The 57671-nt window shown below is 46.8% G+C and carries 54 protein-coding genes and 10 pseudogenes (2 of these 64 cut by a window edge); 27 read left to right on the forward strand and 37 right to left on the reverse strand.

All coding sequences use genetic code 11. From position 1 onward, the window contains the following. The 12 genes and pseudogenes from ABDK09_05130 to ABDK09_05185 form a co-directional block, all read right to left on the reverse strand. Nucleotides 1–1672 carry the 5' portion of an EAL domain-containing protein gene (locus ABDK09_05130; protein ID XAW87603.1) on the reverse strand. It extends 647 nt beyond the left edge of the window, so the window shows 1672 of its 2319 coding nt (coding positions 1–1672); the start codon lies at nucleotides 1670–1672; its stop codon lies off the left edge, out of view. A 5-nt stretch (nucleotides 1673–1677) separates the two neighbouring features. Continuing rightward, a complete protein-coding gene (locus ABDK09_05135) occupies nucleotides 1678–2601 on the reverse strand; it encodes a transporter substrate-binding domain-containing protein (protein XAW87604.1) in 924 nt (307 codons plus the stop codon). A 64-nt stretch (nucleotides 2602–2665) separates the two neighbouring features. Continuing rightward, nucleotides 2666–4079: pseudogene (locus ABDK09_05140) on the reverse strand (aminotransferase class V-fold PLP-dependent enzyme). Nucleotides 4080–4684: 605 nt separating this feature from the next. Further along, a complete protein-coding gene (locus ABDK09_05145) occupies nucleotides 4685–5395 on the reverse strand; it encodes an aspartate/glutamate racemase family protein (GenBank protein XAW87605.1) in 711 nt (236 codons plus the stop codon). 42 nt (nucleotides 5396–5437) lie between these two features. Next, the gene (locus ABDK09_05150; protein XAW87606.1) at nucleotides 5438–6121 is read right to left on the reverse strand and encodes an ABC transporter ATP-binding protein; all 684 of its coding nucleotides are present in this window, start codon (nucleotides 6119–6121) and stop codon (nucleotides 5438–5440) included. Between the two features lie 3 nt (nucleotides 6122–6124). After that, on the reverse strand, nucleotides 6125–6907 hold the full coding sequence (locus ABDK09_05155; GenBank protein XAW87607.1) for an ABC transporter ATP-binding protein: 783 nt from the start codon (nucleotides 6905–6907) through the stop codon (nucleotides 6125–6127). After that, nucleotides 6907–7875 carry a branched-chain amino acid ABC transporter permease gene (locus ABDK09_05160; GenBank protein ID XAW87608.1) on the reverse strand — a complete coding sequence of 323 codons (969 nt, stop codon included), beginning with the start codon at nucleotides 7873–7875 and terminating at the stop codon, nucleotides 6907–6909. The genes ABDK09_05155 and ABDK09_05160 overlap by 1 nt, the downstream gene beginning before the upstream one ends. Nucleotides 7876–7879: 4 nt before the next feature. Further along, nucleotides 7880–8749 (reverse strand): branched-chain amino acid ABC transporter permease, encoded by an 870-nt coding sequence (locus ABDK09_05165; protein XAW87609.1) that lies wholly within the window; start codon nucleotides 8747–8749, stop codon nucleotides 7880–7882. A 125-nt stretch (nucleotides 8750–8874) separates the two neighbouring features. Then, nucleotides 8875–9402, reverse strand: a complete 528-nt coding sequence (locus tag ABDK09_05170; protein ID XAW87610.1) for an ABC transporter substrate-binding protein — start codon at nucleotides 9400–9402, stop codon at nucleotides 8875–8877. Beyond that, a complete protein-coding gene (locus ABDK09_05175; protein XAW87611.1) occupies nucleotides 9395–10063 on the reverse strand; it encodes an ABC transporter substrate-binding protein in 669 nt (222 codons plus the stop codon). The genes ABDK09_05170 and ABDK09_05175 overlap by 8 nt, the downstream gene beginning before the upstream one ends. A gap of 503 nt (nucleotides 10064–10566) precedes the next feature. Further along, nucleotides 10567–11058 carry a GNAT family N-acetyltransferase gene (locus tag ABDK09_05180; GenBank protein ID XAW87612.1) on the reverse strand — a complete coding sequence of 164 codons (492 nt, stop codon included), beginning with the start codon at nucleotides 11056–11058 and terminating at the stop codon, nucleotides 10567–10569. A gap of 237 nt (nucleotides 11059–11295) precedes the next feature. Beyond that, on the reverse strand, nucleotides 11296–12402 hold the full coding sequence (locus tag ABDK09_05185; protein XAW87613.1) for an MFS transporter: 1107 nt from the start codon (nucleotides 12400–12402) through the stop codon (nucleotides 11296–11298). Between the two features lie 91 nt (nucleotides 12403–12493). Between ABDK09_05185 and ABDK09_05190 the strand changes: the two genes are divergently transcribed. After that, nucleotides 12494–13447 (forward strand): LysR family transcriptional regulator, encoded by a 954-nt coding sequence (locus tag ABDK09_05190; GenBank protein ID XAW87614.1) that lies wholly within the window; start codon nucleotides 12494–12496, stop codon nucleotides 13445–13447. A 1-nt stretch (nucleotide 13448) separates the two neighbouring features. On the opposite strand, the gene ABDK09_05195 is transcribed toward ABDK09_05190, so the two are convergent. After that, nucleotides 13449–14300, reverse strand: coding sequence for a TSUP family transporter (locus tag ABDK09_05195; GenBank protein XAW87615.1), 852 nt, complete (start codon nucleotides 14298–14300; stop codon nucleotides 13449–13451). A 100-nt stretch (nucleotides 14301–14400) separates the two neighbouring features. Between ABDK09_05195 and ABDK09_05200 the strand changes: the two genes are divergently transcribed. Next, nucleotides 14401–14988: a LysR family transcriptional regulator gene (locus ABDK09_05200; GenBank protein ID XAW87616.1), complete on the forward strand. Its 588-nt coding sequence runs from the start codon at nucleotides 14401–14403 to the stop codon at nucleotides 14986–14988. Next, nucleotides 14894–15310: a LysR substrate-binding domain-containing protein gene (locus ABDK09_05205; protein XAW88467.1), complete on the forward strand. Its 417-nt coding sequence runs from the start codon at nucleotides 14894–14896 to the stop codon at nucleotides 15308–15310. The genes ABDK09_05200 and ABDK09_05205 overlap by 95 nt, the downstream gene beginning before the upstream one ends. Nucleotides 15311–15423: 113 nt before the next feature. On the opposite strand, the gene ABDK09_05210 is transcribed toward ABDK09_05205, so the two are convergent. Further along, nucleotides 15424–16059, reverse strand: a complete 636-nt coding sequence (locus ABDK09_05210) for a LysE family translocator (protein XAW87617.1) — start codon at nucleotides 16057–16059, stop codon at nucleotides 15424–15426. 252 nt (nucleotides 16060–16311) lie between these two features. Between ABDK09_05210 and ABDK09_05215 the strand changes: the two genes are divergently transcribed. The 4 genes and pseudogenes from ABDK09_05215 to ABDK09_05230 all read left to right on the forward strand — a co-directional run bounded on the left by ABDK09_05215 (nucleotide 16312) and on the right by ABDK09_05230 (nucleotide 21033). Continuing rightward, complete coding sequence (locus ABDK09_05215) at nucleotides 16312–16785, forward strand: Hcp family type VI secretion system effector (GenBank protein ID XAW87618.1); 474 nt, start codon at nucleotides 16312–16314, stop codon at nucleotides 16783–16785. Beyond that, nucleotides 16782–17561: a DUF4225 domain-containing protein gene (locus ABDK09_05220; GenBank protein XAW87619.1), complete on the forward strand. Its 780-nt coding sequence runs from the start codon at nucleotides 16782–16784 to the stop codon at nucleotides 17559–17561. The genes ABDK09_05215 and ABDK09_05220 overlap by 4 nt, the downstream gene beginning before the upstream one ends. A gap of 1521 nt (nucleotides 17562–19082) precedes the next feature. Further along, entirely contained in the window at nucleotides 19083–19421 is a 339-nt protein-coding gene (locus ABDK09_05225) for a cytosolic protein (GenBank protein XAW87620.1), read from the forward strand. A gap of 402 nt (nucleotides 19422–19823) precedes the next feature. Further along, a pseudogene (locus ABDK09_05230) lies at nucleotides 19824–21033 on the forward strand (IS256 family transposase). 49 nt (nucleotides 21034–21082) lie between these two features. On the opposite strand, the gene ABDK09_05235 reads toward ABDK09_05230, so the two are convergent. The 5 genes and pseudogenes from ABDK09_05235 to ABDK09_05255 all read right to left on the reverse strand — a co-directional run bounded on the left by ABDK09_05235 (nucleotide 21083) and on the right by ABDK09_05255 (nucleotide 25287). Further along, nucleotides 21083–22528, reverse strand: coding sequence for an ATP-binding protein (locus ABDK09_05235; protein XAW88468.1), 1446 nt, complete (start codon nucleotides 22526–22528; stop codon nucleotides 21083–21085). Beyond that, on the reverse strand, nucleotides 22479–22814 hold the full coding sequence (locus ABDK09_05240) for a hypothetical protein (protein ID XAW87621.1): 336 nt from the start codon (nucleotides 22812–22814) through the stop codon (nucleotides 22479–22481). The genes ABDK09_05235 and ABDK09_05240 overlap by 50 nt, the downstream gene beginning before the upstream one ends. Nucleotides 22815–22821: 7 nt before the next feature. Next, on the reverse strand, nucleotides 22822–23838 hold the full coding sequence (locus ABDK09_05245; GenBank protein XAW87622.1) for an SIR2 family protein: 1017 nt from the start codon (nucleotides 23836–23838) through the stop codon (nucleotides 22822–22824). A 436-nt stretch (nucleotides 23839–24274) separates the two neighbouring features. Beyond that, on the reverse strand, nucleotides 24275–24583 hold the full coding sequence (locus ABDK09_05250; protein XAW87623.1) for an AzlD domain-containing protein: 309 nt from the start codon (nucleotides 24581–24583) through the stop codon (nucleotides 24275–24277). Continuing rightward, nucleotides 24573–25287 (reverse strand): annotated as a pseudogene (locus ABDK09_05255) (AzlC family ABC transporter permease). Before ABDK09_05255 ends, ABDK09_05250 begins: the two are co-directional and overlap by 11 nt. A gap of 106 nt (nucleotides 25288–25393) precedes the next feature. On the opposite strand from ABDK09_05255, the gene ABDK09_05260 reads away from it, so the two are divergent. Beyond that, nucleotides 25394–26224: a LysR family transcriptional regulator gene (locus ABDK09_05260; protein ID XAW87624.1), complete on the forward strand. Its 831-nt coding sequence runs from the start codon at nucleotides 25394–25396 to the stop codon at nucleotides 26222–26224. A gap of 114 nt (nucleotides 26225–26338) precedes the next feature. On the opposite strand, the gene ABDK09_05265 is transcribed toward ABDK09_05260, so the two are convergent. From ABDK09_05265 to ABDK09_05275, 3 genes are all read right to left on the reverse strand, one after another. Beyond that, entirely contained in the window at nucleotides 26339–26722 is a 384-nt protein-coding gene (locus tag ABDK09_05265; protein XAW87625.1) for a VOC family protein, read from the reverse strand. A 30-nt stretch (nucleotides 26723–26752) separates the two neighbouring features. Continuing rightward, entirely contained in the window at nucleotides 26753–27364 is a 612-nt protein-coding gene (locus tag ABDK09_05270; protein ID XAW87626.1) for a LysE family translocator, read from the reverse strand. Nucleotides 27365–27438: 74 nt separating this feature from the next. Further along, nucleotides 27439–28365: a LysR substrate-binding domain-containing protein gene (locus tag ABDK09_05275; GenBank protein XAW87627.1), complete on the reverse strand. Its 927-nt coding sequence runs from the start codon at nucleotides 28363–28365 to the stop codon at nucleotides 27439–27441. A 154-nt stretch (nucleotides 28366–28519) separates the two neighbouring features. Here ABDK09_05275 and ABDK09_05280 point away from each other — a divergent pair, with 154 nt between their 5' ends. The 3 genes and pseudogenes from ABDK09_05280 (at nucleotide 28520) to ABDK09_05290 (ending at nucleotide 31801) form a co-directional block, all read left to right on the forward strand. Then, entirely contained in the window at nucleotides 28520–29323 is an 804-nt protein-coding gene (locus tag ABDK09_05280; GenBank protein XAW87628.1) for an alpha/beta hydrolase, read from the forward strand. 236 nt (nucleotides 29324–29559) lie between these two features. Then, nucleotides 29560–29928: pseudogene (locus ABDK09_05285) on the forward strand (transposase). 349 nt (nucleotides 29929–30277) lie between these two features. Beyond that, nucleotides 30278–31801 (forward strand): nucleoside hydrolase-like domain-containing protein, encoded by a 1524-nt coding sequence (locus ABDK09_05290; GenBank protein XAW87629.1) that lies wholly within the window; start codon nucleotides 30278–30280, stop codon nucleotides 31799–31801. Between the two features lie 54 nt (nucleotides 31802–31855). Here ABDK09_05290 and ABDK09_05295 read toward each other — a convergent pair whose 3' ends face one another. Further along, nucleotides 31856–33025, reverse strand: a complete 1170-nt coding sequence (locus tag ABDK09_05295) for an ROK family protein (protein XAW87630.1) — start codon at nucleotides 33023–33025, stop codon at nucleotides 31856–31858. Nucleotides 33026–33291: 266 nt separating this feature from the next. Here ABDK09_05295 and ABDK09_05300 point away from each other — a divergent pair, with 266 nt between their 5' ends. From ABDK09_05300 to ABDK09_05320, 5 genes are all read left to right on the forward strand, one after another. Beyond that, complete coding sequence (locus tag ABDK09_05300) at nucleotides 33292–34281, forward strand: zinc-dependent alcohol dehydrogenase family protein (GenBank protein XAW88469.1); 990 nt, start codon at nucleotides 33292–33294, stop codon at nucleotides 34279–34281. A 575-nt stretch (nucleotides 34282–34856) separates the two neighbouring features. After that, complete coding sequence (locus ABDK09_05305) at nucleotides 34857–35258, forward strand: LysR family transcriptional regulator (protein XAW87631.1); 402 nt, start codon at nucleotides 34857–34859, stop codon at nucleotides 35256–35258. Continuing rightward, complete coding sequence (locus tag ABDK09_05310) at nucleotides 35206–35751, forward strand: LysR substrate-binding domain-containing protein (GenBank protein XAW87632.1); 546 nt, start codon at nucleotides 35206–35208, stop codon at nucleotides 35749–35751. The genes ABDK09_05305 and ABDK09_05310 overlap by 53 nt, the downstream gene beginning before the upstream one ends. A 93-nt stretch (nucleotides 35752–35844) precedes the next feature. Next, on the forward strand, nucleotides 35845–36468 hold the full coding sequence (locus ABDK09_05315) for an aldo/keto reductase (protein XAW87633.1): 624 nt from the start codon (nucleotides 35845–35847) through the stop codon (nucleotides 36466–36468). Further along, nucleotides 36353–36817 carry an aldo/keto reductase gene (locus ABDK09_05320; protein ID XAW87634.1) on the forward strand — a complete coding sequence of 155 codons (465 nt, stop codon included), beginning with the start codon at nucleotides 36353–36355 and terminating at the stop codon, nucleotides 36815–36817. Before ABDK09_05315 ends, ABDK09_05320 begins: the two co-directional genes overlap by 116 nt. Before the next feature lie 57 nt (nucleotides 36818–36874). On the opposite strand, the gene ABDK09_05325 is transcribed toward ABDK09_05320, so the two are convergent. The 5 genes from ABDK09_05325 to ABDK09_05345 all read right to left on the reverse strand — a co-directional run bounded on the left by ABDK09_05325 (nucleotide 36875) and on the right by ABDK09_05345 (nucleotide 39882). Further along, nucleotides 36875–37537 (reverse strand): MFS transporter, encoded by a 663-nt coding sequence (locus tag ABDK09_05325; GenBank protein ID XAW87635.1) that lies wholly within the window; start codon nucleotides 37535–37537, stop codon nucleotides 36875–36877. After that, nucleotides 37482–38054 carry an MFS transporter gene (locus tag ABDK09_05330; protein XAW87636.1) on the reverse strand — a complete coding sequence of 191 codons (573 nt, stop codon included), beginning with the start codon at nucleotides 38052–38054 and terminating at the stop codon, nucleotides 37482–37484. Before ABDK09_05330 ends, ABDK09_05325 begins: the two co-directional genes overlap by 56 nt. A 112-nt stretch (nucleotides 38055–38166) precedes the next feature. Beyond that, a complete protein-coding gene (locus tag ABDK09_05335) occupies nucleotides 38167–38634 on the reverse strand; it encodes a LysR substrate-binding domain-containing protein (GenBank protein ID XAW87637.1) in 468 nt (155 codons plus the stop codon). Then, nucleotides 38612–39088, reverse strand: coding sequence for a LysR family transcriptional regulator (locus tag ABDK09_05340; GenBank protein ID XAW87638.1), 477 nt, complete (start codon nucleotides 39086–39088; stop codon nucleotides 38612–38614). Before ABDK09_05340 ends, ABDK09_05335 begins: the two co-directional genes overlap by 23 nt. Nucleotides 39089–39423: 335 nt before the next feature. After that, the gene (locus ABDK09_05345; protein XAW87639.1) at nucleotides 39424–39882 is read right to left on the reverse strand and encodes a hypothetical protein; all 459 of its coding nucleotides are present in this window, start codon (nucleotides 39880–39882) and stop codon (nucleotides 39424–39426) included. An 81-nt stretch (nucleotides 39883–39963) separates the two neighbouring features. On the opposite strand from ABDK09_05345, the gene ABDK09_05350 reads away from it, so the two are divergent. The 3 genes and pseudogenes from ABDK09_05350 (at nucleotide 39964) to ABDK09_05360 (ending at nucleotide 41960) form a co-directional block, all read left to right on the forward strand. Further along, complete coding sequence (locus tag ABDK09_05350; protein XAW87640.1) at nucleotides 39964–40884, forward strand: IS5 family transposase; 921 nt, start codon at nucleotides 39964–39966, stop codon at nucleotides 40882–40884. Between the two features lie 156 nt (nucleotides 40885–41040). Further along, nucleotides 41041–41533: pseudogene (locus tag ABDK09_05355) on the forward strand (acyl-CoA thioesterase). A gap of 175 nt (nucleotides 41534–41708) precedes the next feature. Beyond that, complete coding sequence (locus ABDK09_05360; GenBank protein ID XAW87641.1) at nucleotides 41709–41960, forward strand: hypothetical protein; 252 nt, start codon at nucleotides 41709–41711, stop codon at nucleotides 41958–41960. Between the two features lie 152 nt (nucleotides 41961–42112). Here ABDK09_05360 and malG read toward each other — a convergent pair whose 3' ends face one another. The 3 genes and pseudogenes from malG to malE all read right to left on the reverse strand — a co-directional run bounded on the left by malG (nucleotide 42113) and on the right by malE (nucleotide 45847). Further along, nucleotides 42113–43003: a maltose ABC transporter permease MalG gene (malG, locus tag ABDK09_05365; protein ID XAW87642.1), complete on the reverse strand. Its 891-nt coding sequence runs from the start codon at nucleotides 43001–43003 to the stop codon at nucleotides 42113–42115. 12 nt (nucleotides 43004–43015) lie between these two features. Next, a pseudogene (malF, locus tag ABDK09_05370) lies at nucleotides 43016–44591 on the reverse strand (maltose ABC transporter permease MalF). A gap of 73 nt (nucleotides 44592–44664) precedes the next feature. Beyond that, a pseudogene (gene malE, locus ABDK09_05375) lies at nucleotides 44665–45847 on the reverse strand (maltose/maltodextrin ABC transporter substrate-binding protein MalE). A gap of 732 nt (nucleotides 45848–46579) precedes the next feature. On the opposite strand from malE, the gene malK reads away from it, so the two are divergent. Further along, nucleotides 46580–47701, forward strand: a complete 1122-nt coding sequence (gene malK / locus ABDK09_05380; GenBank protein XAW87643.1) for a maltose/maltodextrin ABC transporter ATP-binding protein MalK — start codon at nucleotides 46580–46582, stop codon at nucleotides 47699–47701. Nucleotides 47702–47803: 102 nt separating this feature from the next. On the opposite strand, the pseudogene ABDK09_05385 reads toward malK, so the two are convergent. After that, nucleotides 47804–48710: pseudogene (locus ABDK09_05385) on the reverse strand (EamA family transporter). 113 nt (nucleotides 48711–48823) lie between these two features. On the opposite strand from ABDK09_05385, the gene ABDK09_05390 reads away from it, so the two are divergent. From ABDK09_05390 to speG, 3 genes are all read left to right on the forward strand, one after another. Further along, complete coding sequence (locus ABDK09_05390) at nucleotides 48824–50293, forward strand: PLP-dependent aminotransferase family protein (GenBank protein XAW87644.1); 1470 nt, start codon at nucleotides 48824–48826, stop codon at nucleotides 50291–50293. 158 nt (nucleotides 50294–50451) lie between these two features. Continuing rightward, entirely contained in the window at nucleotides 50452–50847 is a 396-nt protein-coding gene (locus ABDK09_05395; protein ID XAW88470.1) for a DUF2391 family protein, read from the forward strand. Nucleotides 50848–50938: 91 nt separating this feature from the next. Next, a complete protein-coding gene (gene speG / locus ABDK09_05400; protein ID XAW87645.1) occupies nucleotides 50939–51469 on the forward strand; it encodes a spermidine N1-acetyltransferase in 531 nt (176 codons plus the stop codon). 187 nt (nucleotides 51470–51656) lie between these two features. Here speG and ABDK09_05405 read toward each other — a convergent pair whose 3' ends face one another. Next, entirely contained in the window at nucleotides 51657–52265 is a 609-nt protein-coding gene (locus ABDK09_05405) for a 2OG-Fe(II) oxygenase (protein ID XAW87646.1), read from the reverse strand. Between the two features lie 194 nt (nucleotides 52266–52459). Beyond that, a pseudogene (gene kdgR / locus ABDK09_05410) lies at nucleotides 52460–53243 on the reverse strand (DNA-binding transcriptional regulator KdgR). Nucleotides 53244–53519: 276 nt separating this feature from the next. Between kdgR and ABDK09_05415 the strand changes: the two are divergent. The 3 genes and pseudogenes from ABDK09_05415 (at nucleotide 53520) to ABDK09_05425 (ending at nucleotide 55595) form a co-directional block, all read left to right on the forward strand. Next, nucleotides 53520–54447, forward strand: a pseudogene (locus ABDK09_05415) (sugar kinase). A 12-nt stretch (nucleotides 54448–54459) separates the two neighbouring features. Next, nucleotides 54460–55083 carry a bifunctional 4-hydroxy-2-oxoglutarate aldolase/2-dehydro-3-deoxy-phosphogluconate aldolase gene (locus tag ABDK09_05420; GenBank protein ID XAW87647.1) on the forward strand — a complete coding sequence of 208 codons (624 nt, stop codon included), beginning with the start codon at nucleotides 54460–54462 and terminating at the stop codon, nucleotides 55081–55083. A 191-nt stretch (nucleotides 55084–55274) separates the two neighbouring features. Beyond that, entirely contained in the window at nucleotides 55275–55595 is a 321-nt protein-coding gene (locus ABDK09_05425) for a heavy metal-binding domain-containing protein (protein ID XAW87648.1), read from the forward strand. 173 nt (nucleotides 55596–55768) lie between these two features. Here the strand turns inward: ABDK09_05425 and ABDK09_05430 are convergent, their stop codons facing one another. The 3 genes from ABDK09_05430 to ppiC form a co-directional block, all read right to left on the reverse strand. Beyond that, entirely contained in the window at nucleotides 55769–56014 is a 246-nt protein-coding gene (locus ABDK09_05430; protein XAW87649.1) for an alpha/beta hydrolase, read from the reverse strand. Between the two features lie 144 nt (nucleotides 56015–56158). Beyond that, nucleotides 56159–56575 carry a VOC family protein gene (locus ABDK09_05435; GenBank protein ID XAW87650.1) on the reverse strand — a complete coding sequence of 139 codons (417 nt, stop codon included), beginning with the start codon at nucleotides 56573–56575 and terminating at the stop codon, nucleotides 56159–56161. Between the two features lie 100 nt (nucleotides 56576–56675). Further along, nucleotides 56676–56954, reverse strand: coding sequence for a peptidylprolyl isomerase PpiC (gene ppiC / locus ABDK09_05440; GenBank protein XAW87651.1), 279 nt, complete (start codon nucleotides 56952–56954; stop codon nucleotides 56676–56678). Between the two features lie 217 nt (nucleotides 56955–57171). Here ppiC and ABDK09_05445 point away from each other — a divergent pair, with 217 nt between their 5' ends. Beyond that, on the forward strand, nucleotides 57172–57671 hold the 5' portion of the coding sequence (locus tag ABDK09_05445) for a chemotaxis protein (protein ID XAW87652.1). It continues 424 nt past the right edge of the window; the window shows 500 of its 924 coding nt (coding positions 1–500); its start codon is at nucleotides 57172–57174; the stop codon falls past the right edge of the window.

A 57671-nucleotide genomic window follows, 5' to 3' on the forward strand; every position in this document is an offset into this window, starting at 1 on the left:
AACGCATCAAGGCCTCAGCCCCAACCACACGACCACTCGCCAGATGAACAATCGGCTGGTAATAGAGTTCCAGCATCTGGTGGGAAATGGCGTTACGCAGGCGGTTTTCCAACTCGAGAAAACGCTGCAGATCATCATTCATGTTGTGATCATAAAAACAGAAACCATTGCGCCCATCCTGTTTTACCCGATACATCGCCATGTCCGCACTGGCGACGAGTTGCTCCGATGTACTTCCGTCGCGCGGGTAAATCGACATACCGATACTGGCCGAGAGGAAAAACTCCTGATTCTTCCATACAAACGGCGTCTCAAACGCTTTGAGCAGCGAGAGGGATAAACGCTGAGCAGCGTCATGATCGGTCAACTCCGGCAGAATCAGCAAAAACTCATCACCACCGATGCGGGCCAGCAAATCCGTCTTGCGTACAGCCTGCTGCAGACGTTCGACACAGAGTTTAAGAATTTCATCACCGAAAAAATGGCCCATTGAATCGTTGATCTGTTTGAAATGATCCAGGTCGATAAACATCACCAGGACTTCTTGTCCGGTTCGCTCTGCCCGGGCTAACTCAAGGTTGAGGCGCTCCAGCGCGTAACTGCGGTTGGGCAGACTGGTCAACACATCATGCTTAGCCTGATAAGCGAGTGCGGACTCCGAGGCCTTACGTTTGGCGATTTCTTTAGTCAGTTTGTGGTTCTGTTGCGACAGAATGGATTTGGTTTTGGTTTCTTGTTGCAGCTTAATGCTCAGCTCTACCTGAGCATTATTGAGAATAAAAGCGTAACACAAACCGAAAATGATCATCACACCTAAGATGACCAAGCCATAGATAAAGATTTTTGAGGTAAAAATGTCCTGCTGGTTAAGTGGTTCGAACCAAGACAACAACTTGAAGTGATAATGCTCACCCGGCACTTCAAAATAGATTTTACCGGATAAGTCTTTGCTGTTATCAGACAACAGCACCTTACCATGCACCTGCTCGATGGAATCCCACACCATCATCTTGCTGCCATCAATCGCCAGCTCCATGCGGCTGTGACTGTCTTCATGCTCCTGATAGGTCAGCTGGTTGATGACAACATCCGGGTTGATATCCGCAACCAGATAGGCCACAACACGTCCGGAAAATTTCACCTTACGGATGACCTGAATCAGCATGTTGCCATCAGCATCCCGGCTCGCCTTAAGATCCGCGAGCGGCGTATCCTCGGCCAGTAACAAGGTCAGGTCAATCGGATTAAGCGAGTCCACAGCTGTTGAGATCAAGCTCGAACCATCATAACCAAGCAGAGTCAGCTTGTTGTAGATCGGGCGATGATTGACTGTTTTATGACTGATTTTTTCGTTGAGTTTGCGTTTAACGTTGATCAGGCTGGCGCCCAGACCATATTCCATCGACATACCCGAGGCCAGGTTGGCAAAAAAGGTCTGAACGCTTTTATCCTCGGTCAGGTTAGAGACATCTTCACTGGCTATTGTGAATAAGTTTTCCAATGTGCTGGCATAACTTTTTACCTTGAGATCCAATGTCTTGTAATGGGAGTCTTTTAACTTTTCCTGACCGATATAAGCAACAGAAATCACCAAAGCCAGGTAGAGCGATACCAAGATCGCACTGACAGCCATGATTTTTTTATTGAAGGTTCTCAGAGAAGACTGTCCCATAACTGCTAGTTACCTTGTCCGGAGAAATAGTCGTGATAAAAATAGTAAATCGACGGGTAGTACTTTTCGATCAAAGCAGCATAAGTTCCGTCCTGGCGAATCTTAGCCAGATACTGGTTGAAGGCCTGACGCAATTGCGGAGAATCCTTGCGAAATGCCACCGCCATCTCTTGTTTATCGGACACAGGGCCGATCACTTTAATTTCCCCCGGCCATTTTTCCAGCGCCACCAGGGTATCAGGGATATCGAGCAGCGTGTTTTCCGCATCGTGTTTTAAAATTGCCGGCACCATTTCATTTAACTGCCGTTCGCCATCCGGCAGAATAATGTTGGCGCCGGTGTCATACAGGTTATAGAGATTCGGATCCAGACACGTATGCTCCATCGCCAGTACATTGCGGTTTTTAATCAAATGTTTGACCATGGCAATATCCTGGTCGACAGAACCACTTGGTGCGATAGGCTTCAAATCGCTGTCCGTGCGGGAGATCAGCCAAACTCCGGAAGGAAAATAGCTGTCTGAGAAATCGATGATTTGGGTACGCCAGTCAAGCATAGTGACACCGTTGGCAATCACATCACCTTCTATTACTTTCTCTTTTCCCCAAATCAGTTGTTTGTTTTTATATTCCACTTCGCGTCCGGTTAACTTCGCAAACGCGGTGCTCCATTGTGCCGGTACAAACTCATACCTGACCCCCAGCGAAGCAGCAAAACCTTTCATTATTTCAACATCCAGACCTGTCAATGACTGCAGCGTTCCCTGATCGATGTAGGAGACAAAATTGGCATACGGTACACCGATATGGCGCAGTACCCCACTTTGTTTAATCTCCTCCAGATCGTGAGCCGACACGGGCGCAGTCAGCAGGAGGAGAAGTGAACACAAGCCACGTTTAACTCTCAAGGCGAAACCCGATGCTGGCATGAAATATCCTTTATTGACCATTGATGCCGGCTAATTGCCGGCATCGTCATACACTGAACTAAAATTAGAACGACTGAGAACGATATAAGTGCTTCATCGCTGACACTAACCCTTCAACGTCTTCTTCACTATGGAATAAGTGAGTCGAAATACGCAAGGCGTGCGTGTCATAGGAATCGTCTTTATACAATTTGAAGTCTGTGGTGCGGATAATGTAACCGTACTCTTCACGCAATACGTCGCGGAATGAATTCAAACGAGACAGGTCGGTGACATCACTCAACGGGTTAAAGGTTGTAATTCCACTCTTTAAACCATCAACATTCGGTGAATACATCTGTCCGTTCGGAAACGCTTCTGCCAGCAGGTTTTTACATAAAGTCCCCAGATAAAGCACACGCTCTTCGATCTTATCGCGACCAATTTGATCCCACATTTTACAGCTATCCACCAGTGCCTGTTTGGCCGGGTAATTATCATTACCGATATACTGTAATTTTGACTGCATATCGTAGCTGTCATACTCGGCGAGAGAAGAGTTAATAAACCAAAGTGGTTGTTCTACGCCCCAGTATTGTTGCAGACGCTCAGCATTCTGGCGGACATATAAGATGCCGGTGGCACCTGCGCCACACTGCCATTTATGACCAGAACCGGCATAAAAATCACAGTCGATATCGTGCAGATCCAAATCGAACATGCCAATGGTATGTGCGCCGTCAATCAGTGTCGGGATAGAGTTCGCTTTCGCCAGATCACACAATTCCTTCGCTGGTAATGCACTACCGGTCTTGTAGGTAATGTGCGAGAACATCATCAGTCGTACCGGACCCGGAGCCTGGTAAATAGCATCAGCAAAAGCCGCCACATAATCGTCAGCGGTTACGGTTTCTGACCCGGTAAAGACCGGCAGCTGAACCTGAATGACGCTAACACCAAAGCGCTGCGCCACGACACTCATTGGTGAGGTTGCCGCCACATGCTCGTGGTGCGTAGTCAGAATCACATCACCGGCCTGGAAATCGAGGCCGTTCAGAATGGTACACAAACCATCTGTGGTATTACGGCTCAATACAATTTCAGACGGATCCGCGCCGAAGCCGGCGGCAATATCATTGACCATTTCCGCCGTGTGTGGCCAGTCGCCAAACTTGTCTTTCATATCCCACGGATATTTCGCCACAAGCTGGTTGTTGTCATCATAATTTTGTAACACATGACGAGGCATAGAAACCGGTAGTACCAATATTCATATATGTCGTGCGCTTATCGAGCACGAACTGATTTTGTACTTTTTTCCAAAACCCTTTACTTTGGCTATTTCCCTTACCCAGGCTGCCCCAACCAGAATGTGCGCTTTTTGCTTGTACCGCTCCGGAAAAAGCCGAAGCGCTGACACCAGCAACAATGGCACCCGTTGCACCTTTTAGAAAATTACGGCGATTGTGATTAGGCTGCATAGATTCCTTATCCGTCATAGTTCAGTTCCTTTAATGAACATTTGTGCAATGTTAAAACTAAAATACATACTGAGTTTTACATCAACAATATTTATTATCAACGACTATTGTAGATTGTGTTTTGAATCTAAGGTCTCGCAATCATTTAAGTGATCACGGTTCCAAATAATGCGTTCAAATAACCAACAATGGCTAAACAAATCCGGCATTATCAATAAGTAACGCTGACACCACGTTGAGGTTAAAAACTATTCTCCAGTAGTTTAATAAGCATGTATGCGTTTAAAAAACCGGCAAAATAAAGAATTATTAACCCCTTAACTCTATGTATAAATATCTGCTATCACGATGACAAGAAGAATTATTACTGACATCTAAATTTAAAGGTATTTTAAGTCATCCGGCGTAAGAAAATGCCAGTTTCATCCTGGAACTTCTCGCAACAGCGTAAGCTAAACAAAGATAAGGCCCGGTAAATAATAAACGACGCAACAAAGTGAGGAATTAAACCATGAGTGCTAAAGGTGAGGCTTGAAAAACAGCTGAGGGACAAAACAAGGCCCCGCTATTATCAGTTTAAAAGACTTAAATAGTGATAGCGGGGCCAATAAAATCAGAAAGGATTAAGCGAGGTCGATAAGTTTGTGAGCAGGCGGTGGTGCATACCCGCCTTGGCGCGTAGTTTTCGCTTTTAGCCTAACCAGGCTTTCGCATAAGGAAACCGCGCAAGTGACCCCGTCTAAGACCGGCAGCGAGAACTTATGCGACAAACTTTCCGCCAGATCCACCATTCCAGCGCAACCAAGCACGATCGCTTCGGCGCGATCTTCGCGGATCGCCCGCTCAATTTCTTGCGCTATGGTATCGAACGCTGCGGAGCCTTCTTGTTCCAGCTCCAGTACCGGGATTTCTGATGAGCGCACCCGAATACACTGCCGCTCCATGCCGTAACGCATCAGATTATGTTCCAGCGCAGGCACAGAGCGGCCAAGGGTTGTCACCACACTGAACTTATTCGACAACATCGCGGCGACCCGATAACCGGCCTCACCAATGCCGATGACCGGTTTATCGGTGATACAGCGCGCGGCATCCAGTCCGGTATCATCAAAACACGCAATCACAACCGCATCGAAATCCGGCTGCGCCCGGATAGCCTGCAACATACCCGGCACCGCCATTGCTTCATCATAGTAACCCTCGATCGATACCGGCCCCGAGGCCGAGGTCACGGCGATAATCTCCGTGCCTTCGGATGCTACCTGACGGGCAGCATGACACGCTTTCTCGGTCATCGTCGCCGTCGTATTTGGGTTGACTACCAATATTTTCATCGTTAAATATCTCCGCCCAGATAGGCTTCTTTAATTCGTTTATCATTCATCAGCGCTTTTGATTCCCCTTCCAGTACGATAGAGCCGGTCGACATCGCATAAGTACGATTGGAAATCGACATTGCCATGCGGCTGTTTCTGCTCCACCAGCAGCACACTCACCTTTTGATCGCGTGAGATCGCTACGATCGAGCGGGCTATCTCCTGCACCAGCTTGGGCGCAATCCCCAGGCTGGGTTCATCCAGCAACAACACTTTGGGATTCGCCATCAAAGCGCGGCCAATCACCATCATCTGCTGCTCGCCACCTGATAAGGTTCCGGCTTGCTGCGTATAGCGTTCACGCAGGCGGGGAAAGCGCTCCAGCACGCTGTCCAGAGTATCAGCGATGCCTTTTTTGTCTTTGCGGGTAAACGCGCCCATCAGCAGATTGTCTTTAATTGACATGTAAGGGAAAACCCGGCGCCCTTCCGGCACCATGGCAATACCACGCCCGACAATCTGGCTCGCCGGCGTGCCGTCCAGCCGTTCACCCTGGTAATAAATCTGACCTGATTTGATTTTCGACAAGCCGGTGATTGCTCTGAGGATAGAGGATTTACCGGCGCCGTTAGAACCAATCAGCGCCACGGTTTCTCCCTCTTTCAGGCTGATTGAGACTCCCTTCAGGGCATAAACATGGTCGTAATAGAGTTCAACATCGTCCAGTTTGAGTATTTCTTGCATCACTTACATCCCTATCGCCATGTCTTCCGAGCCAAGGTAGGCTTCGATAACTTTCGGATCATTCTGAATTTCCTGCGGTGTCCCTTCCGCGATTTTTTCGCCAAAGTTAAGCACCACAATGCGGTCTGAGATTTTCATGACCGCCGGAATATCATGCTCCACCAGCAAAACCGTCACACCGCGTTCATCACGCAGGCGGCGTACCAACATCACCAGACGCATGGTTTCATCATGATTGAGGCCGGCAAAAGGCTCATCCAGCAAAATAATCGCCGGATCGGTCGCCAGGCCAATTGCCATGCCTAACACACGCAAATGGCCCTGCGGCAGGTTGGAAGCCAGTTCATCGGCGATCGACTCCAGCCCGAGGAGTTTGATGATTCGATCTGCTGACTGACCAAATTTCGCTTCGTCCGCTTTTGCCCTGCGAGTACCGAGGAAAAAACCCAGCAATGACGCTTTGGACTGCAGATGATGCGACACAATGATATTTTCCCGCACCGTCATCGATTTAAAGATCGTGGTTTCCTGAAAGGTACGTACCACACCGCGACGAGCCACTGTATGCGGTGCCAGATTGCTGATGCGTTCCCCTCGGAATAACACCATACCGCTGCTGGTTTTCAGGAATGAAGAAATCAGTTTGAACAGAGTGGACTTGCCGGCACCATTCGGGCCGATGATCGACAGAATTTCACCTTTGCGAACCAGAAAACTGATGTCGTTGACTGCGGTCAGTCCGCCAAAACGCTTGGTGACGTTACGCACTTCTAGAATCGGTTTCATCAGCGTTTCTCCTTACGTTCCAGCAGGCTCAATACACCGTTCGGCAGGAACAGCATCAAAATGATCAGTAAACTTGAGTAGACCAGCATCTGGTACTTGCCGATGGTGAACAGCAGATCCCAGCCAAAATAGAGCATCAGCGTGCCGAGCATCGGCCCGAAGACATAACCAAGCCCGCCCAGGAAACAGTTCAGCATGAAGTTAATGCTGTCTGCGACCTGGAATGAGGACGGATACACCGACTGAGTGATAGCCACGAAGCTGGCTCCGGCAATCCCGCCAAAAAACGATGAGATCGAATAAGTCAGAACCCGCAGGTAGGTGGTATTAACACCAATCGAAGATGCCAGTTCTTCGTTTTGTTGCATTGAGCGGCACAGATGCCCTAAACGGGAATTGACAATGCGCCATAACACGCCGTAAGCAATGATCATCATGGTCACTGCCATGATATAGAACGCCACTTTTGGATTTTCCATACTGGCAAAATCAGGAATGATGGTCAGTCCGAACAGCTCCAGAGAACCGGGCAGCGGCAGCGAAGTGATCCCCTTCGCACCATTGGTAATCGGCAATGCCAGCGCAGTCAGACGCATCACTTCCGTCAGGATCAGGGTGACCATCGCGAAATAGACCCCGCGCAGGCGCAGGATCGGCAGGCCAATCACCACCGACAACAGGGCGCAAAACAAGCCCGCCAGCGGCAATGTGGTCCAGAAGCTTAGCCCGTATTGGGTAATCAATATTGCAGAGACATAACCGCCTGCCAGAGAATACGCGCCCTGACCGATGTTGATACGGCCAATCGAGAACGTCAGCCAGACACCCGCAGAAGCAATCGATAACAGCGCAACAGAAGTCAGTGTGTAATAGAAATCGGTACGACCGGTCAGACTGATAAACAGCGGCACCAGCAGATAAACAGCCACAGCAAACATGGCCACACGTGTGAGTATTTTTTTCGTCATGTGCTTAACCCCAAGGCTTACCCATTAAACCGTGCGGTCTAATTGCTAAGAAGATCATTAAAGATGCAAAGATCAACAGATAAGTAACGTCGCCATACTGTGACAACACAGACAGACCGACACTTTCCAACATGCCCAGAATCAGGCCACCGACAATCGCTCCTGGAATCACACCCGCACCGCCGATCATGATCATGATGAACGCTTTGGTGGAGGTCGGGCCGCCCATGCCTAAGTTAATCCCGGTAATGGAAACCAAAAGTCCGCCAACCACCCCGGCCAGCATCGCGCCCAGAGCAAAACCAATCATCTGGTAGCGGTCGACATCGACCCCCATCAGTGTGGCTGACACTTTGTCCTGCGCCAGAGCACGCATGGCACGGCCCGCTTTGGAATAGTGCATGATCAGCATGAAGGCAACGATCATCGCGATAGCAATACAACCGATGACAATCCGGTCATACGGCATAATGATTTTGAAATCCCAGTTGAACACGCCATCGACGATTTTTGGCACGCCGCGCTGCTTCTCGCCAAACACCAGCAGAATCACCGAATCAAGGAAAAAGCCGATGCCCGCCGCCAGCAGCATGGTACTTTCATCGCGCTTGGATTTTTTAATCACCGGCCGGAATAGGAATTTCTCAATCAGAGCGCCGATCACGGCCAGGGTCAGCCCCGAAATAATCAGAGCAATGAAAAAGGGAAAATTAAATTGGGATACAAAGGTATAGGTGACAAAACCACCCATCACATACATCTGACCATGAGCAAAGTTCATCACATTCATCAGCGAAAAGATGAGCGTTAAGCCCAGTGCAATCAGCGCGTACTGGGCGCCAAGATAGAGCCCGTTTACTACGATTTGTTCCATAACGAAACCTGTTCCATAGCGAATCCGCTACAGCCATTGCGTTGCTCTGCTGCAGCTGTAGCGGACATTCAACAGCAAATCAGTGGCGCAGAGACTGCGCCACTGTGACCCGAAGGGAGAAAGGATTAGTCCACTTGAGCGATAAACAGCGTTTTGAACTCACCATCCTGATAGGTGTTCACCACCAGAGGAACAGACAGCTGACGCTTCTGACCAAATGAGGTGCTGCCGACATATTTCAGCGTTGCATCGCCAACCATGTATGGGTTTGGCGCAGTAAAAGTATCCATGGTTTGCTGGAACGCTTTCACATCAGAAATCGCTTGCGGGTTAGCTTTCAGCGTCTCGATGATGTACTCCAGCGCATAAACCTTAGTATTCGATTCATCGTTGTACTCACCGTATTTCTCGGTGTAACGCTGAACAAATTCACGCATGGTGTCTGATGCCACTTCCGGTGTTGAAGCGCCGCCAACCGAGATAAAGCCGTTGGCCAGATCGCCCGCGCCTTCTTGCAGCACATTGGCATCCTGAGCCGTTTCGGTCGAAATCAGACCGGTGTAACCCAGTTCACGTGCTGAACGGATCAGCTGCGGCGCGTTGGCTGGCGACACACCAGACAACACCAGCAGATCAGGGCGGGTTTTAATCACAGGCAGCAGAAACCGGGGTAAAGTCGGTGGTATCCACTTGGTAAGTGACGTTGCTGGACACAACGTTCAGCCCCAGAGCTTTAGCCGCTTCCACACCGCCATCGCGCTGGCTGAGCGGGTCAGACTCGTTCGCAGCAACAAAGGCAATATTTTTGATGCCTTCTTTTTCAATCAGGTATTTATAAATTGCCGGACCAGACTGGTAGTTGGCCACCATGCCAAGAATCGCATTTGAAGCAGGAGCTGTGTACAAAGATTTGGGAAATGCGTATGGGAAATACATGATGCCTTTTTGCTCAGCAACCGGACGTACCGCAGCGGCGCCATCATCAACGTTAGGACCGACTACGTAGTGCACCCCTTCCTGAGCCATTTTCTCCATACCGGCGACCGCACGTTTCGGGTCTTTCTGATCGTCAAAAGCAACGATATCGATGTCATAGGTGGTATCACCGATCTTCACGCCGCCCATTTCGTTAATCCAGTCAGCGCGGGTTTCCATCGAACGCTGGTTAGAAATACCCCACGCGGCAGCAGGACCAGAAGTCACGCCAACAAAGCCGATTTTCAAATGAGGATTCGCCGCAAATGCAGAGCCCGATAGAGCCACACTTACCATGCTTGCCAGCAGACCGGCTTTGAGAAAGCGATTTTTATTCATCTGTAAAACTCCATTTAGTCGTTATCGTCTTTTTGCTCCAGCCCCGTGCCGGAACTCAAAATTGTCGACAATAAAATCTCCATTTGTGAACAATTTCTAATTTTATCGTGTGCAACTGATGTGCCAGTTTTTGTCGACGAAAAAATAACTAAAGGATGTATTTCAAAATCAATATCTTAGTGTATACATTCAGTTAAAAAATGAATTTTCACCTAGGGTAATAAAGCAAGAGACCGACAGATCTGCACTGAAATCAGGCATATCGACCTAAAATAGATCATTTTTTATACAAAACGACATGCCAATAGCGATTAACCAGCAAACCATTACTCTCGCAATGACTTTGGCATTCATGAAATAGATGGATTACCCAGCGGTTTAAAAAACCCAGAACACTCAGGCTCGGCGAATAGCCGCTCGAAGAGCAATACATGACAAATGCCAGCAAGATTGTATACAACTAACCAAAACCAGGCAGGGAAACAAAAGATCGCAGTTCGAATTTAAGCTCTGACCCGAGCCATATGATAGGCATCGACATATTCGCCATTGCGGAATGCATACGCTTTTGACTCACCTTCAATCTCGAAGCCAAATTTCTTATACAAGCCAATCGCAGGCTGATTGTCGGTAAATACGGTCAGCTCAATACGTTTCAGGTTCAGCCAGTTATCAGCCAAATCAATTACCGTTGCCAGCAAGGCACTGCCAACTCCGACGCCCTGCATCTGATCTTTGATTCCCATCCCAAACGAGGCAGCATGGCGGCGGCGCTGATTCGTACAGACGTTCAGAGTAATATTACCCACCACTTGCCCATCTACGACAGCGACATAGGCGTGCACATGTTCAGCCTGATCAGACAAACGTTTATGCCACAATTCAAATGAAGAAAACGGCAGTTGCAGCGTATTACTGTACGCTTTGGGAGACTCAAAAATGGCTTGGACCGCACGGGCATCGGACGGCTCAGCTTTGCGGATGGTGATTGGCATGCAGGTGTATCTCAACTCAATAGATAAGGAATCTTAGTATGCCGTTAAAAAAGCACTAAAGTCATCTACTGAACGCATATTATGACTCCTGCAGTAACATTGCTAATCACTGCAGGAGAGCCGCATTATCCGCTTACCGGCTAGCGAAACTGTTTGAGTCGCACCAACCAGGCCAGAGCCGATGCCGCCGTAATGGCACCAACAACACCATCCCAGCCAAAGTGCTGGTAAAGAAAACTACCCAGCGCAGAAACCCGATGCCATTCCGATAAACACGAAAGTAAACAGTATGGCATTAAGGCGACCGCGGGCCTGTGGTTCAAGACCATAAACAATACTTTGATGAGCAATCAAGGTCGCGTTGAGGCCGAAATCAAACACAATCACCAAAGCAATCAAAGCCGGAATCTGGCCCACCAGTGGCAACAATGATGTGAAGTAAATACCGACATAGGAGAACACCACCAGCAGGATACTGGTGACCGCCACTTTATGCGCGCCGATTTTATCAGACAGCGATCCGGCCAAAGGTGCTGCGATGGCTCCGGCAGCGCCGGCGATGCCAAAAGCGCCGGCCGCAGCGCTACCCATCTGATATTTTTCAGCCAGAAAAACCGCCAGTGTGGTCCAGAAGGCGCTGAATGAAAGTGACATCAAACCCTGTGATAACGCCGCTTGTTTGAGCCGAGGATAACGTTGCCACAAAGGCAGCATGGATTGTAACGTCTGCTTATACGTCAGCGCACTAGAAGCAGGCATGGCCGGCAGGACTCTGCTTAGTAGCAGCCCCGTGACAGCGACCGCCAAAGCTGCGCTGTAAAATACACTTTGCCAGCCAAAAAACTCGGCAATAAAACCGCTGAATACCCGAGATAACAAAATACCGGTTAATAAGCCGGTCATCACCGTACCGACGGTTTTACCACGCTGTTGGTCGGATGCCATTGCAGCCGCAGCCGGAACAATATCCTGTGCTGTAGTCGCCATCACCCCAATCAGCAGGCTGGTGATGAGTAACATACCGTAACCGCTTGCCATACTGGTAACGACCAGTGATATAGCTAACAGACTGGCCTTGGCAATAATCAGTTTTTTCCGGTCCAGTGAATCCCCCAAAGGCACCAACAATAATATGCCTAACGCATAACCAATTTGGGTTAATGTTGGGATCAAACCAGCCTGACTGACATCAAGACGAAACGACTTGGCTAATAAATCCAAAATGGGCTGGTTATAATATATCGATGCCACACTGACACCGGCCCCCACTGAAAGAGAAAATAATGTTTTAAAAGATAAGGTTGGCAGAGATCGTTCATCTGCAATAGATTGTAAGGAATTCATTTCGTTTCTCACCTGTTGAATGAACAAAGTATTGCGTTTTCTGATACGATTGGTAGATGAAGCGCCAACAGAATAGTTATACGTACTACGTATGAAAGAATCAAAAACGACTCACCCCGACCGACTGATGCTGTTGCAAACTTGGGTACGTATTGTCGAATCCGGCAGTCTGACGGCCGCCGCCAGGCTGCTCAATACGACCCAGCCGACCGTCAGTCGCAGGTTGCGTGCATTAGAGAGCCTGTTTGGCAGTAAACTCCTGTTAAGGACCACACATCAGATTAAGCTTACCGACGATGGCGAAGCCTGTTATCAGTATGCCAAACAGATGCTGAGCAACTGGGCCGCCATGGAAGAATCGGTCGGTAAACAGCAATCAAGAGTAACGGGTAAGTTACGCATCCGGGCGCCACACGCCTTCGGGCAAGGCCAACTGATCGCCCCCTTAATCGATTATCTGCGTCACTATCCTGACATCCGCCTCGACTGGCAGCTCAATGACACCACACCTGACTTCTTAACCGACAATATCGACTGCGCTATTCAGGTTGGCACCGTCAGCGATACCAGCGTGGTCGCGAGGCTCGTCACTCATGTACCAAGAATTCTGGTCGCCTCACCGCAGCTGCTGGAGCAACACCCCGAGATCCGCGATATCGGACAAATCGCAGATTTACCCTGGATTTCAGTCAGTACCTTCTACCGCTACGAACTGACCTTAAAGCCGCTCGCCCGGCAACAAGCGCATACCCTGCAGCTTGATCCTATCGTATCGACCGACAATATTTACGCGGCAACCCAGCTGGTCAGCGATGGTTTAGGCATTGCGGTGATCTCTTCCTGGCTGGTTCAGCCCCTGATCGAATCCGGTAAGCTGGTACACGTTTTGCCCGACTGGCAGGCGGATGAACTGCCGGTTTATCTGGTCTATCCCTATGCCAATTACTACCCTAAGCGCCTGACTGCATTTTTAGACATCATGACCGCTGCCATTAAACAGATGTCAGGCACTCGCTTACAGCCCGCTTCTGAAGATGAAATTTGAGTCATCTCGCCAGGCACTGTTTAAGCCATAAGAGCTGAGTTATACCGCCCAAACCGCAGCCAGATTCTCGTAAATCAGCTTGCTGGTCATCAGAAACGGTCACCGATATAAACATCGGACGCACCAGGCGTGTGCCAAAACGCATCACAAACTTGCTGCCGACCACAGAACCGATAATCTGTCCGACTGCCATCAACAAGCCCAGCTGATAGTCCACCTGACCCAGCGCGATAAACAGGATCAGAGAAATCATGTTACCAACCAGATTTAACGGTTTGGTCGCCATTGTGGCCTGCTTGAGGGTATAACCGAGCAGAGCAACAAAGCCGAGCATCCACAGCGAGCCGGTCCCCGGGCCGAAAAAGCCGTTATAAAAACCGATCAGCAATCCGGCGATCAGCATAAATTTACGGTTAGACCATTTTGCTTCACTGGCCTCGGTAGCTTTTAAGCGTCTGGAAAAAATGGAATAAAGGGTAATCGCCACCATTAACACCGGCAGCAACACTTCCAACGCCGCCTTATCGATCAGGCTGACCGCCACAGCGCCGGATAAAGCCCCGACAGAAGTGAACAGCACACCCAATATCATTCCCTGCAACGGAAACTGACGGCTGGCAATAAACATCAGCGAAGTTGTCAGCTCCCCAATTACGGCCTGTAAGCGGTTGGTGCCCAACACCACCATGGGTGGCAAGCCAGCCAGCAATAAACTCGGTACGGTAATCAAACCGCCACCGCCGGCGATGGCGTCGACCACCCCGGCAATAATGGCCACAGCAAATAAAAACGCGTATACCCACTCGCGGTGAGCAAGCAGTTCACCACTACTCAAAATAACCTCACTGTGCATGTTTTCCTCAACATCAATGGCAGACAGAGCGCTATTTGTATCACCAGCTAGCATGTGGTTAAATTAATACATTCTTATTCCATCATTAAGGTAAGACTTAATGGTCAGTTCACAAGATATCGAATTCTTTATTACCATCGCTGGCAGCCGCTCACTGGCGGCGGCGGCGCGCAAGCTTAACGTCACACCGCCGAGCGTATCGCAGCGTTTGCAGCACATTGAGCGTAAACTGGGAGTAAAACTGGTCGACCGCAGTGCGCGTTTTATTGCGCTCACCCCGGAAGGCGAAACTCTGGCGCGGCGTGGGCAGAACCTGCTGCAAGATTTAGAGCACCTGACGCAAGAGGTCGCCGACAGCAAACGGACCATTTCCGGGGATATCCGCTTAGTGGCGTCTTTAGGGTTCGGTGAAAAGCACATCGGCCCACTGGCCGCTGAATTTCAGCGCCAGTACCCGCTGACCCAGATTGAACTCAATCTGTCTGACAACCCTAAGTGGGCGCAGCACAATAGTCCGGACATTATGTTTTACATCGGTCACCTGCAGGATTCTTCGCTCAAGCGGATTGTTCTGGCTAAGAAACCGTCGTTTACTGCTTGCTGCACCTGGCTACTTACAATCCGCTCCAGCGTTAACCACGCCGCAAGATCTGGAGCAGCACCGCTGCATTGCGCTGCGCGAAAATGATGAAGATGCCACCATGTGGCGTTTGGCTGACATCAGCAACGGACAAATCACCAGCGTGCGCGTCAACGCGGTTCTGGCCAGTAATGTCAGTCAGGTGACCAAAGATTGGTGTATTAAGGGGGAAGGCATCATTCAACGTTCGGAATGGGATGTAAAACAAGAACTCAGCGCAGGCACCCTGGTGAGAGTACTGCCGCAATACCAGCTAGCCGAAGCCGACATTGTCGCTCTGGTGGCGTCTGAACGTCTGCACCGCTCCGATAAAGTCAGCGCCTTTCTGGAGTTTGTGCAGCACCACTTACCGGCGCGATTATCTTGTTGAGAGAAACCGTTCTCGAAACAAAAAAGCAGACCAGCCAGGTCTGCTTTTTCAGTTTCAACCGACTGAATAGGCTATGCTTTTGAACAGACAATGCTTTTGAACAAACAATGCTTTCAGGCTCTTGAGCTTAACAGTACACCGCCGCCCATGGTGATAAAAATTCCACCGGTACATTTTGACAGGTAATGCTGAAAGCGATTACCTTGCAGCCGCTGACCGAAACGACTGATGGTCACTGCGTAGCCTAGATGAACCGCAGTGACGATCACGCAGATAGTCATATACATAATGGCAAACTGCTCTGCCGGCGGATGACTGACATCTAAAAATTGCGGCAGAAAAGCCGACAAAAATATCAGCGTTTTCGGATTACTGGCTGACACCAGAAAGGCCTCTAAGCCCAAAGAGCGAGCGGATTTCTTGACCTGAGGTCGCTGTGTCTGAGTTAAATCCAATGTCGATACCCGGCTAGCACGTAAACTCTTAATGCCAAGGTAAATCAGATAGGCACCACCCAGGCATTTCATCACCAAAAACCAGGCAGGCAACTGGGCCAGAAGCCCGCCGATACCCACGGCCACCAAAGCAACAACGAGCAGCTGACAAGACAGATTACCTAAAATAGTCACCAGCGCAGATCGCCATCCATACTGCATGCCATTTTTGAGTACCAGAATTACGTTTGGCCCCGGGGACAAGGTAATAAGCAGATAAGCGAGAGCAAAAGCCAACCAGAGTTCAATATCCATCAACACTCCTTGGTTTGATGACGGGAATATGCGAGACAACAATACTGCACTGTTACGATCAAGCCAACAAATAACAATAAAGTCAGTGGTCGTATTTAAGCGGCTTAAGCACCGTATCCAGTTCTTCAATTTTCAGTGCCAAGCACATACCTCTATTGTGACGTTATTCCCAAATGCAAAGTACTTACCTTATCTTTTTAAACAATTAAGGATAAGGTATGCACCCGATTTTATATAAGAAGCAGACGCAATATGGCTCACACAGCATATCTCTCTATCATTGGTAAAAAACAAGGCTGCATATCTCAAGGTTGTAACACGAAAGACTCTATTGGTAACAAAGCTCAAGAATCCCATTCAAATGAAACTACCGTTCTGGCGTGTAACTTCACCTTAAGTAAACATGGTGGACCTGCCGAGGTCGTCATCACCAAACCTATTGATAAAGCCTCACCACTTCTTGGTAACGCCTTTTCTAAACAAGAACATTTGCAGTGCACGATTAAGTTCTACCGAACTAATGAACAAGGCTACAACGAAAATTTTTATACCATCGAACTGGTTGACGCCTTAATTACCACTCTGTCTTTTGACCAACCCAACGTGCTTAATTCAGGCGATGAAGATATGTCGGAAGTCCTTCACCTCGCTTACCGGGACATCATATGGAAACACAACATCGCCGGAACGGAAGGTTATGAAACATGGAAAACTGACTTAGGATGAGAAACCAAACAACGCCAGATTCATGGGACGTTCGAGAAGTAGAAAAAGCTGGTAAAGGACTCTCCATGCAAGCGGTTACCCTTTCACATCGCTATATTTCTAATGGCGGTCTCAAGATGCAATTTGTTCGTGACGTCGATAGATTTGAACAGTGCCTTGTGAACGACTTCAAGAGCGGCAGGAAGAACAAAGAAACAGTATTTAAAGAACTTCGAAAAGAAAGACAAAGCCTGATGGACCAGGGTAGCTTGATCGTCAAAAAAGGGATAGGTCTTGTCGCTGGCGTCATGCAGGTAACGGCAGGCGCTGGAATATGCTACGCCTCCGCAGCGACCTTATGCTTAATTGGTGCTCCCATGGCTGCACATGGTATGAATAACATCTATGAAAACGGCAAATACTTTTGGGACGGTGATGAGAATGCTACCGGGTTAGTTCGAGAAGGTTATCAACATGCAGCAGAATATTTAGGTTATTCTAAATCTCGTGGGGACATCGCCTACTATAGTTCCGATTTGGCTATGTCAGCCTATGGGGCTTTCGCAAAAACCGCTACGGTTAAAAACGCAGCGGAGACTTATCAGTTAATATCCAAGACAAACTTAAAACCGATGCCATGGACAAACACTGCAAAGGCTAAGCAATTTAAGCTATTTAGATACAGCGCAGAAGACTATCTAAGGGGCTATCAAGCATCAAATAGAGTATCGCTAATTACAGGAGCCGTTAGTGATGGCATGACCGCGGATTCGTTATACCAAGAGATAAAAAAATGACCAATATAATAGTATTTTCTATTGCATCTATTTTTCTAATCTATCTACTGTGGCTAATAAATCTCAAGCCATGCAAAGGAAAGATTTTTTTTCTAAGGTTCATCTTACCTTTTCCGTTAGCGATCCAATTCTTTTCAATATTTCAATATGGAAACAACACTGCTGGTGTACCTGTAAGCGTTACTTTTTTTGAGGATATTACAATTCATTATTTGCACTTACCAAACCCTACTATTCAGTGGCTTTCATTTATCTTTTGTATGTTTATTGTGATTTTTTGCTTTCCTAAAAGATCACAATAATTAGGTATGAAGGGGATAAATGTTCAAAGCGTTGACTAGCTTTCGAGACATCGCATGTTATGGATCAGATCTAGCCATGTCAGTATATGGGTTAGCAGCTAAGTCAACTAGCGTAGTAAAAAATGCTTCTGAGGCTTATAACATCGTCACAAAACCTAACCTAAGCGCGATGCCTTAGACAAAAAACCAAAGGCCAAACAATTTAAGTTATTTAGATACAGCTATGAGGATTACCACAAAGGTTACCAAGCAATGAATAAAGGAGCTTTAGCTCTTGAGGTTAGAGTTGATGCCATAACTATAAAATCATTAAACAACGAGTTGAAGAATGATTAGTCAACTAATTTTCATAGTAATATCAGTAATCATAGTGGTTTCTGATTAAAAAATCATGTACGCAAAGGTCGAAAGGTATAGCCTTTTTTTTAAAATACACGGTGATGCTTGCAACATTAGGTCAGTTTTATTCCATATTTCTGTATGGAGGAGACATAAAAGGAACTTCTGTAAGCATATTGTTCTTCGAAAGCTTTATTGTTAATAATTTAAACTTACCGGGTAATATACAATTCATAGCTTTACCCCTATTCTTATATCTCGCTTTTTTCTGTCATCCAAAGCACAAGAATGGTTTATAGTAGTGGTATGTAAGGGATGGAAGGATTAGAGAAATTGAACGACATTCTATTTTTTGTGATTACACTAATAATGCTACTTATCTTAAGACGGATATCGTATTGCTCCTTTACTAATTCTGTATACATTTTCATTTATATTATTCTGGTCATTGGATTCATTGGTGGTAATTACTACTCTATTTTCATGAATGGAACACTATTAATGAATATCCTTCCAAACTTATCATTTCAACAAAATGAAGTAATCCGGTGGTCTAGTATTATCGTGTGTTTGTATTTAGGGCTACTAATCCCAAAAAGGTAATGTACGTAATCAGTATTTGGACAAACATAAAGTTTGATCATTCATCCGAGTTCGCAACTCAACCGGTATTTTTATCAAGATCAAGAAAAACACATTTCTTCTGGCACTTGCCAAAGGTCACCCCCTCCGGTACTCACCGATGGATAAAATGTGCTTCAAGTTAACCTCGTGAAACGCCCGGAAATGGCACCGAATTACCGCCTTTAGCAACTAAATCGTTACTGCGTTCGCCGCTGATAGTGATAAAATATCCGCATCAGAATTACAGAGAAACTCTATGTTTATCCATCACGTTAACGGTATCGACTGGCTGGTGATTACCGCCTTTGAAGAACTAAAACCCCTATTTATCGAAGACGCCGGAGCGATCCCCTCTTGCTTCTCTGCCATCAGCGAATTGAGCCTGATTGATCAAGCCAGGCGCAGTTATGGATATTTGCCTGCACTCAGCGGCGTAATCACCGACACCGGCACGTTTCAAAGCCCAGATAACGAAGAAGATTTGAATCCACAGCTTGCCTGCTTAGTTGAGGGACGCGGTCGGGTGTTTATCTACCACGGCAGCTTTGTAGCTTTTGTGGATGACGAGCAAACCTTCATTACCCGAATGGACTGAACATTTTTCAGTGAGTTACAAGCGGCGAATCGACCAGAGTCGGAACCTGGTTTCAATAACAAAAGCTAGGATACCGCGGTTAACTGGCGTGCTGTATCCTTGGCTATGAATTGAGCATTTGTGAGCGACAAGTGCCCGCCGTGAAGGTTTTGGACATTTCTGAGTTACGACCTTTGGGGCACTCTAATTGTTCGGATTACTTCAAATATTGCAAGTATGCGCCCAGCCTACGTGCAATTAGCCAAATTTCCTTATCCACTACAAACAACGACAGGCACAAGGCAAGACCTGAGCTTATTATTTGTACTCAACTCAACAAAAAAGAGGGAGAAACTCCCGAGACTGTCCTGATTTCTGTGTAATTGTCTAAGCTTAAGCCTTAAAAGGCTAAGGATAGACATTATGGATAAGAAAGCACTGGAAGCATTTGCGCGTGAAGCCGCCAAATCAATCAAGACAGAATCCGATCTGGATGACTTCCGTAAAATGTTAACCAAGGTGACTGTTGAAACGGCGCTTAATGCTGAACTTGATGAGCACCTTGGTTATGAAAAACACGCGTCAAAACCCAGTACCAACTCCCGCAATGGGTACTCATCAAAGTCGATCATCACTGATGATGGTGACGTTCCAATTGAGGTGCCTCGCGACCGAGAGGCAAGCTTTGAACCCCAGTTAGTTCGTAAGCATCAGACCCGATTCCAATCCATGGATGACAAGATCTTAAGTCTGTATGCGAAAGGCATGACCACCCGAGAGATCGTCGCCACATTCAAAGAAATGTACGATGCAGATGTCTCCTCCACCTTGGTATCTAAGGTCACTGACGCCGTTTCTGGAGCAAGTTATCGAGTGGCAATCTCGTCCTCTGGATGAAGTGTATCCCATTGTTTACCTTGACTGTATCGTGGTCAAAATTCGCCAGGACAAGCAAGTCATCAACAAGTCGGTTTATCTAGCACTCGGCGTCAATATGGAAGGTCAGAAAGAGCTACTCGGCATGTGGTTATCTGAAAACGAAGGGGCTAAGTTCTGGCTGAATGTGCTGACGGAGTTACAAAATCGGGGCGTCAAGGACATCCTCATCGCTTGTGTTGATGGGCTAAAAGGCTTCCCTGACGCCATCAACACCGCTTTCCCTAACACTCAAATCCAGCTCTGCATCGTCCATATGGTGCGAAACTCAATGAAATATGTGCCGTGGAAAGATTACAAGGCGGTTGCTGTGGATCTGAAGGCCATCTACCAATCGAAAACCGAAGATGAAGCCTTGCTAGCATTAGAGAAGTTCGCTGATAAATGGGACGCTAAGTACCCTCAAATCAGCCGCTCTTGGACAACTCACTGGGCTAATCTCAATACGCTGTTTAACTACCCTGAGGACATCAGGAAGGCGATTTACACGACTAACGCCATCGAGTCGTTGAACAGCGTGATTAGAAAAGCCATCAAAAAACGTAAGCTGTTCCCAACAGATGAATCGGCAAGAAAGGTCATCTTCTTAGCGATCCAGGATGCATCCAAGAGGTGGACAATGCCTATCAGAAACTGGCGACAGGCCCTGAACCGCTTTATGATTATGTTCGAAGACAGACTGCGTGATTATATGTAACCCCGACAATTACACAGAATTATTTACAGTCTCAAACTCCCTCTCAGTATCATTGAATGTTTTGTTTTCGCCAGTTCTGTATCGCCTTGTATATACGACCATTAATGGCCTGTTGTTGCCACTCATCCCAAAAATCGACTGTACCACTATTTGGTTTGTGGATTGGTTCATCAATTCTGATACGGCTTGGTAATAAGCTGGCGTCACCAACGACCAGAGCTTCACCGGTATCCAATGTAGGCAGGACATCACTAAACCCTCCGAGGCTATCAGGTAGCAACCTTTTCACAACTGCCTGATCATCTGCATTAGTAAGGCGCATTGATACGAAGTTACTACACTGACTCAGCATTGTCTTATTTACTTCTGAAGGACGCTGGCTGATAACTACTAAGCTGACTCCATATTTTCGACCTTCCTTAGCAATTCGCTCGAAAATCTCTATAGAAATATCATCAGCTGCACCAGCGGCATTCCGTTGTGGAATGTACAAATGCGCCTCATCACACAGCAAAGCGACTGGATGTCGCTCCTCACTTGAAGTCCACTGCTGAATAGAAAAAGCTAACCGAGCAACCATAGAAACAATCAATGGCAAGATATCAGAAGGAACCTCAGAGAAATTGATAATTTTTATGCCACCTTGTCCATTTTCTTGAGTACTTCCCAATAAAGCGTCCGTGAGTTGACCAAGCCAATCAAATTCCAATGTTTCTGTACCACCTTGAAATAGAAAGCCTAGTCTTCTGTCTGTGACTTTGTTTTCGAGCCTCGCGATAAGCCGAGAAAGTTTTCCATAAAACTCTCCTTGTTTAGTCTTCCCAGCGGCTCCAGGAACCATCTCCGAGTTTATTTCATTCAGCCGATTTAGCAGTACATCAATATCGAAAGGGACTGGGCTATCAACAGTAAAGCTATTTAGAATATCAGCATACTCTCCATCAACTAAGTATTGCTGTTTGGCGGCATTTACTTCCCGTGACATGATCATGGCCTGATTAGGTGCGTTTTGATCAGAGCGGTCAACAAATAGTGATACAAGAGCTTCGTAGGACAAGAGCCAATAAGGCAAGTAGATTGCACCATCTACAATTGTTTTTCCTGCTTCAATTTCCCCAGGCCCCGCAACTTTATAATGCTTCAAGCCTTCATGCTGTAAAGGTGCATATTCTCCGTGGAGATCAAATACAATTGCGTTGGATGACGCTAAGTTAGCCATCTGCTCGATAATTTTTGCAGTAGTCCATGACTTACCCGAGCCAGTACTTCCACCAATAAATGCATGTCGTTGAAAAAACTTATTGCCATTTAGATACGCAATAGCATTGTCATCTAAGGTATACTTGCCCAACGTAAGAGAGTTACCCTCAGCAGCAGCATTAGATAACACTCTCATGAAAGCAGTAAGTTCATCTCCCTCTAAAGCAAAGCAATTAGCATCTATTTCAGGAAACGCTTTCCAACGTTCTTCTAAAAACGTCTCGACGTGTTCCATCTCGATCAAGCATGGTACCTATTAAAGCTACCTTACAAAGGTTTTGCTCATTCGTTTCTTCCTCATCCCCTTCTTCAAGATCGAATAACTTTTTACGAGTAACTTGAGAGATTAACCCTATCAAGTGCTGTCCCGGCTTAGCACTTTGTAACACAGCAAGCCTGTTCACCTGCAAGCGCTTCAATAATTCTCTATCTTCAACCTCAACAATAACGGTCGTAGTGTCAACCGAAGCGACTTTACCAAGCGCTTGCTCATCAGTGTACGTAAATAATGGCAATTCCATTTCCCCCCTAGAGAACTAATTCCAAATAACCAGATAGACTCCAAAAATCACCATCTACGGTAATAGGAGTGTCAGTTTCTGAACTGTAAATTATTGATTGATTATCGTGTGCCCCTCGTTCAATAGCCAAGAAGTTATTAGCTCTTCCCGATAAAAGAAAATCTCTAGCAGTATCACTCAATCCCCAAGTGACAAGAGTTATGCATCCTCCATCACGGATACATTTTTCTACTAACTTTTCTTGAATGTGTTCATCGTTAAAACCGAAGCCAACACAAAGATAAGAGTCGCTATTTCTAATCGCACTATCAGCCATCTGAATGATAGTTCTAAATGGTTCATGATAAGTCGTCATGTATTTAGCTATACCTGGCGTTACAATCTGAGGTTTATGCCCTTCAGGGATAATTTCGACTTGATTTAAACCAATCACATCACCAACAGGACTTGTGAACCAGTCTAGACTGCCATGCACCTTTAGAATATTGACTACTCTGTCAGCTCGGAGTGATTGAGGTGGGGCCTGTAACCTTCGATAGCCGTGCGTAAATCCAGTGTAATGATGAACCCCTGCTTGCTCAGCTGCATATTCAGCAATACGATCATAATTAGTTGTCACAATATTAATTTGACCTGCGACCGAACGAAACAGGCCTTTAATCAAGGTTGCTAGAGGAAACTCATCCGTTCCCAAAAGAGAGGATTTAAATACCCCAATATCTTGTGGATTGAGTAACTCCCATGTGGCACTAACTACTGCATCTGTTAAGTTTTCAGATAAGCGAACCTCATGTAAAGCCGATTCTAAGTCGACTCCTGACTCCAGCAACGCTTTAAATCTCTCCCAAACTTCAAGCTCCGCCCCATCAAGCCCACTAGTAGTTTCAACTGTACTTACTAAATGTTTTGACAGCTCTCCCATCCCTGATAAACCAAACGCAGCAGATGCGCCGCTACCGAGGATGATTACAGGAGACTTTTGATAGTACTTTTGCGCCTGAGCGTAAAAGTCAATCTCACTCATAAATATTCACCTAATCTCTTAATGCGATACTCCTACCTATACCACACTCACGGCTCAGAAATTGTGTCAACCAGCAGATTTAACTAACAAAACTCTCATCTTTTTTCAGACAATGTTCCATCTAATCACCCACATTAGCTCTCTACCCAAGCTACTGCTCTGTCTCTCATGCTTATCGATACAAGGAACTTCCCCATTCCCATCTTTCTGTTGCTTGCAACACTGTTTAGTGCGTTTTTTGCATTAGAAAGTGAGGGTAGGTCTTACCTTTTGGCACGATTAGATTTAGTAGGGCAACTATGGGGTACGAAGAAAAATCGTTGCTAATGGTCCAGCACACTTTGGGGCATTAACATGTCAGTTATTTTGCTAAATTAGCAATTCTCGAATTACTTAGAGTATGAATAATCTAGAATCCACCACGTAGTCGTTGGCTTTAAATACCACGAATAACCGCTGCCATGAGCATACCTGCTAGAATTGCAAACAATGGCTTCTTCAGAATCAAAGTACCAAATGCAGTCACCAGTAAAGCTAGCTTTCCGCCGAGATCGCTAGTAATCAACATAGGCGCGATAATGGCAATCAGAACAGCACCGGACATCGCTGCTATGAATTGTTGCACTCGATAATTTATCGGTACATACGACATGATGAAGATGCCGCCCCATCGAGTAACAATCGTAACAATCGTCATGATAAGGATGAGTAGCCATGTTCCCGTTTCTGTTGTATCAATCATCATATTTCTTGTCTCCAATAACTATACCCATTACTCCTCCCGATAAAGCACCGACAATGACGTGGCTGTTTTCTGGCAAATAACGATAAGCAGCAATTGATGACACCCCTGCCACTAACCATATAATCGATGTTTTAGTATCTTTGTTGCCTTCTAGAACCATCGTCAATAAAAAACATCCCATGACCATGTCGAAACCAAAGGTGGAAGGGTTGCTAATAGTGTTGCCAAGATAGAATCCAGCCCATGTGCCCAAAGCCCAAAATGCCCACAGAGCTATGCCTCCACCAAGCAGAAGACCTAGTCCTTCTTGCATCTTGTTCTGGGTAAAGGCTCGCATTGACATGGCCCAGTTTCGCATCAGAAGCAACCAACATGATGCTGTAACGGGTTATCGGATTCAGATCTCTAATATGAGGATATAACGTCGCTCCAATTAGCAAGTGACGTGCATTAATTGCAAACACTGTGATGGCGAGTGGTACGACAGGAACCGATGTACCCCATAAATCTAGCGCCCCAAATTGTGAGGCTCCAGCAAAAACTAAGGTGCTCATCCACACCGATGCCGATTCGCTCAATCCTTCTTGGGATGCCGCCAACCCAAATGCGGCACCAAATACCAACACGAATATAGAGATCGGGATTAACCTGATGAATCCATGCTGTATCCATGGTATCTCCAAGCGTAGTTCACTGGTATGCATACAAATATTAAGTCCATATTCCAATAACGAAGATCGTAACACTAGACTAGATATACATTTGTGGAAAGCGCATAATTCAGGATAAGTTAATTCGAAAAACAAATGTATGAACTATCAAGATTTACAAATTGATTGGTTAAAATGTTTTGTCGCTGTGGTTGATGCGGGCTCTTTATCTAATGCAACTGCTTCAGTACACCGTTCACAATCTGCGGTCAGTATGCAGTTAAAGAAGTTAGAATTGGCTGTTGGACAGAAGTTATTAATCAGAAACAACCGTCACACGGAACTCACGACTGAAGGCCAGATGCTGCTTGGTTATGCTCGACGCATCTTAGATTTACATTCGGAAGTACAAGCTGCATTCCACGGTGAAGAGTTAGTTGGTCAAGTAAAATTAGGGGTGCCTGATGATTATGCAGCAAAGTATCTAACACCTGTTCTGCGAAATTTTGCCCCTAGATTTGGTGGTGTGGAAATTGAACTAACGTGTGAACAATCAACTTCATTGATCCCCAAAATCGCAAGCAACGATTTAGATTTAGCCCTCGTGTCGAGAGATAATGTCTCTCGAGGCACATTACTTTTCCATGAACCTATGGTCTGGGTTGGAACACCTCAATTTGAATTATGGCGACGAGAAATATTACCGATTGCTGTTTATGAGAGCGCAAGCCTTGCGAGAAGAAGTGCCATTAACTCACTCGCGTTACAAGGAAAGCCGTACAAGGTGGTTTACAATAGCTCAAGCTTAGCAGGCCAAATTGCAGCGGTCGAAAGTGGCCTTGCAGTGGCGGTGTTTACTCAATGCAGTGTACCATCTCACCTGACAATACTTGGTGAAGAAACAGGGACTCGGCCCCTTGGAGCCAATGGAAGTCTCTGTTTACCGAAGTGGTCATTCGAAAAAGTCGCAAGCTGTGGATTACCTCTATGACTTATTAGTCAGGACATTGAGAAATTCTGCAGTAAATAAACAGTAGAGTATTAATTGAGTCAAAACTACTTTAATTCATAGTTTTTTAGCTGACTATTATTGCTATTTATCGTGTTACGGCTCATAGACAGAACACTCAATCAAATTCCCATCCGGATCGCGAAAGTAAAAAGAAACTATTGACCCTAATGCTCCAGTACGATTGACAGGGCCTTCTATAATATTAACGTTTTGAGCCTGAACATGTTGCATTGCGCTTTCTAGTTCGCCGTCAATGATAAAACAGAGATCGGCACTACCAGCCTGTACATGTCGTGCCTTAGGCTCAAATTCACTGCCTAGCTGGTGCAAATTGATCTTTTGCTGACCATATATCAAGGCGACTCTCCCTTCTCCGAAGGAGACAGCGGTCATGCCCATCACCGATTGAAAGAAAGCCACCGATGTTGGAATATCAGCCACGGTTAAAACAAAATGGTCGAGGCGCTTAATGTTCAAATTCCTTTCTCCTTTAAAGTTATGTCGTGATTAAACGGATAAACTCCATACTAAGTAGACAGCCAACAATATAAACAAGATAGCATTGATCTTATTCAACCAGTGTCGATGTTCACCCAGGAAGAGTGTTTTGGCCTTATAGGCGAGTAACGCATAGGTTGAATGCGCACAGATAAATGCCAGACTGAATATCCCTACCAACACCGAAAACTGTACAACGTAGTTTTCATCTGGCTTTATAAAGTGAGGGAAAACAGAAAGGAAGAACAGGATAGCATTCGGGTTACTAAACTGTAACAGGACACCTTCCCCAAACACTTGACTCTTTTTGAAAACCACGTCCGTAGAAATAACCTGAGTCTTGCGGCTGCTAAACCACAGTTTAAGTCCCAAATACAATAAGTAGGCGGATCCGCAATAAGAAACCACTTTAAAAGCCATCGGCGAGGACACTAACAGCAGCCCAAGACTTGTAGCAGAGAACAGAGCGACAGAGCAAACGCCCAGCGTTAAACCTGATATCCCAACGACCGAACCTTGAAAACCAAAGTTAATCGCGTTCGTAATGGATTTTAAGGTGCCTGGGCCAGGCATATATACGACGGCTAATGCAATAGCAGCAAAACTGAAATAGGTATCCAAGATGACACTCGTTATAGTAAAGAAAGAAGTACTATTGTCAGTCGTTTCTTGAATGGGTGAAAAATACTATTTAACTAATAATTTGATACGTTTTTCTTATCAGTGACATGTTCTTCCAACCACTTAACACCGTATTCGACTAAAGGATGCCCTCGCTTAGGATCCCATACTAACGCGGCGGTCACGATGGATATCAGCTCTTCAAGCGGGACAAGCTTTACATTACTGGGGATCATGCTGACCATGCTCATAGGTACTAAAGCAACCCCCTGGCCACAACTCACATAGGCAATCTGAGCAGTAACCGAACGAACTTCGTAGAGTATGCGTGGGTTAAACCCATGGTTTCTACAGGCTGAAGTTAATAGATCGAAATACGTTGGATTGACCCGCCTGGAAGACATAACAAATGCTTCCTCTTTCAGATCTCTCAACGATATACACATCGCTTCCCCCATTGGATGATTCAGTGGTAACGCAACGCCGAGTTTATCTTCTGTTAAAGGAAACGTGCTTAACCCCATACCGACCTCACCTTCCACCCGAACAAACGCCAGATCCAATTCACCAGAAGATAACGATGTGATGGCTTCAGCGCTGTCAATTTCATCCACAAAAACCGTGACATTTGGGTAACGTTGTTTGAAGTGTTCTAGAAAAGCTGGCACAACTTCAAACATAGCAGATGTGATGGCACCAATATGAATGACACCAGATTGTCCGTGCGCCACCTCTCGAACGATCTTTTCCAGAGATGACATTTGAACAACAAACTTTTGCACATGAGGAAGAATAGCTTTTCCCGACGCGCTAAGTTTAGTACCGCGTCGAGAGCGTTCAAACAAAGTGAGCTTCAACGACTGCTCAAGTATTTTGATTTGCTCCGTTAAAGGAGGCTGAGACATTCCCAGTCGCTTTGCCGCACGACCAAAGTTCTCTTCTTCGGCAACTGCCAGAAAAAGATAAAGCTGTTTTATCAACCTGTAATCGATTTTACTCATCAATAGTCCCTAACGACGAAATAATGAAGTACGTTAAAATGCCCAATGCTATACTGCTAATTCTATTTTCGTATCACATAGATACTAATATTAGAATTCAACTATCAATCAAAAGCTGTACATTGGCAACATCAACAACAGATGTGAGTATTGTATGGAGCTATTTTCAAGCCAACGTTTCCCTTTTTTAATCGAAGGTGTACACCTTAGCGTTTCCGCGATAACCAGATCGGGCAAAAAAGCTCCGATTGTCTTTCTCCATGGATTTGGTTCCACCAAAGAAGATTACGCCGACATCGTTTACTATGCAGAGTTTAACGGTCATCCTTTTCTTGCCTACGACGCACCGGGATGCGGCGAAACACAATGCAGCGACCCCACATCCGTTACAATCCCTTTTCTGCTGAAAACAGCCATTGCGATACTGGATCAAGTTGGGTTCAAACAGTTTCACCTTGTGGGACATTCCATGGGAGGGTTAACCGCGTTAATGCTGGCACATCAGTACCCAAACCGTGTTCTCAGCTTCACCGATATTGAAGGGAACATAGCACCAGAAGATTGTTTTCTGAGCCGCCAAATTATCAATTATCCATCGGACAACGCCGCAGAGTTTTTTGATGAATTTATAATGCGAACTCGCCATGCACCACACTACGCAAGTGCCTTGTATTCCGCTAGTTTGCGTCACAAAGTACGAGCAGATGCCGTTAAACCTATCTTTACGTCTATGGTGAAACTGTCAGATGATGGTGACCTGATGGATAAGTTTCTTAACTTACCTTGCCCTAAGATGTTCATGTATGGGGAGCAGAATCAACATCTGTCCTACTTATCTCATATTGAGAGCCAAGGCGTAAAACTGGCAGAAATACCGCACTGCGGGCATTTCCCTATGTACTCAAACCCTGTCAGTATGTGGGAAAGTATTTATCAAAACATTACACGTTCATCTTAAGGCATTCTTTTGGGGTCACTCCCGTGATTCATTTAAACATAGCGATAAACGCAAACGAACTTGAATTACCCTGCTCAAGGGCGATAACTTCAACACTATCGCCCACCTCCAATCGATTCATGGCTTTCCGTACTTTAAGCTTCTGCATCCATTCTGTGAGAGGAATGTTTTGATCAAGATGCATTTCGATATGTGAAGTACCCTCCCCACACGGCGAATATTTCGGTCAAGGACGGCATAAGAGTGACGTGGAGACCTCAGAAGAACTAAAGATTTCCCCACAGAAAATCAGTGTCATCCGTCATGAACGCACCAAATATACCTGTCGTCCCGGTGAACTTATGACACCAGCCATAGTATAGTGGCTACTCCAAAAGCGCTGGTACCTAGAAACCTTCACCGCTATCGTTACAGCACAATATGTGGATGCAATCCCGCTATATAGACGGATCGTTATTCTCAAAAGAGGACAGAACAAGGTCAGCAGAGGCACTTTTGCAAACTGATACTTTCAGTTAGGAAATAAAATTGAAGTTGTTATCGACCAGATGAAAACCCATCAGCTATCAGAAAGTCTCATCTGTACAGATGCCACTACGGTGGAGTGAGTCACCACGATTCTCAGTTCAGAAATTAGCCCAAAAAGATCATTTTGCTCCTCAGCCCCAGCATGGTCATACCCCGATACTACCTTGAAACTGTGAAATAAAAATTCACATCCGGGTAGATTGATAACGTAGTAAATACCACACTAAGAAACACCTAAAGCCGCGCATGCTTCAGCCAATAACCTGAGCTTTCAATTCGTGATCACCGACAAAAATCTAGTATTAAACCTTTATGTACCATTGAATTAATTTACCTAGTGAATTAAATTGACTTTTACATTAGTTCACCATGTAAACTAACGTCCCTACACCAAAAATATTTATTATTCGCTTAGGAGTCTTACCGATGAAACCATTCAAGACCAATTTAAGATTAGGCTATGTGGCCGCCGCCTTTGCCACATCCATGCTCAGTGCTTCCAGTTTTGCCCAATCGTCGGCGTTAGATGTCGATAATTATCAAGGGATGCCACGAGTTTTTGTACTTACGGACATGGGAAATGAGCCGGACGATCAAATGTCTATGGTCAGGCTACTCACGTATTCGAATGAATTGAATTTGGAGGGCTTAGTTGCAACGACCTCAACTTGGCAAAGAGCGAAAAGAGAGGTTAATACCATCAATGGTATTATTGATTCATACGCAGATGTACGCCCCAATCTGCAAAAGCATGCCAAAAACTGGCCAACCGCCGATTACTTACATGGTATTGTGAGTGTCGGTCAACCGGGTTATGGAATGGCAGACGTAGGTGACGGCAAATCGTCCGCTGGTTCACGAGCCCTGATTGCCGCGGTCGACAAAGCAGATAAACGCCCTGTTTGGGTAACGGTTTGGGGAGGTGCTAACACACTGGCTCAAGCTTTGTATGATGTGCGTAGCACCCGTTCAGAAGAGCAGCTCAAGGCGTTTGAGCAAAAACTACGAGTCTATTCCATTTCCGATCAAGATGATGCGGGGCCTTGGATTCGTAAAGAGTTTCCAAACGTCATGTATATTGTAAAACCCTCGTCTCCCGATGGTGGTGAATATGCTTCTGCAACTTGGACCGGTATTGCCGGAGACGAATATTATAAAAATGGCGATGGCGCTGATTTTGCAAAAGTCACCAACGAATGGCTGGATAAGAATATCCGCGCCAAAGGCCCTCTCGGTGAGCACTATCTAAAGTATGCTTTCATTATGGAGGGGGACACACCGGCTTACCTTGGTCTGACGGACAATGGCCTAAACAGTTTCCGCAATCCAAGTTGGGGAGGCTGGGGTGGGCGTTACATCTTCCGTACCCCTTATGGTGAAACACGTAATATCTGGACCCAAGGCGGAGACTGGTTTCCTCGTGTGACGTCGGCAGACACAGTGGTAGGTAGTGATGGTAAAGAGCATACTTCCGATCAAGCTACGATTTGGCGCTGGCGAAACGAGTTCCAAAATGATTTTGCGGCGCGCATGGATTGGACGATCAAACCTTACGACCAAGCCAACCACCACCCAATAGCCGCCATCAACGGTGACTTATCCAGGAACGTAGTGTACATAGATGCGAAAGTGGGAAGCACGGTTACACTTGATGCATCGAAAAGTAGCGATCCAGACAGCAACGCTCTGACTTATAGCTGGTTTCACTATCCAGAAGCAGGATACACAGGGATACAAGATGCACCTGGACTTGCCGATGTCACTTTATCGCACTCACACGCGAACAAGATCGATGTAAAAGTGAACACGGTATGTAAAGATGGTTGGTTATCGGGGGAACGCAGCGAATGCAATAACGGTGGGCAAGCGCATATTATCTTGGCGATCACTGACAACGGCTCCCCTGCGTTAACAAGCTATCGTCGGGTGATACTACGCGTATCAGAATAATCTTTTGATCAGAGGGAAGAAACTCTTCCCTCTTTGATTTATCGCTTTACAGGCTCAAAGTTGGTAAGCACGATTGGTTAACTCGAACAAACCCGCTAACGCCACCCAGTCATCGGGCTCTCGGAAGAATTTAATCGACGACATAGATAGTCGTGAACCGTTATTTTCTTCGATATAACTGAGCATCTCGGGCTGTAAGTAAGGGAACAGTAGCGACGTTTCACCATTAAGCACAATGCTACGAACGTCAAACAAGGAAATCAGTTGAGTCAAAATATAACCTAGTACATGGCTAACTTTTTTGATGACTTGATGGGTTGGCTCATCACCATCATCCAGTAACTGGATAATTGTCTTAAGTTTTTCGACAATCGAATCACCCTCGATAACCGTACCTTTTTCAGCTTCGATACTACCGATGATTGTGTTATACGTTACGTAGGTTTCGGCACAGCCTAATGAACCACAAAAACACGCTTTGCCTTTTTTTTCATAGTTCATATGGCTAATTTCTAGTGCCGTGCCATCTGGCCCGGTAACAATTTTCTGGTTTACGCAGACCCCTACTCCAAGACCATAGCCCAATAGCAGTGCGATCATGTTTGTATGTCCAGGGTGCAACTTGGTCAATTGAAAGGTTGAACAATAAGCAATATTGTATAATTTCGTCTCAATACCAGTTTGTTGTGTTAGCAATGCAGCCAACCCGACATCTCTTGAAGTCAATAACTGGCTGTAATGGATAATCCCACTGTTTTGCGCAATTTTACCTTGAGTAGCAATCGTCATCACTTTTAACGTCTGGGGCGAAATCCCCTGCTTTGAACACAATTGATGCATTGTCCCGATGATAAGATCAATTAACTGCTGCTCATGGAAACACTTATCCGTTACCGCCAAATTGTGCCACGTTTCATCGATGCTCTGATGGACGACGCCGGAAAGATCGAGTAAGTACGCTTTAATTCCCTCAATAGAAATGTAGAAGCAAAGACTAAAATGGATACCGCTGACTAATTGCAGTAATGATTGAGGTCGACCACCTGTAAAGGCTTTTAAATTGGCTACATCAGAGCATTCTGCGATAACGCCTTCCTCTAAAAGTTGTTTGGTCACTTTGGTTAAAGCGGATTTCCCTAATCCCGTATCGCGTGATAACTCCACTCTTGAACGAAGCTTTTCTCTTAATAAAATGATGACTAGATTTTTTCCGTTTAAATCCATAATCTTCTCGCAAATAGCGATTTCACAGCATTGAGTTAGATTCGATTATAAATAACTTTTCACGTGGTTTAAACCACGGCACGTACTATGCTGCCTGAACGCTGACCATTGAGAAACATTGGGCAATTATCAGATTTAAATCCTTCGTAGCGTTGTTGAAAAACTCGAAAAGGGGCAAAGAAGAGTCAGCATAAAGCTGAAAGTTTGTGATAAAAATGCCTGTATAACGTATGATAATTGAAGGATTTATCGACCCCAACCTATCAATGTCTAACACCACAACAAACACAAGAATTCACCAGCTCTGTTTCGGTCAACCGGAAGGTTCATTGGTGATTGAACATGTACCTTTGGATTTGCTTGAAAAAGGTAAAATCAGAGTAAAAATCGAAGCAACCAATATCAATCCAAGCGACTTGTTATCTATTCATGGTGTAGGTCAATACAGGCATAGCCATCAGCCGCCCAGAGTCCCCGGATTTGAAGCTGTTGGGCAAATCATCGACTCCAACCATTCAGAGTTTGTCTTAGGGCAAAGAGTTGTCGTGGCTACCAGCGGTACTTGGCAGCAATATATCGATGTATTACCAGATAACCTCTTCGTCATTCCGCCACATCTGGACAACGGCTATGCGTGCCAGTTGTATATAAATGCGCTAACAGCATGGGTTTTAACCACCGAAATTGCTCAGTTGAAGAAAGAAGATGTACTGATTATTAACGCTGGAAGTTCTGCAATAGGCAAAATTTTTGCACAGCTATCTTCATCGCTAAGGTTCACTCTTATTGTCGTAACGTCGAAACCTGAAAATTATCCATATGATTCAAACTATGTTTTAGATGCCAAAGCCGACCTACTCACCCAAATTGAGCAACTTGATTTACCTATCCCTAATATTGCATTTGATGCTATTGGCGGTAAAGCTGGAGCTAAATTGATTCATACCGTCGGCAGCAAGGGGCGGTATATCAACTATGGAACTCTTTCTCTGGAGTTTTATGAGCCTCGCTTCTTTGAGCTCATGAGGAACCAAGACATTGACTTCAGTACATTTTTCTTACGCTACTGGGAGAACTCGGTTGGTAACGGTGTCAGGCGCGAAAAGTTTTCGATGATGCTAGACCATTTCATCACCAATAAAATACAATTAGATGTTGCTTGTTATGTTCCATTAGAACAAATTCTATCTGCTATCAAGCTAATCGAATCTAACTCTGCGAACTTACATGGAAAAATCATTTTGCTACCAAAGTAGTAGAGGTGTAACCATTTACGGCGAGTTGCCACGATAAAAATATCTTAAATTCTGAGGCGCGACTCATAACTAAGTATTTACGTTAAAACAATATGGGCGTACGACGTGGAGTCGTATAACTCGCGGTTCATCGCTCAGCAAGTGAAACATCTGCATCACCCGATTAACCTAGGAGTTACCCAATTTTCGACGCGGTGCCTGGCAGATTATATCTAGGCTATATTCTTTTTAGCCTAGATATAATTTCCATCCTCTAATGTTTCTATTGGCGTTCTGCCACAGCAGGTTTTTCCTTGATGAGTACGATGATTGTTGTAGTCCAAAAGTAGGAAGAATGAATTAGGCAGCGTAGTTGAAAATATTGATTAACAAATAGCTAATCTCTCCGTGATTTTCATCTATATCTGGAAAACCTCGCATCAAAGCACTGACCTAAAGTTTTTCGTTAATTCATGAATTAGATTCATAAGGGTGCGTGATTATCTGTAGTTATAATCAATACATGATTCTATAGAATCAACCCTTGAAGAAAAGAAATGCATTCACTTTCATTCCCACATAGTTGATTGAAACATATGAACAAAAACTACAACGACCTGTTAGCTTTTGTAACGGTTGCTCAACAAGGAAGCTTTACTAAAGCCGCAGGATTACTCGGCGTCTCTCAATCTGCACTAAGTCACACCGTTCGTAGTTTAGAACAACGATTGGATGTTCGGCTGCTTAATCGTACGACTCGGAGTGTTTCTCCGACGGAAGCGGGTGAAAAGCTAATGAATTCAATCGCGCCTAAGCTGTCTGAAATTGACCATGAGTTGGAGATGATTAACGAATTTAAACTGCAACCCGGCGGTACAATTCGAATTACAGCTGCAGAAACACGCAGTAAACACCATTTTATGGCCCAAAGTCAGGCAGCTACTTTTGCAATATCCAGATATCAATGTCGAGATCAGCGTAAATTATGGGTTAGTTGATATTGTATCTGAACGGTTTGATGCTGGCATTCGTCTCGGTGAAAGCCTGGAACAAGATATGATCGCTATCCCCATATCCCCTAAAATGCGTATAGCCGTCGTCGCGACTCCTGAGTATTGGAGTAAAAAAGGTAAGCCAGCGACACCACATGAACTGGTTAATCACAACTGCATCAACTTACGCCTTCCCACATATGGTGGTACCTACGCTTGGGAATTTGAAAAAGACGCTAAAGTGATCAACGTAAATGTTAAAGGACAGGTGGTGATGACAAGTTCACAGGGGCGACTAGATGCATCGCTTGATGGATTAGGTATTACTTATGTCCCAGAGGATCTCGTGCAACAACATATAGAGAGTGGAAGACTTGAACGTGTTCTTGAAGATTGGTGTCCACCTTTCGATGGATATTATCTTTACTATGCAAATCGACAACTCTCTTCACCTGCATTTAAGTTGCTCATTGATTCACTTCGATATCAACGGAATTGATGAGCTAACATTATAAGTGCATGAAAAATTCAGCCATTATCATTCATTACTGCCATTTCTATAATGAAACATCATTAATAGAAGGAAATAGTTATGAAGACTAGAATTCTAGGAGCCAGTGGGCTCGAAGTATCTGCATTAGGCTTAGGTTGTATGCGTATGAGTTTCGCAGATAAACCAACCGACAAGAATGAAATGATCGCATTTCTACGTCAGTCAGTTGAAGAAGGGATAACATTCTTCGATACCGCTGAAATTTATGGCCCGTTTACTAACGAAGTATTACTTGGAGAAGCTTTAGCACCGTTTGATAAAGATAAATTGGTTATTGCGACTAAATTTGGTTTCAAACATGCTGAAGACGGCTCTGGCCCTATTCCATCTCAGGGCTTTGACAGCCGACCAGAACAAATCAGACGCGTTGCTGAAGCGTCCCTTAAACGTCTGAACGTAGAATGTTTAGATCTTTTCTATCAACACCGCGTTGACCCTAATGTACCCATCGAAGATGTTGCAGGTACAGTTCAAGATTTGATTAAAGAAGGTAAAGTCAAACACTTTGGCCTATCGGAGGCGAGCGCAGACATAATACGTCGAGCACATGCAGTACAACCTATCACAGCCTTGCAAAGTGAATACTCTATTTGGTGGCGCGAAATTGAAGCAGAAATTCTCCCGACCTGTGAAGAAACTGGGTATTGGCCTTGTTCCTTATAGTCCATTAGGACGAGGATATCTGACTGGCGCAATAACCAAATCAACAACGTATGACAAAAGCGATTTAAGAAGTCATAACCCTAGGTTTACCTCCGAGGCAATCGATGCTAACCAGGTAGTGGTTGATCTGTTGGTTCGTATTGGCAAACTACATAACGCGACTCCGGCTCAGGTAGCGTTAGCGTGGCTTCTAGCTCAGAAACCTTGGATTGTTCCTATCCCAGGCTCTCGTAACCTTGCCCGATTAAGAGAGAACATGGGATCGGCTGACCTGGTTTTAAGTAGCAAAGATTTAGATGACATTGAGACTGCAATGGCAAATATCGACGTTATAGGTAACCGATACTAAAGGCCATATATTACTTAATGAAAAGTATGAAGGGAGCCGAAGCTCCCTTGCATCAAATCAGTTTGTTGAAGAGATGGGTTGCCCCTGCTCTGCTTTGTCCGTTAATCCGGATATGATGGCGAGAACCAACGCACCTGCGGAAAGTAGGCCTCCTGCCCAGTTAGGGGATTGAAGTCCAAAACCGGCAGCAATGACCAGCCCTCCAAACCAGGCTCCAACTGCGTTACCCAGATTAAAGACCCCAATGTTAACTGCCGAAGCCAAGGTCGATGCGCCTGCTGCTTTAGCTTTATCCATGACAAGCTTTTGAATCGGAGAGACGGTTGAGAAGCCAAATGCGGCCATTAAGAAAATACAAATGACGGACATAATTTGGCTATGAACGGCATAGTTGAAGACAAATAGGACTATCGCCTGAGCGCCTAACGTAATGTAAAGCATCGGCATTAGCGCCTTGTCTGCGTACTTACCGCCAAGATGGTTGCCGACAAACAAGCCCAATCCAAACACCAACATTAACCAAGTGACGTTAGAGCTGCTAAAGCCTGCTATCTCCGTCATCATAGGCGCAATGTAAGTGATGGATGTAAAAAATGCGCCGGGACCTAAAACGGTGATACCCATAGCCAACAGCACATTGATGTTGCCAAAAGCTTTAATCTCTTTAGAGAAACTGTTGGTCTTGAGCCTTAGGTTGATGAGGAATAAGACGCCAAACACTCAGTACGGTCATAACACCGACGATAGCAACAAGGCCAAAGGTCAGACGCCAGGTTAGGTGCTCACCAATCCAAGTTCCGACCGGAACGCCCACCAGGTTAGCGACCGTTAATCCCATAAACATAAATGCAATGGCTTGAATTCGCTTTGATGGTGCAACCATATCTGCGGCAATGATAGAACCGATACCAAAGAACACGCCATGTGCGAGTGAGGTGACAATACGGCCAAGTATGGCAACACTGAAACTTGATGCGAATGCCGTGATCAAGTTGCCTATGATGAATAAAACCATGACGAAAATGAGCATGGCTTTACGCGGTATTTTTGAGCCAAAGATGATAAGTGCAGGTGCGCCAAAAAAGACGCCCAATGCATAAGAGGTGGCTAAGTAACCTGCGATGGGAATAGTTATTTGGAACTCTTCGGCTATCGCAGGCAACAAACCTGCGATGACAAACTCGGTCGTACCAATACCAAAGGCACCGATAGCCAAAGCCCAGAGTGCTAGTGGCATAATTTTCTCCTCAATATAATTTGATTAATCATTGGTAGAAATGAGTTTAATCGTAAATTATGATTCGATAAATGCATGCCAAGTACACTTAATGTAGAGTTGAACTCTACCTTTAGCCGAAATAGCCCTCTCTAGCTTTTTGGACTAACTCATCAACGAGCAAGCGAACCTTCGGCACTAAGTGCTTACTGCACGGCCACAGAATATGTAGAGCAACAGGGGCAGGTGAACTCTCGGGGAGGATGGCAGTAAGACTACCTGAATCCATGTGCTCTCTTACCATACTTTCGGGAAGTTGAACGATCCCCATATTACCCAAGCATGCTTTTAACAAGGCGTCGCCATCACCGATTTGATGAGGTTTATCCGAGATGTATTGGATAGTTTTTCCCTCTTCATTTTTAAGTTTCCATGCCAATGGTGCGCGACTTCGGTAGCCCATAATACAGTGATGGTTTGCCAGATCATCGATGTGTGTGGGCGTTCCATACTGCTCAAGATACTCAGGGGTGGCACACAAATACAGGTGTTGGTCACTTAGACAGCGAGATTTCAATTCATTCGTGCTTTTGAGTTTCACTGAATCTTAAAACCAGATCTAAACCTTCTTCCACTGGATCAACCAGACGGTCATTGAACGACATCTCAAATCGGATCTCTGGGTATTGTTTAGAGAAGTTTGTCAGAATGGGCATCACCAAATGACGGCCAAAAAAAGCGGGCATATCAATACGGATGACCCCCGAAGGGTTATCTTGGCGTCGGCTCAGCGAGTTTTCCGCTGAATCGAGGATCTCTAGCGCCGTTGTACAACTGTTAAGATAAGCTTCACCATCACCCGTCAGGCTAAGCTTCCTTGTGGAGCGATGGAAAAGTTTGGTACCCAACCGTTTCTCCAACCTGGCGATACCTTTCCCAACGGCGGATTTCGTGATCCCCAGCTTTTCACTGGCTTCAGTGAAACTAGAAGAATTGGCAGCGACTACAAAGTTTGTAATGCCACGTAGAGATTCATCTGAATTAAATGTAGACATTGAGTTAACCAATTAGATATGGATGTAGCAATTATTGATTCAATTTCCCCAATTGTATACGGATAGACTTATGTGCTGAAGTGGATTGTTTCTGTCCCATTTGAAGTTACACATAATTAAGTCACCGTATCGCCAAGCTGTGCTTTGACATACTTTTTCTAGGTGAAATCTTGCCTATGAGAGCGGTGGCTATTCAAACTTTAGCTTTTTATAGCCTACGAATCGCTTGAAAAGGCATGTTTCCGAGCAAAGTTTATTGTCTCCAAACACATCATTTTTGTTTTAGATATTCACTGTGATTAAGTGTAACAGCTAACCTGAGAGTTACACTTGCCTTACGAGATACGATTAGACTGATTTACCCAGAGAAGCAATGCACTCAAAGCGGTAAACAAAGTGATAATCCAAGTCATTGTCCATGGCGTACCGTCCCTGAATGCCGCTAATAACAGCGATGAAATGATACCACTGCCATATTGCAGAGAGCCAATAACCGCAGACGCCGAGCCTGCACTTTTGTCAACCTGGTCTAACGCAGCGGCGGTCGCCGACGCAGCGATAACCCCATTCATAGAGAAAAAAACAAATATTGGCAAGATAATCATCCAAATACCACCAATCTCTGCTTTCACTCCAATCGCCATCACCGCAATAGCTGTTATGGCAATGAAAGTGGTTACTTTTAGCAAACTATCCAGCCGGAAACGGTGAACTAACTGTCGATTAACAACACTCATCGACATAACGCCCAAAATATTAACAGCGAATAACCAACCGTAATGTTGTGCGTCCACAGGCCTTGTTGCGGAAATCGAATGAACTAAATCAGAATATTACGATCAGATCAGGGACATTCGTTCACTGACTTTGATTTCATGCCGAAGCCTCGCTACAAAACCACTAACTGGTGCAAGTACAATAACTCCTTGATCAACAGAGATTCACTCACGTTTTGGATTGACGAAGAGGCCATAACTGAGTGGAAACAATCTAAACAGGATAAACGTGGTAGACCAAGATTGTTTAGTGATCTCGCTATCACGACTGCTCTCATGGTAAAGCGCATTTTTTCCTTACCATTAAGGGCGCTACAAGGCTTTATCGACTCTGTTTTTAGATTGGCTAACGTCCCATTGGTTTGTCCCCACTATACTTGCATCAGTCGCCGAGCTAAGGATGTTGAGATTAATTTCAAAGCCTCATCACGAGGCGCTATCCAACACCTAGCTATTGATGCTACTGGGCTCAAGGTATACGGTGAGGGTGAATGGAAAGTGAAAAAGCACGGAACCGATGGTAAGCGTCGAGTCTGGCGTAAACTCCATCTTGCTGTTGATACTGACACTCATAAAATTATTGCCGCTGAACTGACACTTTCAGGCGTGACAGACGCGGAAGTACTCCCAAATTTACTCAAACAGACACGCCGATCCATCAAGGAAATTTCGGGAGATGGCGCATACGATACTTGGGAGTGCCACAGGGCGATTAGGGTTAAGAAAGCGATACCTCTAATCCCTCCACATGAAGGAGCCGCCTTCTGGGAAAAGGGGCATCCACGTAATCTGGCGGTTGGTTGCCAAAAGCTCTATGGTTCGAACAAAAAGTGGAAACGAAAGTATGGCTACCACAGGCGTTCATTGTCGGAGACCGCTATGTATCGCGTAAAACAGCTACTAGGCGCTTCACTCACGTTTCGAAATTACAACGCACAGGTTGGGGAAACATACGCCATGATCAAAGCACTCAACAAGCTAACAGGGATAGGCATGCCCGAAACCCAGTATATCGTTTAAATACAAACGATTTAGCTAGTGTTCGCTCTCAAGTTGAATTCCGCAACAAAGCCACAAAGAATAGGCAATATCAATTTATGGTTGTGACAAATATCACTTTATGGTTGTAAATATCATTTTATGGTTGTATCAACACAAATCATAAAGGAAGAGCCGATGAGCAGTGGCAAACGAGATATAACTCTGCGCTTTCTAGCAGAGCCAGGAGATGTAAACTTTGGCGGTAAAGTACACGGTGGCGCCGTGATGAAATGGATCGACCTGGCTGCTTATGCCTGCTCCGCAGCGTGGAGCGGAAAATACTGTATTACCGCCTACGCCGGCGGCATTCGTTTCGTGGCCCCGATTCTGGTCGGCAACCTGGTTGAAGTCAGCGCTAAGGTCATTTATACCGGTAAAACCTCAATGCACATTGCGATTGATGTCCAGGCCACGGATCCCAAAGAGCTCAACAATCATCTCACCACACACTGCATTGTGATTATGGTCGCTGTGGATGAAAACGGTAAACCAACACCGGTTTCCGGAGTGGATCCCGACCACCGATGAAGACATCGCGCTGCGTAAATCGGCCATTCGCCTAATGAATATGCGTACTGAAATCGGCGAAGAGATGGAAGCACACGTTAAATATCTCAAAGCCCGCTAACCCTCGCACACCCTTACCCAATCAGAAATAGTCCAGATACGACATCAGGTTAGCTGACAACGTATCTGGCTAGTTTTGCTCAGCCTTGTCATCTAAACTTCATTTTTCTCTGCTTTAATGCTCCATTAGCTGGCAAAGGTATGCCTGCCATGTTGGCAAAAGCAGAGAACAATAGATGTCGTTAACCCTCAGTGATATCACCCTCAGTGAGAACACCCTGTCTGATACTAAATCGGTTGAATACCAATGGGTACGAACTATGTACGTGGAAGGCTATCCCCCGTTAGAGATTAATCATTACATTCAGACCTGCTTCGGCGGCGATGAAACCTTTGCCGATCTGTTTCGTAAAGTGGCTCTGCAGCAAGAGAGCCTGTACGTGCTGCTGCGTTATATCGGATGCGCTCCATCCAGCCGCGAGCTGTGATTTTACCCACTGTCGTTGTCGCCTTGTGACAAATACTTATCTTCAATCGTTTAAATCGCACTCAATAAATAGGCCCGAGCAATGCCCGGGCCTATTTGTTTACAGTTCAATGCGACTGTTTTTACAGGTAAATTCTATCGCTTTTTACGATATTAACCTTTCACACCACCAGCCGTCAGGCCACCCACCAGCCAGCGCTGTGCCAGCAGGAAAACAGCGGTAATTGGCAGAGCCGATAACACAGCCGCGGCGGCAAAATCACCCCACAGGTAGTTTTGCGGATACAGATATTGCTGCATGCCTACCGCCAGTGTGTACTTATCCACATCCGACAGCAGCAGCGAGGCCACCGGTACTTCTCCCACCACCATGATGAAGGAGAGGATAAAGACCACTGCCAGAATTGGCACTGACAATGGCAGCAGCACCAAACGGAATGCCTGCCAAGGGGTTGCACCATCCAGGGCAGCCGCTTCTTCCAGCGAGTTATCAATGGTTTCAAAGTAGCCCTTGATAGTCCAGACATGCAGTGCAATCCCGCCCAGGTAGGAGAAGATCAGGCCACCATGGGTGTTGAGCCCCAAAAACGGAATGTACTGACCAAGCTTGTCAAACAACGCATAAATCGCGACCAGAGCCAGCACAGCCGGGAACATCTGGAAGATCATCATCGCTTTCAGAATGGTCTCTTTGCCTTTAAAGCGCATGCGAGCAAACGCGTACGCTGATGTGGTCGATAAGAAGACAATCAGCACCGATGACACCGCTGCGATTTTGACCGAGTTCCATAGCCAGGTCAGAACCGGAAACGGCGGTGGCGTCACACTGCCGTCCGCGTTAGTGACCGAGAAACCAAGTGCCAGTTTCCAGTGCTCCAGAGACGGATTTTCCGGAATGATGCTACCGGTCGCGAAGTTACCTTCGCGGAATGAGATAGCCACCACCATCAGCAGCGGAAAGATGATCAGCGCCAGAAACGCCCACAGCGCAACATGTGTCGCCCACACACGGTATTTGAGCGATTTTCCTTGTACCATAGCCATAAGTGTCGCTCCTTAATTCTGGCTGACTTTAGTGAAACGCAGGTTAAGCAGCGCAAGCGCCCCCACCAGCAGGAAGATCAACGTCGCAATCGCGCTCGCCAGACCAAAGTCCTGACCACCGGCACCTTCAAATGCAATGCGGTAGGTATAGCTGACCAAGAGGTCAGTGTAACCGGCTGGCTCGGAGGTTCCTATCATGTTCGGACCGCCCGCCGTCAAGAGCTGAATCATAACAAAATTATTGAAGTTAAACGCAAAGCTGGCAATAAGCAGCGGCGTGAGCGGTTTAATCATCAATGGCAGCGTGATCTTGGTAAAGTTGTGCACGAAGTTAGCACCATCGATAGCCGATGCTTCGTATAAGTCATCCGGAATGGCTTTCAGCAAGCCCATACACAAAATCATCATGTACGGGAAACCCAGCCAGGTATTGACGATCAACACCATGCATTTCGCCAGGAAACGGATCAGAGAACCAGGCCGGACTGAGGCCAAACAGCCCTTGCAGCACCATATTGATTTCACCAAAGCTCTGGTTAAACAGACCTTTAAAGATCAGAATCGAAATGAAGGCCGGTACTGCATAAGGTAGGATTAACAGCACACGGTACAAAGCGCGACCTTTGAGCTCTTCCCACTGCACCACACTCGCCAGCACCAGACCAATCACCAGAGTAAAGATCACGGTCAGCACAGAGAACAGCACAGTCCAGATAAAGATACTGATAAACGGCTCTTTGATGCCCTCATCTTTCCAAACCCGTTCAAAGTTATGTGTACCGATTGAAACGATAAAGCCCGGTGAAACGGTACTGCCGACAAACTGCCCCTGATCGTTAACCGGCTGGTAGAAGCCGACCTCAAGATTTGGTCGCAGCATCTCTCCGTTCTGGTTATTGATCAGCGTTTCGCCATCATCCTGCAGGGTATAAAGCGGCACCACAGCGGCAAACTTACGCAGGCCGCTCATGCGAATCGCGTTGCCATCCGGCAGAGTCAGATTCAACGCCCCGAGCGCATCACGATTGCTGATGATGGTCTTAATCGCCTCTTTATTGCCTGTCACATCCTGTACCGGAGTCAGCGCTAACGATTGCCCGGTCGTATCGAGACTAAACACCGGAGTGGCGAACTGAGTTTCACCATCCTGAATGGTGATACGGTAACCTTGTTCGGTGCTAAGCAGCGTAAACGGATAGCTCTCGCCGCTCTGGAATGTGCGGTCCATCAGTACCGACTGAGCACGGTCGAAAGAGAGTTGGTTCTTGGCACTGTAGTTGGTAAACGCCAGATTGACCGTATAGGCTAACGGAAACAGAATGAACAAGATCATTCCGGCGATACCCGGGTAAATATAACGGTGGGCGTAAGTCTTTTTACTGCCAAAGATGTAAAGTGCCAGAGCAGTAAGAATAATGGTCAGCAATGCAAAAGCGAGCTCACCACGGGAATACATCAGAACTGTGGCATATCCATTCACGAGACCGACGGCGGCTAATACACTCCACTTAATGATGGTGCGATTGTTATTGGTCGGTGGTGTCATTGCGGATGCTGACATAGCCTCTGTACCTTGGATTGACTGCATAGAACAACCTGCTAGCGAAATAAAACTGGAAAGTAAGGAGGAGTTGCCCCCTCCTTAAAAGGTGAATCTGGGATTACTTGGTCATCTGTTTTTCAGCATCCGCAAGGGCTGCATCAACATTCTGACGGCCATCAACCACGTTGATGATCGCGTTCTTAGCTGCGCCCCAGAAACGCATTCATTTGTGGGATGTTTGGCATGATCTCGCCGTTCATCGCGTTATCCATGGTCGCAGCAATACGCTGATCTGAGTCCAGTTCACGCTGGAATGAGCTCAGAGCAACCGCACCCAGAGGTTTATCGTTGTTGACCGCACGCAGACCTTCATTGGTCAGCAGGTAGTTTTCGATAAACTCAACCGCCAGATCTTTGTTTGGCGATGCAGTGCTGATACCCGCGGTCAGTACACCAACAAACGGTTTAGAAGACTGACCATTGAATTTAGGCAGAGTGGTCACGCCGTAGTTGATACCTGACTTATCAATGTTGCCCCATGACCAAGGACCATTGATGGTCATGGCCGTATTGCCTTTGTTAAATTCCGCTTCAGATACAGAGTAGTCCATATCGGCCGAAATCACGCCTTTATCAACCAGACCTTTGACGAAATTCATCGCGTCTTTTACGCCTTGCTTGTCAATACCTGCGTCTTTTACATCGTAGCCTGAAGAAGTGTATTTAAATGCGTAGCCACCATCAGCAGCCATCAGAGGCCAGGTAAAGTACGGTTCTTTCAGGTTCCACATAATGGCTGATTTACCGTTTTTCTTCAGTTGAGCATCCAACGCAGCCACTTCTTCCCAGCTTTTTGGCGGGTTAGGGACCAGGTCTTTGTTGTAAATCAGCGACAATGATTCAACCGCGACAGGGTAACCGATCAGTTTGCCTTGATATTTCACGGCATCCCAGGCGAAATCAACAATACCGTCTTTAATCGCTTGTGACGGTTTGATCTCAGTCAGCAAACCTGCTTCCGCGTAACCGCCGAAACGGTCATGCGCCCAGAATACAATATCGGGACCATCACCCGTTGCCGCTGTTTGCGGGAATTTGTCCTGCAGACCATCCGGATGCGCGACAGTAACTTTAATGCCGGTTTCTTCTTCAAACTTTTTACCAACTTCAGCCAGACCGTTGTAACCTTTGTCACCGTTAATCCAGATAGTCAGTTGTCCTTCCTGGATGGCAGCGTGTGCACCAAACGAACCAAGAGCGACCAGAGTGCTGAGCGCTACAGTGCTTAGGGCGTTTTTCATGTTCATATCCTTGTTTTATTTATGTTGTAGGGCTTACCGGTGAGGTTTCGCCGTATTTCGCCACATATCATCAGAAAAAAACGGGCTAACCTCATCCTCCTACTCCCTACGCCCCTGGTATTATGGCTTATTTTCGTGATCTGAATCGTTGCCTGTTGGAGAGAACAATCACAAAAAAATGCCCCTTTGTGATCCACTTCATGTTCAGACCCATCAATAATTTGAACTGGATCTCTCAGGCCATTCCAGCCCCTCCTCCACCTCATCCTTGCCTACTCCCCCCGCAAAAAATAAGTTTAGGAGGATGTGCCGCCGGGCCGCTTCAGAGAAACTAATCCCATCCAAAGAGTGGATGGTAAGAATCTTTTTCAGTATTGAACCTTAATACTGGCTTGCATTGCCGGGCTCATTTGCTGCTGCAGTCGACGCGTTCGTGGTAATTATTGTACGGGGGAGACGCACGCTGCAGCGGGGGAAGCAAACTGGCTCTTGGCTTTGACGGGTGATGGTTTCTTCAAACCCTTTGTTTGAGGACATCACCCTTTCTTTTCTTACCTGTTATTCTTATCTGATAAAATAAGAGGTTGCGCGTTAAGACGCAGAGTCCCGGTCACACAAGGCCGAGGAGTCACCTCAATATATCCCTACTTTTACTGCCTGCGGCAAAATTTGCTGAAAATCGACTTACAGAGGCGGTAATCATTAAAAAATCTTGATCCGAGGACGAGCTAGATGGCGAGTGTCAGCTTAAAAAACGTGTGTAAAGCTTATGGCGATGTGATGATTTCCAAGAATGTGGATCTGGAAATCCAGGAAGGCGAATTTGTCGTCTTCGTCGGCCCGTCAGGTTGTGGTAAATCCACCCTGCTACGTTGTATTGCCGGACTGGAAGACATTACCTCTGGCGATCTGTTTATTGGTGAGCAACGCATGAATGATGTCGAACCTTCCAAACGCGGGGTCGGCATGGTATTCCAGTCTTACGCCCTCTATCCGCACTTGAATTTGCACGACAACATGTCATTTGGCCTCAAACTGGCCAAAGCCGATAAAGCTGAGATCAGTAAACGCGTTGAACACGCTGCCGATATCCTGCAATTGAGCCATCTGCTGGATCGTCAGCCGAAAGCCTTGTCGGGCGGCCAGCGTCAGCGTGTCGCTATTGGCCGGACTCTGGTCTCCCAACCCAATGTTTTCCTGCTCGATGAGCCGCTTTCTAACCTCGACGCTGCGTTGCGGGTACAGATGCGCTCCGAAATCACTAAACTGCAGCGCAAATTAGGCTGCACCATGATTTACGTCACCCACGATCAGGTCGAAGCCATGACCATGGCCGATAAAATCGTGGTGTTGGATGCCGGTTTTGTCTCTCAGGTCGGTAAACCACTCGAGCTTTACCACTACCCGCAGAATCGTTTTGTGGCCGGCTTTATCGGCTCACCAAAGATGAACTTCATGAGTGTCACTATTGATGAAGCGGAAAAAGAGCGGGTTAAAGTTCGGCTGTCAAACGGCTTCGCATTCTGGATCCCGGTTGATGGCACCACAGTCACGGTCGGTGAACGTATGTCGCTGGGCGTACGTCCTGAGCACCTGCTGGAAGCGCAGCAAGGTGATGCTCAAATTGAAGGTAAGGTGATGATCGTGGAGAAACTGGGCAACGAAACCCAGGCCTACATGAACGTTAAAGGCTCAGACTCAGATATCATCTATCGTCAGCCTGACACTCTGGACATTGAAGTCGGCGACAGCCTGGCGATTGGTATTCCGGCCCATCGTTGTCACCTGTTCCACAGTGATGGTCGCGCGTGTCGCCGTTTGTTTAAAGAGAAAGGTGTCGAATTCAACGACTAATTTCTGTCACGCTGGACAATGTCTATCACCTCAGATAGTTATGATCCCAGACAAAAAGCCCGTTCAAATAATGAACGGGCTTTTCATTTCAATCACGCAGCACTAGCTGACACTTTCCGCTGGTTGCGGCATTCTGCTGCGCCACAACACCGGTTTTTTCACCACCAGATAAACCGCCACAGCGGCCAGTACAAACCCCAGCGCTCCCAACCGATCAAACGATTCACCAAAACAAATCCAGGCCTGAATTGCAGTGGTCGGCGGTACCAGGTAAAACACCGACGCGACGCTGGAGGATGCGCCATGTTCAACCATATACAACAGCAGCAAAATCGCAATGCACGACAGCACGACCACCAGCCAGCCGAGAGTCATCATAAATGTCGGGGTCCATTCCACCTGCATGGTTTCAAACTGCATCGCAGCAGGCAAGAGCAGCGCAACCGCAGCCACATACTGCACCAAGGCACCACCCAGCAGATCAACGCCCTGACAGAAACTTCTTCTGATACAGCGTTCCGACCGTAATACCGATCAGAGAAACCACACACATACCAATGGCTGCCCATTTGTGCGCGTCCGACTGCCATTCAATATTACCCATCAGCACACAGCTGATCCCGGCAAAACCCAGGGCAAGCCCGAGCCACTGAGCAAGATTAAGCCGCTCACTGCCCATCAGCAGCAGGATCAGCGCCGTAAAGATCGGTTGGCTGCCGACCAGCAGTGAAGCCAGTCCCGCCGGGATCCCCCAGTGAATCGCCTGAAAAGTGCCCCCCAGATACAAACCATGGATAAACAGTCCCGACACACAGGAGTGCCAGAACTGACGACCTGTCGGGATACGGCGTTTAAGCAGCATGATAAGTACCGCAAACAGCACCACATTCAGCACCATCCGCAGACTGAGAAAGGTCATCGGCTCGGCATATTCAAGACCGAAACGGGCGCCGACAAAGCCGGATGCCCAGAGTATAACAAACAGAAAAGGAATCATTTTGATGAGCATAGTATTTCTCTGGCAGTCTAATTATTGTGGCGCCATTCTAATTAGGCACAGAATGACAGAAAAGGCACAGTTGATGTAGAATTAATGGGTACAGTTTAAATCAGGCAGCAGGGATGAGCGAAGAGTTTAAATATCGGGATATCGAGCTGGAAATACGCCGCGCCATTGAAGACGGCCTGTTTCAGCCCCACGAAAAACTGCCCTCGATACGGGGCTTAATGACCCGGCATCAGGTGGGTAAGAATACCGTCATTCGCGCCTATCAGAATCTGGAAGCTCAGGGCTGGATTTACTCTCTGCCCCGCTCGGGATATCGTGTCGCTGAACGTAAATCCAGCCTGGATAACCAGGCCAGCGCGCCAAGCCGGGTTGATTTACTGTCGATGTCTAAATCGATTCTGGCAGAGCCTGTGGTCAAGCATCATATGCCGGCAGGCTCGGCCCATCCTTGTACGGATTCACCGGCTATTCGCAGCTTATATGCCGAAATCGGCCGCCATAGCCGGATGCAAACCCATATTCCCAGTCACTATCAGTTGCCTCCGGGCAACGATCAACTGGTGCGCCAGATACGCAAAACCTGCCGCGATCTCGGTATTGATGCAAGATTGCGTGATATCGCCATTACCAACGGCGGCCAACAGGCATTAAGCCTGGCTTTTCGCGCCCTGACCCACCCCGGCGATATTGTTGCAGTTGAATCCCCCTGCTATTTTGGCACCCTGCTGCTGCTTGAGTCACTGGGGCTAAAGGTGGTCGAAATCCCAAGTCAGCTCACCACAGGGATGGATATCGAAGCACTCAAACAAGCCATCAGTCGCTGGCGCATCAAGGCTGTTATGGTCACGCCGAATTTTAACAATCCAACCGGAGCGCTAATGCCGCTGGCTCATCGCCAGGCACTGCTCGATGTCACCGACTCGATTCCCATTATCGAAGACGACGTGTTTGGCAGCCTGGGATTTTCTGAAGCACTGCCGAGCCTGAAAAGTCTGGATCAGCAAGAGCGGGTGATTTACATCAGCTCGTTATCGAAAACGCTCGATTCGAGACTGCGTATCGGCTGGATCATCGCCGGACGCTATATGAATCAGATCGAAAAAGTCCTGCTGAGCGAAAATATGGGCAGTCTCAATTTGATCCAGTCTGCGGTCGCGGCTTTTCTCTCAACCGGCAGATACCGCACTCATCTGGCGCGCATGCGACGCCTCTATCACAGCCGGCAACTCCGATTCGCTCAAATGCTCTCGCAGGCATTTAACTCACATCCGGAGCTCAATGGCCAGTACCACCTGTCGCGTCCTCAGGGGTCGTTCCTGTGCTGGCTGACCCTGCCTGCAGAAGTCGATACCCAGCTGGTCTATCAACACTGCCTGAGTGAGAAAATCAGCCTGCTGCCCGGACATCTGTTCGCTAACCAGGGACAATTTACCCAATGTATCCGCTTTAGTGTTTCCAATCTGGAGGATGAAACACGCTGGCAAAAAAGTCTGCAGGTACTGGCTGTTATCATAGTGCAGCAACTCACCCGCAGCAGTGGTAAAACATTAAGCGAACAAACACAATCCGAGCTAAACGATTGAACGAACAGTGCTAAGAAGCTCGCTAATTGCGTAACCAGCACGTACAGTTATTGCAGTGAGTAACGCTATTCAAACAAGCCAGGTTATCTCAGCAGCGAATGGATCTCCGTCAAGATAACGGTTGCCGGTCACAGCCGGCCCAATCATGAGGTTTAATGATGAAAATTAGTTTTAACATGGAAGATGCCAGTCAGGTATGCGTTGGCGCTTTTGCTCTGGCAGTGCCGATCTCGTTTTCAGAAGAGGCTTGGCAGTTGGGCACATCATTACCCCTGGCCAATTTACTCTTATTGCTGACTCTGTCGCTGGGCTTTCTCGGTGTATTTGCCTATGAAAGCGTGTTTCAGCGCAATGTAAAACGGCGCATTCCCGCCTTTTTGCTGCGTATTGTCATCGCCTATGCGATAACCGCGCTGGTGGTGGGCTTTGTTCTGATCGCGCTCGACAAATTACCGCTCCTCGACGAACCTCTGATTTCACTCAAACGTATTGTCGTTATCGCCATGCCGGCATCGATGGGCGCTATTATCGTCGACAGTTTCGACAAAGAATAGTCACCGTATCCGTTGTTTTGCAACAAAGTCGGACTATATTCAAAACCTTATAAGATTCCTTGCAATACAAGCGAATAAGTCAGGACCTAATATGAACATCCAACTCACACTCCGAGCACTTGAACGCAGTGATTTGCGTTTCATTCACGATTTAAACAACAACCGCAATATTATGTCGTACTGGTTTGAAGAGCCGTATGAATCGTTCGATGAACTGGAAGAGTTGTACAACAAACACATCCACGATAATGCCGAACGCCGTTTTGTGGTGGAAAATGAACAAAAAGAACTGGTGGGCCTGGTCGAGCTGATTGAAATCGACTATATCCACCGCAGCGGCGAATTTCAGATTATCATCACCCCGCAACATCAGGGCCGTGGCTTCGCCCGCACGTTAATTCATAAAGCGCTCGACTACTCCTTTACCATTCTCAACCTGCATAAAGTGTATCTGCATGTCGCGATCGATAACGAAAAAGCGGTGCATTTGTATCAGTCGTGCGGATTTAAAGAGGAGGGTCATCTGGTGGAAGAGTTCTTCATCAACGGCGCCTATCGCGACGTCAAACGCATGTATATTCTGCAAAATGATTATCTGAGCAAACTCTCTACGCAAAACTGAGCTACACGCAATTCAGGAAAATGACCGGCCGCTATCGTCCGATCGCTTGCCAGTTAAGCGAATTTCGCCTTAAACACGACCCTGAGCCTAAATAAAAACCGCGCCAGTCATCAACGGCGCGGTTAGGGTAAAACGGGCTATCAACCGATGTCATCGCTGCACTCAGCAACTTGGGCACCAGTCTGAATCAGTTGGCGATATCGAAGCGACTCTCCGTCACGCCGTTGGTACGGAACCAACCAGCAATACTCATACGCTCAGCCTTGGCAGGCAGCACTTCGTGCGGGAAATTTTCTGACAGGAACACCACCAGACGTCCGGCGACCGGCGCAACCGTGTCAATTAACTGATCATCCATATCGTAGATTTTCAGTTCGCCGCCATCAGCTTCAGTCCAGTTCTCATTAAGGTAGAACACTGTGGTCAGCTTGCGGTTTTCCTGACCGCGAAACGCATCGAGATGCTTTTTGTAAAAGTCGCCGACCTGATACTGGGCAAAGTGGGATTCATACTCAAACAGGCCCATGAAAAAATCGCGGTTTACCTCACAGCGGATCTGCTCCATGCGTGTCAGGTAATCCTGCACCGGTAGCCCCATGTCCGGATTCAACCACTGAATACGATCACTGCGAATCGTCTTGGCTTGCAGCAGGTCATCATTGCGGCCAATACGGGCACGATACCAGTCTTGTGGTACGCACTCTCTCAGGCTCTGAACCTGCTCCAGGGAAAGAAAATCATCCCACACGTACCAGCCCTGCTCAGCAATTGCATCCAATAAGGTTTCTAATGCCATTTTTCTACATATCTGTTTGAAAAAAGGCGTTATATAAGGATACCCCTAAGGCGGCAAATCTAAGTTTTTATCCAAACGGACAATATAATTTGTCGATGCGACTGGCTTAATTCTGCCTTTCTCAGGCTGCCTGAACAGAAAACAGCAGCCATGAGACTGCTGTTATATGCCCTTCCTGCTTGAGACGGGCTTATTCACACCGGATACTGATTGAATCCGAGCTGGCGGGAGATGTTACGCCCTGCGGTTTGTAATAATTCAACGTAATAACCGAGCTGCTGTTCATCAAAACGGAGCGTCGGCAGCGAAATAGACACGCCGGCAATCACATTGCCAAAACGGTCATAAACCGGCGCAGCAATACAGCGCAGCCCGGCTTCCTGCTCTTCGTTATCCTCAGCAAAGTGCTGGCGGCGCACCTTATCCAATTCAATCAGCAGCTCGTCGATATCTTGTAAGGTACGCTCGTTAAACCTGGTGAATTCGACGCCGTCCAGAGTTTGCCGCACAAAGGCTTCATCCCGCTCTGCCAGCAGAAACCTTACCTATCGCCGTGCAATAGAGCGGATTACGCCGCCCGATACGCGAGTACATACGCAAATTGTAACCGGAGTCAATTTTATGGATATAGATAATCTCTTTTTCATCCAGCGCACCGAGATGCAGCGCTTCATTGGTCAGTTCCGAGATAACCCGCATCTCTCTGTCCGCCAGTTCGATCAGATCGACGTATTCCAGTGACTTCGCGCCCAGTTCAAATAACTTGAGTGTCAGTTGGTATTTATCTGCTTCGCCTTCCTGGGCCACATAACCGAGCGATTTCATGGTTTGCAGAAAACGGTAGGTCGTCGCCTTCGACATCATCAGACGCTGAGACAGCTCAGAGACCCCAATCTCTTTTTGCTCACCCAGAGCCTGCAGAATATTGAATACTTTGAGAACCGAAGAGACGGCTTCCGGTTGCGATGACTTTTCCATGCTAAATCCTTTGCATCTTAGAGCTTGCGCCCATTATAACGACTCAACATCCTCGTACCAGTATTTTTAAAAAGGCTTTTCAAATTTATGAGAGTCGCTTCGAGGCCTTCATTGTCAAGGCAATCCGTCCCCTGAGCGGCGGTCCTATCGGTCCGTTTCAATCACTTAAATTCATTTAACGACACAACTCACAAAATAAATGAACCATCGTTTTAATTTTATTGTTAGACCAAGAACAAATGGTCATAATAACTGCAGATAGATTAAGGAGTAGCTATGAAGGTCAATCGTGTTGCGATCATTGGTGAATGTATGGTCGAACTACAGAAATCCGCAGATCAGCTTAAGCAGAGTTTTGGGGGCGATACTCTTAACACTGCCGTTTACTTATCCCGCCTGACTCAGCAGCACGGCATTTCAACAGCCTACGCAACAGGTCTTGGTAAGGATCCGTTCAGCCAACATATGTTGGCCAGCTGGCAGCAAGAAGGGGTCAATACGGATCTGGTGAATATCTCTGACACTAAACTGCCGGGCATGTACGCCATAGAAACCGCACCAGATGGCGAGCGCAGCTTTTACTACTGGCGTAACGATTCCGCGGCCAAATACTGGTTACGTGACTGTAACCCGGCTGAACTGGCACACTCACTCAGCCAGTTTCAGGTGATTTACCTGAGTGGCATCAGCCTGGCGATTCTGCCGGCGGACTGCCTGGAGAAGCTTGTCGATGTGCTCAGCCAGTGCCGTGAGCAGGGCTGTACCATTGCGTTTGACAACAACTACCGTCCGGCTCTCTGGAACTCAGTGGCGGATGCACAGGCAGCGTATGCTCAAATCCTGCGTCTGACAGACCTTGCCTTTCTCACCTTTGATGACGAGGTCATGCTGTACGGCCCGCATACAGAACAGGATGCAATTACCCGCACCCAGGCTTTCGGAGTACAGGAAATTGTGATCAAACGCGGCGCACAAGAGTGCCTGGTGCACATCAACAACGAAACCATCGCAGTGCCAGCCAACCAGATCAGCAACGTGGTAGATACCACCGCTGCCGGTGACTCGTTTCAGTGCCGGCTACCTGGCCAAACGCCTGACCGGCGGTAATCCGTTTGAATCAGCTCAATCCGGTCATCTGCTGGCCGGCACAGTTATCCAGCACCGCGGTGCCATTATTCCCTGCGCTGCAATGCCAACACTTTAAAGGACATTAACTATGACAACGCTTAACCAACAACTGCGCGATATCAAAGTCGTGCCGGTCATTGCTATCAAAGACGCCGACAAAGCCGTTAAACTGGCGCAGGTACTGATTGAAAACGGCCTGCCTTGTGCAGAAGTGACATTTCGTACCGAACAGGCTGCGCTGGCGATGAAAAACATGCGTGAAGCCTACCCTGAAATGCTGATCGGCGCAGGCACAGTGCTGACCACAGCACAGGTTGATGCGGCGATTGAAGCCGGTGTGGATTTTGTCGTCAGCCCTGGCTTTAACCCGACTACGGTCAAATACTGTCAGCAGCGCGGTGTGGCTATCATTCCCGGCGTCAACAACCCAAGCCTGGTCGAACAGGCGATGGAGATGGGCCTCGACACGGTGAAGTTTTTCCCGGCAGAGCCATCAGGCGGTGTTGCTATGCTCAAAGCTCTGTCTGCGGTTTACCCGGTCAGCATCATGCCGACCGGCGGCGTAAGCCCGAAAAATGTCAAAGACTATCTGGCGGTCCCTTGCGTTGTCGCCTGTGGCGGCACCTGGATGGTACCAAACGATTTGATCGACAATGAAAAATGGGACGAACTGGCTGCTCTGGTCAAAGAAGTCGCTACTGTAATCGCCTGACGCTGAAAGTTTTTATCGGGATCATACCTTTGAGCTGATTCGCACTTACGTTAGCTCTGCGCAATATGGGGCTTCTGGCCTCAGACACGATTTGCCCGCCTCTCATCGCGGGCTTTTTTCATTCAGTGCTGTTCCACCGTGGTTATGTTGCTCTACACTGTTGTTATTCTCTGTAAAACAGGAACATAACTATGATCATCACCACCACTCCCCAAGTCGAAGGTAAACGTATCGTGCGCTATTGCGGCGTCATCGCCGGAGAAGCCATTATGGGCGCGAACATTTTTAAAGATATGTTTGCAGGCATTCGTGATATCGTCGGCGGCCGTTCTGCCACCTATGAGCACGAACTACAAAAAGCGCGCACCATTGCGCTGCAGGAGCTGGAAGCCCGCGCAGCCGAACTCGGAGCGAATGCCGTGGTCGGTATCGATCTCGATTACGAAACATTCGGCAAAACCAACGGTATGTTGATGGTGTCTGTCAGCGGCACGGCCGTGCTGGTGGAATAAGCGGAAACTTAGTCGCTTTCTTGGTTAATTCGATGTATCGATTCGCTACGTTGCTTCACGAGCTTGACGGATTAAATCCAACGTTCACATAGTTCAAAGCCGGGCCTGCAGGGAGACCCGGCTTTGATGATAAACGTTGAGAATAAACTTTAATGTTGATAATAAACTTTAAGCTACACCAGATGAGACTGGAAGAAGCTGGTCATTTTATCAAACGGAATCACATCAAGCTGATCGTACAGATCCGTGTGGGTCACCCCCGGAATAATCATCAGCTCTTTCGGCTCTGCCGCTGCCTCATACGCGGTTTCACTAAAGTAGCGTGAGTGAGCAACTTCACCATGCACGAACAGCACCGGACGCGGTGAAATCTCAGCAATATAGGTCAGAATCGGCATGTTCATAAACGACAATGGCATCGTCAGTGACCAGGCGGCATTGGAGTTAATTGCACGCGGATGAAAACCACGCTGTTTGGATTTATAGTAAGCCGCGTACTCAAGAGGGTCAGTGATTGTAGCGAAATTGAAAAAGAAGGCCCGCAACCCATTTTTGATTGGACGCTATCTTTTAGCTATTGGGTGATCCGGATTTAATTGCAGTAAATCCCATAAGTTGCCGTAAAGGTCTTCAAATACCGCAACCGTACCATAATCTTGCTGCTGTGGCGGGCGAACAAAATGAACCCCCACTGATCGCATCCGCTCATAATCACGCCAAAAGTCATCAGTATTTAAGAACAAAAACACCCTACCACCGGCCTGATTGCCAATAAAATCCAGCTGTTCCGGCTTGGATGCTTTCGCCAGCAGCAAGGTGACACCGCGCGAATTAGGAGGGGCGACTACAACCCAACGTTTGTCTTGCTCAGGCTGGTAAGTATCTTCAATCAGCTCAAACTTAAGCTTATTGACGTAAAAATCGATCGCTTCATCGTAGTCTTTAACAACCAGTGCGATATGAACAATGTTCTGCTGCATGAGTTAGCCTTAAAAATATTCGAAAACTGCGAGCGGTGACACGACAGCAAGTATCTGACATTTCAGGAACGACGGTCGTGTCGCCGCTCATGCCGGAGCATCAAGTACGATATAACACCTTAATCACATGCCAGCCAAATTTGGTTTTCACCAGCTGCGGGGTCAGAACTTCCCCCTTGAAACACGCTTTATCAAATTGCGGCACCATCTGGCCCTGGCGAAATTCGCCTAAATCACCACCCCGTTTGCCTGACGGGCACAGCGAATATTTTTTTGCCAGCGTCTGAAACTTCGCGCCTTTTTTCAGCTGCTGCATAATATCGTCAGCCTGCTCTTTATGTTTTACCAGAATGTGCAGTGCTGCTGCGGTTCTTGCCATAACGGTTACCTCACCCAAAAAAGTTGCTTAGTCTAGCGGAAGTCAGCAAATGATGCACTTAGCTTTGTTTTGTTTACATCAGCAATACATTTTTCAAACAACTGTTCGACAGTTACTGAATTCGTGCTCGGTTTGCTGCAAAAATACCGAGTTACCGTTGCCGATGCGCTATTTTCAGTTAGTATAGAGTCAATAGCGATTGAATAAGATACTTGTTATGGCCAAAACCCCTAGTAAGGCAAATCAGTCTCAGGGCATGCTGATGTTCACGCTGAATATGCAAAAGCAGCTGTTCGCGATCGGGACATTAAAAGTTCGGGAAATCGTTCCCTTCATGCCGATGACCCAGATTCCCTACTCTCACCACCATGTAGTCGGAACTGTAACGATTCGGAATATGACCGTTCCGGTCATCGACATGGCCGCGGCGATTGGATTTCGTCCTATCCATCCGGATGAGTACCAGAAAAGTTATCTGATCGTGACCGACTGTCTGCGTACTGTCGTGGCATTTATGGTGCGCGGGATTGAAAAGATCATCGAATGTGACTGGCGCAATATTGAGCCATCTCCGCCGTCCGCCGGCCGCAATGTCTTCGTGACAGGGATTACCCGCTACGAGCAGAAAATCGTTCAGATGCTGGACGTAGAACTGCTGCTGTCAAAAATTTATCCGCAGTATGAATCAACCAAAGTGCCGATGCTGACGGATGTCGA

This window comes from Vibrio sp. CDRSL-10 TSBA, from assembly GCA_039696685.1.
In the GTDB taxonomy this organism is placed as follows: Bacteria; Pseudomonadota; Gammaproteobacteria; order Enterobacterales; family Vibrionaceae; genus Vibrio.

Bases quoted from the DNA above. Each gene is read 5' to 3' on its own strand.
- ABDK09_05405 (XAW87646.1), bottom strand. From the start codon at position 52,265: ATGGCATTAGAAACCTTATTGGATGCAATTGCTGAGCAGGGCTGGTAC.
- ABDK09_05350 (XAW87640.1), top strand. From the start codon at position 39,964: ATGCCGAAGCCTCGCTACAAAACCACTAACTGGTGCAAGTACAATAAC.
- ABDK09_05430 (XAW87649.1), bottom strand. From the start codon at position 56,014: ATGCCATTGTCGTTTATGAACATGCCGATTCTGACCTATATTGCTGAG.
- ABDK09_05320 (XAW87634.1), top strand. From the start codon at position 36,353: ATGCAGTACAACCTATCACAGCCTTGCAAAGTGAATACTCTATTTGGT.
- ABDK09_05390 (XAW87644.1), top strand. From the start codon at position 48,824: ATGAGCGAAGAGTTTAAATATCGGGATATCGAGCTGGAAATACGCCGC.
- ABDK09_05225 (XAW87620.1), top strand. From the start codon at position 19,083: ATGTTTATCCATCACGTTAACGGTATCGACTGGCTGGTGATTACCGCC.
- ABDK09_05295 (XAW87630.1), bottom strand. From the start codon at position 33,025: ATGGATTTAAACGGAAAAAATCTAGTCATCATTTTATTAAGAGAAAAG.
- ABDK09_05165 (XAW87609.1), bottom strand. From the start codon at position 8,749: ATGGAACAAATCGTAGTAAACGGGCTCTATCTTGGCGCCCAGTACGCG.
- ABDK09_05220 (XAW87619.1), top strand. From the start codon at position 16,782: ATGAGAAACCAAACAACGCCAGATTCATGGGACGTTCGAGAAGTAGAA.
- ABDK09_05290 (XAW87629.1), top strand. From the start codon at position 30,278: ATGAAACCATTCAAGACCAATTTAAGATTAGGCTATGTGGCCGCCGCC.
- malK (XAW87643.1), top strand. From the start codon at position 46,580: ATGGCGAGTGTCAGCTTAAAAAACGTGTGTAAAGCTTATGGCGATGTG.
- ABDK09_05300 (XAW88469.1), top strand. From the start codon at position 33,292: ATGTCTAACACCACAACAAACACAAGAATTCACCAGCTCTGTTTCGGT.
- malG (XAW87642.1), bottom strand. From the start codon at position 43,003: ATGGCTATGGTACAAGGAAAATCGCTCAAATACCGTGTGTGGGCGACA.
- ABDK09_05145 (XAW87605.1), bottom strand. From the start codon at position 5,395: ATGAAAATATTGGTAGTCAACCCAAATACGACGGCGACGATGACCGAG.
- ABDK09_05260 (XAW87624.1), top strand. From the start codon at position 25,394: ATGAACTATCAAGATTTACAAATTGATTGGTTAAAATGTTTTGTCGCT.
- ABDK09_05160 (XAW87608.1), bottom strand. From the start codon at position 7,875: ATGACGAAAAAAATACTCACACGTGTGGCCATGTTTGCTGTGGCTGTT.
- ABDK09_05200 (XAW87616.1), top strand. From the start codon at position 14,401: ATGGTCAGTTCACAAGATATCGAATTCTTTATTACCATCGCTGGCAGC.
- ABDK09_05215 (XAW87618.1), top strand. From the start codon at position 16,312: ATGGCTCACACAGCATATCTCTCTATCATTGGTAAAAAACAAGGCTGC.
- ABDK09_05250 (XAW87623.1), bottom strand. From the start codon at position 24,583: ATGATGATTGATACAACAGAAACGGGAACATGGCTACTCATCCTTATC.
- ABDK09_05235 (XAW88468.1), bottom strand. From the start codon at position 22,528: ATGGAACACGTCGAGACGTTTTTAGAAGAACGTTGGAAAGCGTTTCCT.
- speG (XAW87645.1), top strand. From the start codon at position 50,939: ATGAACATCCAACTCACACTCCGAGCACTTGAACGCAGTGATTTGCGT.
- ABDK09_05240 (XAW87621.1), bottom strand. From the start codon at position 22,814: ATGGAATTGCCATTATTTACGTACACTGATGAGCAAGCGCTTGGTAAA.
- ABDK09_05305 (XAW87631.1), top strand. From the start codon at position 34,857: ATGAACAAAAACTACAACGACCTGTTAGCTTTTGTAACGGTTGCTCAA.
- ABDK09_05315 (XAW87633.1), top strand. From the start codon at position 35,845: ATGAAGACTAGAATTCTAGGAGCCAGTGGGCTCGAAGTATCTGCATTA.
- ABDK09_05340 (XAW87638.1), bottom strand. From the start codon at position 39,088: ATGTCTACATTTAATTCAGATGAATCTCTACGTGGCATTACAAACTTT.
- ABDK09_05180 (XAW87612.1), bottom strand. From the start codon at position 11,058: ATGCCAATCACCATCCGCAAAGCTGAGCCGTCCGATGCCCGTGCGGTC.
- ABDK09_05245 (XAW87622.1), bottom strand. From the start codon at position 23,838: ATGAGTGAGATTGACTTTTACGCTCAGGCGCAAAAGTACTATCAAAAG.
- ABDK09_05360 (XAW87641.1), top strand. From the start codon at position 41,709: ATGTCGTTAACCCTCAGTGATATCACCCTCAGTGAGAACACCCTGTCT.
- ABDK09_05330 (XAW87636.1), bottom strand. From the start codon at position 38,054: ATGCCACTAGCACTCTGGGCTTTGGCTATCGGTGCCTTTGGTATTGGT.
- ABDK09_05275 (XAW87627.1), bottom strand. From the start codon at position 28,365: ATGAGTAAAATCGATTACAGGTTGATAAAACAGCTTTATCTTTTTCTG.
- ABDK09_05185 (XAW87613.1), bottom strand. From the start codon at position 12,402: ATGAATTCCTTACAATCTATTGCAGATGAACGATCTCTGCCAACCTTA.
- ABDK09_05150 (XAW87606.1), bottom strand. From the start codon at position 6,121: ATGCAAGAAATACTCAAACTGGACGATGTTGAACTCTATTACGACCAT.
- ABDK09_05425 (XAW87648.1), top strand. From the start codon at position 55,275: ATGATCATCACCACCACTCCCCAAGTCGAAGGTAAACGTATCGTGCGC.
- ABDK09_05175 (XAW87611.1), bottom strand. From the start codon at position 10,063: ATGAATAAAAATCGCTTTCTCAAAGCCGGTCTGCTGGCAAGCATGGTA.
- ABDK09_05155 (XAW87607.1), bottom strand. From the start codon at position 6,907: ATGAAACCGATTCTAGAAGTGCGTAACGTCACCAAGCGTTTTGGCGGA.
- ABDK09_05395 (XAW88470.1), top strand. From the start codon at position 50,452: ATGAAAATTAGTTTTAACATGGAAGATGCCAGTCAGGTATGCGTTGGC.
- ABDK09_05210 (XAW87617.1), bottom strand. From the start codon at position 16,059: ATGGATATTGAACTCTGGTTGGCTTTTGCTCTCGCTTATCTGCTTATT.
- ABDK09_05435 (XAW87650.1), bottom strand. From the start codon at position 56,575: ATGCAGCAGAACATTGTTCATATCGCACTGGTTGTTAAAGACTACGAT.
- ppiC (XAW87651.1), bottom strand. From the start codon at position 56,954: ATGGCAAGAACCGCAGCAGCACTGCACATTCTGGTAAAACATAAAGAG.
- ABDK09_05280 (XAW87628.1), top strand. From the start codon at position 28,520: ATGGAGCTATTTTCAAGCCAACGTTTCCCTTTTTTAATCGAAGGTGTA.
- ABDK09_05135 (XAW87604.1), bottom strand. From the start codon at position 2,601: ATGCCAGCATCGGGTTTCGCCTTGAGAGTTAAACGTGGCTTGTGTTCA.
- ABDK09_05420 (XAW87647.1), top strand. From the start codon at position 54,460: ATGACAACGCTTAACCAACAACTGCGCGATATCAAAGTCGTGCCGGTC.
- ABDK09_05195 (XAW87615.1), bottom strand. From the start codon at position 14,300: ATGCACAGTGAGGTTATTTTGAGTAGTGGTGAACTGCTTGCTCACCGC.
- ABDK09_05190 (XAW87614.1), top strand. From the start codon at position 12,494: ATGAAAGAATCAAAAACGACTCACCCCGACCGACTGATGCTGTTGCAA.